Below are 56897 nucleotides of genomic sequence, written 5' to 3' on the forward strand. Positions count from 1 at the left end.
CGCTGATGGATCCGTAGCGGGCGTGGCGAGCCTCTGGTTCCCCGCCTGCGTCACGCGAGCGAGCGTTTCCGGACCGCCTGGGATGTCTGCAGGGACAGGCCGGCTCGACGGCCTGTTCGCGGCCGGGGGTGGCGACGGCTTGGTCGAGGATCCGGTCCAGGATGCCGCTCTTGCGGCCGGTGCCTCACCGAAGACGGTCTTCGGCGAGGCACCGGCCGCCGACGCCATGTCCGTCACGGTCACCAGCCCGGCCGTCAGCAGCCGGCTTCGCGCCATGACTCGGCCGTCCGGCGGGGAACAGCACGCTCAGTCACGGTGCCGGCCCATACGAGCGGCGCCGACCACCTTGCAGTCGCACTGCCCGTGCCGACCGACCAAGCTCCCGTAACTCCTCCGACTCAACGCCTCACGCACATCGTTCGAGAACAAGGAAGCCCCCTGATGAACAGCTCCGCCCGCTTCCCGCACGCCCGCCACTACATCGACGGACACTGGGTCGACTCCGCCCAGCGCACCGAATCCCTGAACCCCGCCACCGGACAGGTCCTCGGGACGTTCGCCGACGGCGGCGCCGAGGAGGCGAAGGCCGCCATCGCCGCCGCCCGGCGCGCCTTCGACACCACCGACTGGTCCCGGGACCGCAACGCGCGGGCCAAAGCCCTGTTCGAGATGGCGGACCGTCTCGAAGCTCGCCGAGATGAGTTCATCACCCTGCTCGCCCGTGAGAACGGCAAGATCCTTGGTGAGGCGGCCTTCGAGATCGACCTCACGGTCCCGAAGCTGCGCTACTACGCCGCCCTCGCGCTGGCCGACCACGGTCGCGCGGCCGAGGTGCGGCCCGGCATGTACTCGATGACCCTGCACGAGGCGGCTGGAGTCGCCGGTGTCATCGCGCCCTGGAACTCCCCTGTCGTCCTGGCCGTGCGCTCTTTCGCCCCGGCGCTCGCCGCAGGCTGTACGGTCGCCATGAAGCTCCCGGGCCAGACCGGCCTGATCAACGGCCTGATCGCCGAACTCGTCGAGCAGACCACCAGCCTTCCGCCCGGGGTGATGAACGTCTTCACCGAGTCCGGCAACGACGGCGCCCCGCTGCTGGTCTCCTCCCCGGACGTCGACGTGCTCAGCTACACGGGCTCCACGATGGTCGGCCGGAAGATCATGGAGTCGGCCGCGGCCACTCTCAAGCCACTCTCCCTGGAGCTCGGGGGGAAGAATCCGATGCTCGTCTTCGACGACGCGGACCTGGACGTCGCCGTTCCCGTCCTCGTCAAGGCCATCACCACCTTCACCGGCCAGTTCTGCATGGCGGGCAGCCGCATCCTGGCGCAGCGCGGCATCGCGGATGAGCTCCGCCGACGGCTCGTGCCCGCCCTGGAGGCGGTCAAGGTCGGACCGGGAGACGACCCTTCCAGCGAGATGGGTGCGATGATCGATGAGCCCAACGCGGGCCGCGTCGAGCGCATGGTCGCGGACGCCGCCGACTACGCCGACGTCATCGTCCGCGGCGAACGCAGCGGCGCCTTCCTGAGCCCCTCCCTGGTCGAGGTCACCGACCTGAGCGCGCCGATCGTGCAGCAGGAGGCGTTCGGACCCGTTGCCACCTTCGAGGTCTTCGACACCGAGGAGCAGGCCGTCGAACGCGCCAACGCCACCGACTACGGCCTCGCCGCGTCGATCTGGACCCGGGACGTGGACCGCCCGCTGCGGGTAGGCCGCGACATCAAGGCCGGCACCGTGTGGACCAACACCTGGGGCGTGGTCCACGACCAGTTCGAGGAGGGCGGCTTCAAGCAGTCCGGCATAGGCCGCCTGAACGGCCTGCGCGGCCTTGAGGAGTTCCAGGAGACCAAGCACTTCGTCCACCCGACCCCGCGCTTCTGATCCAGCGCAGGAGCAGACTCCCTGACCGACGACCCGCCGGCCGCGCGGTCGGTCCGCGTGGCCGACCGACCGCGCGGACCGTTCCGACGCCATCGTGCTCACCGCGTGGGCCGTCGAGCCCGTTGATCCCTGGGCAACCGCGTGCTGGTCTTCGCGCAGGGCTGTGGCGGTACCGGCGAGCGGCGCCATTCCACTGGCGGTGAGCTGGTCGAGCCAGTCCTATGACTGCGCGGACATCCCGGTGTTGAGATCGCTTGCCGCTCCACATCGACGTCAACCCGACCGACAGGGAGCAGGACGAAGAGGTCCGTCGCCTGCTGGGCCTTGGCCGACGTCGGCCAAGGCGACGAGAGCTGGGTCGTGCTCACCGATCCGGAGGGGAACGAGTTCTGCGTCCTTGCGGCCCGCCGTCCCTGATCGGAGACTTCTCGATTCATGGCACCGCAACCCTGATTTGGGGGGCCGCGCGGAAGGTGGTTGGCTGGGGGATCACCCGAAGAACCGAGTGCTGGAGGATGAGGCATGGCGCAGGTCGAGGCCACGACGGAGCGGATCATCGCGGCGGACGCGGAGACCGTGTTCGACACGCTGGCCGACTACAAGGACAGCCGCGCGAAGCTCCTGCCCGGGCACTTCAGCGAGTACGAGCTGCGCGAGGGCGGCGACGGCGAGGGCACCCTCGTCCACTGGAAGCTCCAGGCCACCAGCAAGCGCGTCCGCGACTGCCTGCTCGAGGTGACCGAGCCGACCGACGGGCAGCTCGTCGAGAAGGACCGCAACTCCTCCATGGTCACCACATGGACGGTCACGCCGGCCCCGGCCCCGGCCGCCGAGGGCCGCGCCGCCTCCTCGCGGGTCGTGGTCACCGCCGTCTGGAACGGCGCCGGCGGCATCGGCGGCTTCTTCGAGCGGACCTTCGCCCCCAAGGGCCTCGCGCGGATCTACGACGAGCTTCTGGCCAAGCTCGCCGCCGAGGTGGAGAAGTAGTCCCCGGCGCCCCTTCCGAGTTGCTGTAAAGGTCACCGTTTCGAGTGGTTTTCCCCGCGGCTCCGCCGTGCGCCGGGCGCGCTGGACGTCGCGGGAAAGTACCTGATGAGCACCCTTGGTGCGCCTGTTGTGACCCCGGTGCGCCTGCCGTCCGCACCTCTGATCCCGGTAACCTCCCGCTTGCTCCGTCTTGGCGCGTAATGCGAAGAATGACGCCGCGCAGCCGTGACGAGGGGAGCAGTACGTGGGCGGGATCACGCTGGTGAAGGACGGGCAGGCCGACGGGGCGGTGGCCGGACTCCGGGACCCCGCACCCGCCGAAACGGACGCCGCGGGCAACCTCCCACCGACCGGCACCCAGGCCGAAGCGGCACCGGCCCTCAGCCCTCGCCGCGTACGCCTCGTCTTCTTCGGCCTCATGCTCGCGCTGCTGCTCGCCGCGCTCGAGCAGATGATCGTCGCCACCGCCCTGCCGAAGATCGTCGGCGAACTCCAGGGCCTGGACCGGATGCCCTGGGCGATCACCGCCTATCTCCTCACCGCCACCATCGGCCTTCCGATCTACGGAAAGCTCGGCGACCTCTACGGCCGCAAGGGCGTCTTCCAGTTCGCCATCGTCGTCTTCGTCATCGGCTCGGCCCTCGCAGGCTGGTCGCGCAGCATGAACGAGCTCATCGCCTTCCGCGCCGTCCAGGGCATCGGCGCGGGCGGCCTGATGATCGGCGTACAGGCGATCATCGCCGACATCGTCCCGGCCAGGGAGCGCGGCCGCTTCATGGGGCTGATCGGAGCCGCCTTCGGACTCGCGTCGGTCGCGGGCCCGCTGCTCGGCGGCTTCTTCACGGACCATGTCTCGTGGCGCTGGTGCTTCTACTTCAACGTGCCGTTCGGCCTCGTCACGCTCGCCGTCGTCGCCGTCGTCCTCAAACTGCCGAAGCCGGCGGCGCGGGCGCGTTTCGACGTCCTCGGCGCGTTCTTCCTCACCGCCGCCTCCACCTGCCTGGTGCTGCTGACCAGTTGGGGCGGCACCGAGTACGCCTGGGACTCACGCGTCATCATCGGACTCGCCGGGGGAGCCGTCGGCACGACCCTGCTCTTCCTGGTCGTCGAGCACTACGCACCCGAACCGGTCATCCCCCTGCGGCTGTTCCGCGACCCGGTCTTCAACGTCACGAGTCTGGTCGGGGCGGTCGTCGGGGTCGCCCTCTTCGGCGCCGCCAGCTATCTGCCGACCTTCCTGCAGATGGTCGACGGCGCCAGCGCCACCGAGTCGGGGCTGCTGATGCTCCCGATGATGGGCGGCATCGTCGTCGCCTCGATCGTCTCCGGACAGCTCATCAGCCGCACCGGCCACTACAAGGTCTACCCGGTGGCCGGCTCCGCCGTCTCCGCCGTGGGCATGTGGCTGCTGTCACGGCTGGAGACCGACACCACCCGGCTCGAGTACTCGGTCTGGCAGGCGGTCCTCGGCGTCGGCATCGGCCTCGTGATGCCCGTCCTCATCCTGGCCGTGCAGAACGCCGTGCCGCCCGCCGATCTCGGCACCGCCACCAGCGCCAACAACTACTTCCGGCAGATCGGCGGCAGCGTCGGCGCCGCTGTCTTCGGCACCCTCTTCGCCGACCGGCTCACCGACTCCCTCGCCGACCGGCTCCCGGCCGGCGCCGGACTGCCCGCCGCCGAATCCATCACCCCACAGCTCGTCCACGCCATGCCGCCCGCGCTGCGCGACGGCTACATCCAGGCGTACGCGGACGCCATGCCGCGGATCTTCCTCTACCTCGTGCCGGTACTCGTCCTCGGCCTCGTCCTCGCCTTCTTCCTCAAGGAGAAACCGCTGGTGTCCCACAACGCCCCCACCGCCGAGCCCACGTCCGTGCCGCACGCCCGGACCGGGCACCGGATCCCCGCCCCCGCTCCGGCCTACGTCGCCGGTGTGCCCGTGTGCGGCACCGTCCAGCACCACGACGGCACCACCGTCCCGCGCGCCGCCCTCACCCTCATCGATGTGCAGGGGCAGCAAGTCGGCCGCGGCGCGAGCGGCGAGGACGGGCGCTACGCGCTCAGCGTCCCCGGCCCCGGCTCGTACGTGCTCATCGCCGCGGCCGGCGGCCACCAGCCGCAGGCCGTATCGGTCACCGTCGGCGAACGGCCCGTCGACCTTGATGTCGTCCTCGGCGGCGCCGGGCGGCTCGCCGGCACCGTCGTCACCGCGGACGGCAGCCCGGTGCGCGACGCCGCGGTGACCCTGACCGACGTACGCGGCGAAGTCGTCGCCGGCACGCGCAGCGGACGCGAGGGCGGCTATGTGATCTCCGAGCTGGTGGCGGGGGAGTACACGCTCGCCGCCAGCGCCCCCGCCTTCCGGCCGGCCGCGCTCCCCGTGAGCGTCCAGGCGTCGCGCGAGACCCGCCAGGACATCGAACTGGCGGGCGGCGCGGTGCTGCGCGGCACCGTGCGGGCCGGCGGCGGACGGCCCGTCGAGGACGCGCGCGTGACGCTGCTCGACGCGGCCGGCAACGTCGTCGACACCCTCACCACCGGGCCCGACGGCACCTTCCGCTTCGTCGACCTGTCGTCGGGCGAGTACACGGTGATCGCGGCGGGCTATCCGCCGGTGGCCACCGTGCTGCAGGTCGCGGGCGGCGGACGCACCGAGCGCGATCTCCAGCTGGGCCACGAGGACTGATCCTGCGTCAGCGGAGAGCCGGGACTTCGCGGCTCCGTGCGCGGGCGCACGACCGATTGCATCGATGCCCGGCGCACCGCGGCCGAAGGGGCCTACCGTGGGGTAGGCAGCCGCACAGCCCGGGCGGCAGGGGAAGGAGCCTCCCAGCCATGGACAGTGGCGTTCCGTCGCGTTTGCCACGGCAGTACGCCGCGGATGGACGGATTCCGCTCGCCGTGGTCGTCGTGGACGACGGTGGACTGGTGTCCCACTGGTCGACCGGTGCGCGGCGGCTGTTCGGCCACCCCAAGGAGGCCGCGGTCGGCCGCCTCGCCGTCGAGCTGCTCCCCGTCTCCGGCGCACTGGCCGAGCAGGAAGGCCCCTACGAGGCGTACGAGAGCTACGGCGGTCTCGGCCCCGGGCTCGACGCCTCGCTGAACGGGCTGACGTCCTACCCCGCGGCCGGCCGCGCCCGGCTCTCCGGAGGCGGCGAGGGCGACCGGGTCGACGTGGTGTGGTGGGCGTATCCCCTGGTGGGCCCCGGGCGGGAGCGGCTGCTGGTGCTCGCCGCGGACGCCGCGCAGTTCGGGATGAGCGGGATCGGCGGAACCGACGGCGAGGGTGACGGGGAGGACGCGCCGGGCGCCGACCCGGGTGCGGAGCGCGTCGCTCCCGGTTTCGCGCTGCACACCGAGTTCCCCGGCGCCGACGAACTGGCACGCCGGTTCCCCGAGATCCTGCCCAGCATGAGCGTCCAGGAGTCCACGCGGATCGGGGGCCAGGTCCTCGAACTGGGCTATCCCGTCCTCGAGTTCAGTCACCACGACCGGGTGCCGGTCACCCCCGACTGGGGTGTGCCGAAGCGCGCCGAGCGCAGGGAGCGCCGGCAGGCCGCGCGACGGGCGGTGGCGGCGGGCCGGGCCGTGGACGTGGACGCGGCCGATCTTGAGGAGGACCTCGAACACGCCGCGGTGCGCGAGCGGCTCGAGTTCCTCAACGAGGTGAGCGGCCGCATCGGTTCCTCGCTGGATCTCGCCCGGACGATCCAGGAGGTCAGCGCGGCCGTCGTGCCGCGGTTCACGGACGTCGCCGGCACCTATCTGCGCGAGCAGGTCATTGCGGGCGAGGGCTTCCCGGACGGACCGCCGGACGCCACCACCATGTGGCACCGCGTTGCCGTCGAGCACATCGACGAGCCCGGCCGCTGGGACGACGTCGTACCGGTCGGCGAGTCCATGCCGTTTCCCGAACACACACCGTTCTTCCGGTGCATGACCACCGGCGAACCGGTACTGGTGCCGCGCATCAGCGAACAGATGGGCACGGCCATCGCCTCCCAGTTCGAGAAGCGCGACATCCGGCCGCTGATCAACGGCCGGTCCATGCTGGTCGTGCCGCTCAAGGCGCGCCATGTGGTGCTGGGCTTCATGGTCCTGCTGCGCCACCGGGAGCGCGCTGTGTTCAACGACATGGACCGGGTGACGGGCGCCGAACTCGCGGCCCGTGCGGGGCTGGTCCTCGACAACGCGCGGATGTACACGTACCAGGAGAACGTCGCCGAGACCCTGCAGGACTCGATGCTGCCGCAGATCAGCCCGCGCATGGCCGGCTGCGACACGGCCACCCGCTATCTGCCCGGCACCCTTCTCGGGAGGGTCGGCGGCGACTGGTTCGACTCCATCAAACTGCCCGGCTCGCGCACCGCCCTGGTCGTCGGCGACGTGATGGGCCACGGCCTCAACTCGGCGGCGATGATGGGCCAGCTGCGTACGGCCGTGCAGACCATGGCCGCGCTCGACCTGCCGCCGGGCCAGCTCCTGCGCAACCTCGACGACCTGGCGCAGCGGCTCGGCGAGCACTACCTGGCGACCTGTCTGTACGCGGTGTACGACCCGATCGTCGGCGAGCTGCAGCTGGCGAACGCGGGCCATGTCCCACCGGTCGTGGTGCGCGCGGCGGACGGGCGCAGCGAGCTGCTCGACCTGCCGACCGGAGCGCCCATCGGCGTGGGCGGGGTGCCCTTCGAGACCGTCCGGGTCGCCGTCGAGCCCGGCGACCGGCTCGTCATGTGCACGGACGGACTGGTCGAGGTGCGCGGCGAGGACATCGGGGTCGGACTCGCGACCCTCTGCGAGTCGGCCGCGCACCCCGCAGCCTCCATGGACGACGCCTGCGACACCATCATCCGGGCCCTCAACACCCGCGGCGGGCGCAAGGACGACGTCGCCCTCCTCATGGCTCGGCTGAACGGCATAGCGTCCGAGAACGTCGCCCGCTGGCAGCTCACGGCGGAGCCCCAGGAGGTGCGCCACGCCCGTCGGCTCGTACGGGAGCAGCTGACGGTCTGGGAACTCGACGAGCAGGCGGACACCCTGGAGCTGTTGGTGAGCGAGCTCGTCACCAATGCCGTACGGCACGGTGCGGACGGCGCGAGCGCCGCGGGCGGTGCGGGCGGCGGTGGGATCGAGCTGCGGCTCGTGCGTACGGACGCCCTGCTGTGCGAGGTCATGGACGACGGACACATCCTGCCCACCCTGCTCAGCGCCGGTCCCGGCGACGAGTCGGGGCGCGGGCTGCGAGTGGTCAGCAGACTGGCGCGGGAGTGGGGCACGAGCCGGTCGGGCGGCGGCAAGTCGGTGTGGTTCGAACTGTCGCTGCCGCGCAAGCGGTCGAACGCCAGGTGAAGGATTGCGCCGGGTTCTTGCCCCCGTAACCTCGGGGCGATAGACCGATCATGACGTGGCATCAGATAAGCGTGTCACGCGGTCCTTTTCGCCCAGGGGAGCTGGTCATGAGCGTGACGAGTCGGTACAAGGACGCCTGGGAGGGCTTCTGGCGGGAGGCGCCGGACGAGCCGGGCGCGGTCTTCTGGGACGCGGAGCCGGCCGTCACCGCGGGTGTCCATCTCACCTTCTTCGAACCGCATCTGGCCGCCCCCGAGTTGCCGCTGCTGGATCTCGGCTGCGGCAACGGCACCCAGACGCGCTACCTCGCGGAGCGCTTCCCCCAGGTGCTGGGCGTTGATCTCGCGCAGGCCGCGGTCGACCACGCCCAGCAGCAGAACAAGGACGGCGAGGTGCGGTTCCACGCGATCGACGCGGTGGACGCGACCGCCGTGGAGCGGCTGCACGCGGAGCTCGGCGACACCAATGTGTACATGCGGGGCGTGCTGCACCAGTGCGAGCCCCAGGACCGAGGCGCTCTGGCCCGGTCGATCGCCACTCTCGTGGGAAACGGCGGCCGGGCCTTCGTGGTCGAGCTCGCGGAGGCGGCCGGGCGCATCCTCATGGGCCTTGCCCAGGGCCCGTCGGGCCCCCCGGCGAAGCTGCAACCGGTCTTCCGCCACGGCATCGCGCCGGGCGCGGTCGCCGACGCCGAGGTGCCCGAGCACTTCCGCGCGGCCGGTCTCGACGTACTGGCGAGCGGGGAAATGCCGCTCGCCACCACCGAGTACGCGGAAGACGGCTCCCGCCTCGAACTGCCGTCGACGTGGCTGGTCGTGGGCCGGAGCGTGTGACGGCGGGGCGCGGCGCACCTGCACGCGGACGGTCGTGCGCGTGCACCGTCAGTCTGTGGGCATGGACTCGCCCTCTCCCTGCGGCACCGGGCCTCCGGTGAAAGCGTCCAGGAGGACACGGTCGCCGACCGGCCGGTCCAGCTCCACCGTCATTTCCTTCGCCGGCAACGCCTTCCTGCAGGGGCCGGGTTCCGTGCCCACGACGGACGCGGACAGCACGACACTGCCGTCCGTCTCCAGGACGTCCACAGCGGGACCCTTGTCGCAGCTCCCATGGTTGGCCACCACCACGACGGACCGGCCGTCCGGGGCCACCGCCACCAGCCGGCCGAGGGGCGCCAGCTCGTCGGTGGGCACCTCACCGACCGGCTCGATCGGCGGCCGGGGGAGCTTCGAGGGGTTGAGGGCGACCCGCTGGAGCGGGGTGTCATAGCCCGCGAGGGTGAACAGCCAGGCCGGGACGGTCGCCCGGCCACGGCTGGTGGCCAGGGTCATCGTGCCCGGCTTCGCCCCGGTCACCGTGAGGTGCGGTCCGCCGTCGCCGCCGCGGGACAGCGACGCCAGTGCCTCCCGCGCACCCATCATCGGCAACGTGAGCGACTCTCCGCTCTCCCACCTCACCTGCCCGTCCTTGCGCGGGGTGGCGGGCAGCTCACCGCGCAGGACGAAGCTGCCCATCCCGTAGGCGCGCTTGTCCGCATCGTTGCGGAAGGCGTTCTCGGGCAGCCGGACCGGCTCCTGCATCGGGAAGTAGCCCTCGGCCCATGCCGCGGCCGCCTCGGAGCCGTCCCACGCCTCGGCGACCTCGCGGGCGCGGGATTGCGTCCGCGCCGCCTGGTCGGTGCCGCGGACCTGAGTGCCCCGGCCGTCGGCCCGCTCGCTGCCGCAGCCGGCGAGGGCACCGGTTCCGGCGGTGAGCACGGCGAGTGCGACGAGCAGTTCGACGGTGTGTGCTGTGCGCGTACGCATGGGTCCCCCTGGGGTTCGGAGCGCGGAGCGGAGGCTGTGTGGGGGAATCGATCGCCCCTGTGACGTGTCGTGCCCCGGCCCGGTTCCTCAGCAGAGCCCCCGGCTGCCAGTCGCCGAGCGCGCCCCCCGGCCGCGCCGCCCGCCGCGGATCCGTGACCCCCGACCCATGTCACGCCCGGTGCGTACGGCGGGGAACCTGCGGTAGGAATGGTGCATGTTGAAGATCCTCATCAGTGCCGACATGGAGGGCGCCACGGGCGTCACCTGGCCCGCCGACGTGCTGCCCGGTACGCCCCAGTGGGAGCGGTGCCGGGCGATGTTCACCTCGGACGTGAACGCGGCGGTGCTCGGCTTCTTCGACGGTGGCGCCGATGAGGTGGTCATCAATGAAGCGCACTGGACGATGCGCAACCTGCTGCTGGAGCGGCTGGACGACCGGGCCGAGATGCTGACGGGACGGCACAAGGCGCTGTCCATGGTGGAGGGCGTGCAGCACGGCGACGTGGACGGCATCGCGTTCGTCGGCTACCACACGGGCGCGGGTACGGAGGGCGTGCTCGCGCACACGTACCTCGCGAACTCCATCACCGGCGTGTGGCTCAACGGCGAGCGGGCGAGCGAGGGCCTGCTCAACGCCCATGTGGTCGCGGAGTACGGAGTGCCGGTCATCCTGGTCACCGGAGACGACCTGACCTGCGAGGACGCCCTCGGCTACGCCCCGGGGGCCCGTAAGGTCGCGGTCAAGGACCATGTGTCGCGGTACGCGGCGGTGTGCCGCACCCCGGCCCGTACCGCCGCCGAGATCCGTGCCGCCGCCAAGGAGGCCACCGCGCTCGCCGTCCGCCATGAGGCGGTGCGGGGCGGACCGTTCACCGTGGAGCTGGAGTTCGACGCCGAGCATCTCGCCGCGGCCGCGACGGTCGTGCCGGGCGCCGCCCGCAGCGGAGAGCGGCGCATCGCCTTCACCAGCGCGACGATGTACGAGGCGATTCGCACCTTCAAGGCGGTCACGACGATCGTCTCGGCCGCCGTGGAGGAGCAGTATGGCTGACGTGACCCGTACCGAACACCCGGGCGTCGACGAGACCGCCCTCACAGAAGTCGTGACCTTCACCTCCGAGCTGATCCGGCTCGACACCACCAACCGCGGCGGCGGTGACTGCCGGGAGCGGCCCGCCGCCGAGTACGTCGCCGAACGGCTCGCCGCGGCCGGCCTGGAGCCGGTCCTCCTCGAGCGCACCCCGGGCCGTACGAACGTGGTGGCCAGGATCGAGGGCACCGACCCCTCGGCGGACGCCCTGCTCGTCCACGGCCATCTCGACGTGGTCCCCGCCGAGCCCGCCGACTGGACCGTCCACCCCTTCTCCGGCGAGGTCCGCGACGGAGTCGTCTGGGGCCGCGGCGCGGTGGACATGAAGAACATGGACGCGATGGTCCTCTCGGTCGTACGGGCCTGGCATCGCGCAGGGATCAGGCCCCGTCGCGACATCGTCATCGCGTACACGGCGGACGAGGAGGCCAGCGCGATCGACGGCGCCGACTTCCTCGCCGGCCGGCACCCGGAGCTGTTCGAGGGCTGCACCGAGGGCATCAGCGAATCCGGGGCCTTCACCTTCCACGCCGGGCCCGGCATGGCGCTCTACCCGATCGGGGCGGGGGAGCGCGGCACCGCCTGGCTGAAGCTTTCCGCCCACGGGAGGGCGGGCCACGGCTCCAAGGTCAACCGAGCCAATGCCGTGACCCGGCTCGCCGAGGCGATCGCCAGGATCGGCGCACACGAGTGGCCGGTGCGGCTCACCCCGACCGTGCGGGCCGCGCTGTCCGAGCTGGCCGCGCTGCACGGCATCGCCGCCGACCTCGACGCGCCCGGCATCGACGTGGACGCGCTGATGGACAAGCTCGGCCGGGCCGCCCTGCTCGTCGAGCCCGTCGTGCGCAACAGCACCAACCCGACCATGCTGGACGCCGGTTACAAGGTCAACGTCATCCCCGGGCACGCGACCGCCTTCGTCGACGGGCGGGTGGTTCCCGGCGGGGAGGACGAGTTCCGCGACACCCTCGACCGGCTCACCGGACCGGACGTCGACTGGGAGTTCCACCACCGCGAGATCGCCCTGGAAGCGCCCGTCGACTCCCCGACCTTCGCCAAACTCCGCGCGGCCATCGAGCGCTTCGCCCCCGACGGCCACGTCGTTCCGTTCTGCATGTCCGGCGGCACCGACGCCAAGCAGTTCTCGCGGCTCGGCATCACCGGCTACGGCTTCTCACCGCTGAGGCTGTCCGAAGGCTTCGACTACGGCGCCATGTTCCACGGCGTCGACGAACGCGTACCCGTCGACGCGCTGCACTTCGGCGTCCGCGTGCTCGACCACTATCTGCAGTCCGCATAGGGGGGAATGGGCAATGGTACCCACGGGCGCCTACGGGACCTGGCCGTCGCCGATCGACGCCGCACTCGCCGCCTCGCACGACGGTCGCCCGGAGTACGCGGGCACGGTCGGCGACGAGGTGTGGTGGACCGAGCCGCGCCCCGCCGAGGGCGGCAGACGCGCCCTGATGCGGCGGCGGGCCGACGGCGCCGAGGAGTCGGTGCTGCCCGCCCCGTGGAACGTCCGCAGCCGGGTGATCGAGTACGGCGGCCGGCCCTGGGCCGGGGCGCCGCGGGCCGATGCCGGCCCGCTCGTCGTCTTCGTCCACCACGGCGACCAGCGGCTGTACGCGTACGAGCCGGACAGGGGCGGCACGCCCCGGCCGCTCACTCCCGTGTCCCCCGTCGGCGGCGGGCTGCGCTGGGTGGACCCGGTCATCCGCCCGGACCACGGTGAGGTCTGGTGCGTGCTGGAGGAGTTCACCGGGCCCGCACCCACCGATGTGCGTCGGGTGATCGCGGCGGTGCCGCTGGACGGTTCGGCGACCGACGACCGCGGCGTCGTACGGGAGCTGACCGACGACCGGCACCGTTTCGTCACCGGGCCCCGGCTGTCGCCCGACGGGCGGCACGCCGCATGGATCGCCTGGGACCATCCGCGCATGCCGTGGGACGGCACGACGGTGATGCTCGGCGAGGTGGCGGAGGACGGCCCCTTCCGCGCGGTGCGGGAGATCGCCGGAGGCGCCGACGAGTCGGTGCCGCAGGTCGACTGGGCCCCGGACGGCTCCCTGCTGTACCTCTCCGACCGGAGCAACTGGTGGGAGCTGCAGCGCATCCGGCCCGACGACCTCCACGGTGGCGAGGCACGGGCCACCAGCCTCTGCCCGGGCCGCGGCGAGGAGTTCGGCGGACCGTTGTGGAAGATCGGCCTCACCTGGTTCCAGCCACTGGAGAACGGGCTGATCGCCGTCATCCACGGCAAGGGCGCCACCGCTCTCGGCATACTCGACCCGGAGACCGGGGAGCTCGTCGACGCCGCGGGCCCCTGGACGGAGTGGGCGTCGGCCCTCGCGGTGAACGGCACCCGGGTCATCGGCGTCGCCGCGAGCCCACGCAGCGGTTACGAGATCGTCGAGCTGGACACCTGCACGGGCCGAGCCCGTGTCATCGGCTCGGCCCACGACGACCCGGTCGACCCCGCCTACTACCCCGAGCCGCAGATCCGTACCTTCACCGGGCCCGACAACCGCGAGATCCACGCCCACGTCTATCCGCCCCACAACCCGGACCGCATCGCTCCCGGCGACGAGCTGCCGCCGTATGTGGTGTGGGCCCACGGTGGGCCCACGGGCCATGCCCCGCTCGTCCTCGATCTGGAGATCGCCTACTTCACCTCGCGCGGCATCGGCGTCGCCGAGGTCAACTACGGCGGCTCGACCGGCTACGGGCGGGAGTACCGCAACCGGCTGCGCGAGCAGTGGGGTGTCGTCGACGTCGAGGACTGCGCGGCGGTCGCCCAGGCCCTCGCCGCCGAAGGCACCGCGGATCCGGAGCGCCTCGCGATCCGCGGCGGCAGCGCCGGCGGCTGGACCGCCGCAGCGTCCCTCACCACGACCGGCGTCTACGCCTGCGGCACGATCATCTACCCCATCCTCGACCTCATGGGCTGGGCCGCCGACGGGACCCACGACTTCGAGTCCCAGTACCTCGAGTCGTTGATCGGGCCGCTCGCCGACGTTCCCGCCCGCTACCGTGAGCGATCGCCGATCGAGCACGTCGACCGGATCACCGTCCCGTTCCTGCTGCTCCAGGGCCTGGACGACCCGATCTGCCCACCGGCGCAGAGCGAGCGCTTCCTGGACCGGACGGCGGGCCGCGGCATCCCCCACGCCTACATCGGCTTCGAGGGGGAGAGCCACGGCTTCCGTCGCGCGGACACCATGGTCCGCGCCCTGGAGGCCGAACTGTCCCTGTACGCGCAGACGTTCGGCATCACCCGTACCGATGTCCCCGCGCTCGAACTGAAGCAGTGAACCGGAGGCCGAGACCATGCTCCCCGTGCCCGTGAGGCCCCTGACCCGGCCCGCCCGACTGCGCCCGGGCGCCAGGGTCGCCGTCGTGGCACCCAGCGGGCCCGTTCCGGCCGACCGGCTGGAAGCGGGCCTGGACATCCTGCGCGGCTGGGAGCTGGATCCGGTCGTCATGCCGCATGTCCTCGACGAGCACCCGCGGCTCGGGTATCTCGCGGGCGACGACGCGGCCCGCGCCCGGGATCTCCAGGACGCGTGGTGCGACCCCTCCGTCTCCGCCGTGCTGTGCGCCCGCGGAGGCTACGGCGGCCAGCGCATGGTCGACCTCGTCGACTGGGCGGCGATGCGTGCGGCGGGACCGAAGGTCTTCGTCGGCTACAGCGATGTGACCGCGCTCCACGAGGCCTTCGCCGTACGGACCGGGCTGTCCACGCTGCACGGAACGATGCCCGCGACCGAGGTCTTCCTCAAGGACCCGCGCACCCAGGAGTCGTTGCGCGCCACGCTCTTCGAGCCCGAGTCCGTCCGCACCCTCGGCCTGGAGACGGCCGCACCCCTGGTGCCGGGCCGGGCCGCGGGGGTGACGCTCGGCGGCTGTGTCAGCCTGCTCGCCGCCGACCTGGGCACCCCGCACGCGCGGCCCTCCGCCCGGGGCGGGCTGCTGCTGATCGAGGACATCGGCGAGGAGCCGTACCGCCTGGACCGCATCCTCACCCAGCTGCTGCGCTCGGGCCGGTTGGACGGGGTCGCCGGCGTGGCCCTCGGCTCCTGGGCGGAGTGCGGCCCGTACGAGGAGGTCAGGGCCGTTCTCCTGGACCGGCTGGGCGGGCTCGGTGTGCCGGTCGTCGAGGAGCTGGGCTTCGGGCACGGGCCGACGACGCTGACGATGCCGCTGGGGGTCCCGGCGGTGCTGGACGCGGACGCCGGGACGGTGACGCTCGACGTACCGGCGCTGTGCTGAACCCTGCTTGCGCTGAGCCGGGGACGCCGCCGACAAACCGGTGCGCTTCGCCAAGCTGTACGACGTCGCGCCCGACGGGACGAAGACGCCGGCGCACCGGCTGCCGGCGCCGGTGCGCGTGCTGTTTCCGGACGGCAGGCCGTGGAGGATCATCTGCTGGACGCGTTGGTCCCTGCGGTGTACGGGATCCCGCTGGACGACCGGGCGGCACGGGGCCCGTGGAGTCCGGCGCAGGCGGAGCGCCGGCTGGGCTTCCTCGCCCGGCACCTTCAGCGGACTCGCTCTCAGCTGCAGATGCTGCGGACGTTCTCCGCAGGTGGCAAGCACTACCTGCCGGCGTTCCGGATCCAGATCGATCCGGAGTTCGCGGACGTGGCCCGCAAGGCCGTGAACGACATCGTCGCCCAGACCTCCCCCGCCACGCCCCCGCGGCCCCTGACCGGCCCCGCAGGCACCGTCCGCACCCGCCTACAGCGCCGCGTACCCCGGCCGTACCACCTCGTCGAGGATGCGGCGGCGCTCCGGCAGCGGAAGAAACGCGGACTCGAGGGCCGCGGCCGTGAGCTGCTCGAAGACCTCGGGACCGTAACCGAAGGCGTCCACCATGTGCTGGAACTCGCGGCTCATGGTGGTACCCGAGACCAGACGGTTGTCGGTGTTGAGGGTGACCCGGAAGCCGAGGCGCCGCAGCAGGTCGATCGGGTGCGTCGCGTAGTCCTTCGCGGCGCCCGTCTGGAGGTTGGACGTCGGGCAGACCTCGAGCGCGATGCGGTTGTCGCGCACGTACGCGGCGAGGTGGCCGAGCGTCGCCGTGCCGTCGTCGTGGACCTGGATGTCGTCGGTGATGCGGACCCCGTGCCCGATCCGCTCGGCGCCGCAGACCTGGACCGCCTCGTGGACGGACTCGGCGCCGACGGCCTCGCCCGCGTGGATCGTGAAGTGGCAGTTGTGCCGCTTCAGGTGCTGGAAGGCGGGGAGGTGACGGGCCGGCGGGTTGCCGATCTCGCCGCCCGCGATGTCGAAGCCCGCCACTCCGCGGTCCCGGTGGGCCACCGTGAGCTCGGCTATCTCCAGCGAGCGCTGCGTGTGCCGCATGCCCGTCAGGAGCGCGCGGACCGTGATGCGGCCGCCCGCGCGGCGCTCGCCCTCGCGGAAGCCCTCGTTCACGGCCCCGACGATCTCGTCGAGGCTCAGGCCCTGCTCCTGGTGCTGCTCGGGCGCGTACCGCACCTCGGCGTAGACGACCCCGTCGGCGGCCAGGTCCTCGGCGCACTCGGCGGCGACACGGAAGAGGGCCTCGCGGGTCTGCATCACCGCGCAGGTGTGGGCGAAGGTCTCCAGGTACCGCTCCAGCGAACCGGAGTCGGCGGCGTCCCGGAACCAGACGGCGAGCGCTTCCGGCTCCTCGGTGGGGAGATCGCCGTAGCCGCACTCATGGGCCAGTTCGACGATGGTGCCGGGCCGCAGGCCGCCGTCCAGGTGATCGTGGAGGACGGCCTTGGGAGCGCGGCGGACCCAGTCCGCGACGGGGGAGAGGGCGGGCGCGGAGTTGTCAGACAAGTGCATGCGGCGTGAGTGTACGGCACGGGGTGGCGCGGTGCCGTGACGGGGCCCACGCGGGCCCGTCCCCTGGCCGGGCCGGGGCCAGGGTGTCCGTCCTCGAACGCCGGACGGGCTGGGTGTCTGCGCCGGTCCGGCCGGCTCGGGTGTGTGTCCTCGAGCGTCGCAGGGGCTCGCTGCGTCCGGCAGGGCCACGCGGCGGGGCTCGATCAGTTCGACTGGAGGACCGGCAGCGCCGGCGCCCCCGTCGGCAGCATGTGCTTGGCCGCCAGGATCGGCACGTCCCCGGCGCGCACGACCTGCGTGACCAGTACCGCAGGGGTGTCGGCTGCCCGCTCCAGCTGCGACCCACGCCGCCGCCCGAGCACGGTCGCGGTCACCCCGGAGTACGCCGTGAGCGGCACCCCGCGCGAGGCGGCGGCCAGCACGGCCAGCATCGAGGTGCGGTCGGCACGACCGGCCTCGTGAAGGGCATGCGCGAACGCCGGATGCGCCCGTTCCAGTACGTCGTCCGACGCCGCCCACTCCTGGCTGAGCGCCGCCGCGGCGTCCCCGTACAGCAGGGACTCCCAGAACCGCAGCTCCGCGCGGGCAGGAGCGAGCAGATGCTGGGTGGTGAAGTCGGTCGGCTCCTCGACGGCCCGCCGCAGCGCCCGCACCCGCAGCGGCGCGCCGGGCGACAACTGCTCCTCCAGCGGCTGGAGTTGTTCGAAGCCGCGCCGGAGCGGGCGGTCGTTCACGGTCCTGCCGACGCCCCGGCGCACGGTGAGGAGCCCGTCCTCCTGGAGCAGCAGCAGCGCCTCGCGGAGGGCGGGCCTGCTGACCCCGAGTTCGGTGGCGAGACGGGGCTCGGACGGCAGGGTGGAACCCGGCGGATAGGTGCCGTCGTGGATGGCGTCCGCGATCCGCTCGTACAGGACGACGACCGGGCGGCGCTGCGGTCCGCTCACCCGTCCGCTCGCTGCTCCGCTGACTGCCACTGTGTCTCCCCGGCTCACTTGTCAGCTCACTGGCGCGGGCTGGGTATGCGATGTCCTTGTTGCTTCCACCGTAGTTCACGGCCAAGGCATCCTGAGGGACCGGGCATGCCGTAGCTTGTCTGACAAGGATGAGTGGGCCTGTCGGTGTCTCACCCGTACGGCCCGCTCCGCCGTCCTCATGGGGCCAGGATCCGTCCGTCCTGGTCCCATGAGTCCCGAGGACGCCTCGAGAGGCGGCACGACCGGCAGCGGGGCAGGGGCCGGGACGGGGGAGGCGGTCTCGGTGGCCGGCTCACCGTTGCGAGGATCGCGTTCCTGGTGCTCGCGGCCCTCACGCTGATCTTCGTCTTCGAGGACACCCTTCGGGTGAAGGTCAGGGCCCTGGTCCCCGAGGTCGTCCTGCCGCTGTGCCTGGCCCTGCTGTCCGCGACGATCCTGGGCCTGCTCTGCGGCGGGTGCCCCTTCCGGCGCCGCGACAAGTGACGGCGGACAGGGCCTAGCCTGGCGACATGAAGCCCGACGCCTCCCGCCGCTCCGCCCCCCTGGGCCTGCTCGCCGAGGGGCCGCGCGTAGGCATACGGCACTACCGTCCCGGCGACGCCGACGAGTTCACCGCGCTCGCCCGCGCGAGCAGAGAGCTGCACCGGCCCTGGCTCTTCCCGCCCGAGACGGGCGAGGCGTACGCCGCGTACGCGCACAGGCTCATCGACGATCCGACCAAGGAGGGCTTCCTGGTCTGCGACCGCGACGACGGCCGGATCGCCGGATTCATCAACATCAACAACATCGTCCGCGGCGGCTTCCTCTGCGGAGCCGTCGGCTACGGCGCCTTTGTGCACGCCGCAGGCCGCGGTCTGATGAGCGAGGGCCTGCGCCTCGTCGTCCAGTACGCCTTCGGCCCGCTCGGCCTGCACCGCCTCGAGGCCAACATCCAGCCCGGCAACGCCGCGTCCGTCGCGCTCGTCCGGGGGCTGGGCTTCCGGCTGGAGGGTTTCTCCCCGGACTTCCTCTTCATCGACGGCGCCTGGCGCGACCACGAACGCTGGGCGATCACCTCCGAGATGACCCTCCGGTCGGGCCATCCGGCCGATTGAGGATCCGTCGCACGGCGGGTGAGGACGAGTCGCATGCGCGGCAGCGCGAGTGCGAGCGCCGCACCGGCCGTGCTCCTCGCGGACCTTGTGGCCGCGGCCTTTGCCGAAGAGTGACCTGCTGAGCCCCTGGCCGGGGCGGCGCCGACCGTGTTCCATGGTCATCGCGCGAACGATGCGATCGACGTGCGAGCGAAAAGCGAGGTTGCCGTGGCCACCACCGTGCGACGTGCCGTACTGACCCTGCCCGCGGCCCCGTTGGGGCCCGAGAATCCGCTGCCTGCCCTCCGCCCCCTCGACGAACTCCACGCGCTCGACGAACGCGCCAAGGACGGCCTGCCGCGGGACATGGCCCGCCAGATCGGATACGAGCCGCTGCGCACCGTGCTGCCCACGAGAGTGCGCGACGGCTACGGACGCGAGCGCTCCGCGACGGACCTCGACACGATCGTCATCGAGAACGACCGGCTGCGGGTCACCGTCCTGCCCGGGCTCGGTGGCCGGATCCATTCCCTGCACCACAAGCCCACGGGTCGCGAACTCGTCTACGCCAACCCGGTGTTCCAGCCCGCCGCCTTCGCGCTCAACGGCGCCTGGTTCTCCGGCGGCATCGAATGGAACATCGGCGCCACCGGCCACACCACCCTCTCCTGCGCACCGCTGCATGCCGCCGTGGTCCCCGCCCCCGACGGCGGCGCGATGGTGCGGCTGTGGGAGTGGGAGCGGCTGCGCGATCTGCCGTTCCAGGTCGACCTCTGGCTGCCCGACGGCTCCGACTTCCTCCATGTCGGCGTCCGGATCCGCAATCCGCACGAGCGGCCCGCGCCCGTCTACTGGTGGTCCAACATCGCCGTACCCGAGGGCCGGCGGACCCGGGTCGTGGCCCCGGCCGACGGGGCCTGGCACTTCGGTTACGAGCGCGCGCTGAGGAAGGTCGCGGTCCCCGGGCACGAGGGCGTCGACCGCACGTACCCGCTGCGCAGCGAGTACCCCGCCGACTACTTCTACGACGTGCCGGGCGACGCGCGCCGGTGGATCGCCTCGCTCGACGCGGACGGCCTCGGGCTCGTCCAGACCTCCACCGACCTGCTGCGCGGCCGCAAGCTCTTCCTCTGGGGCTCGGGGCGTGGTGGGCGACGCTGGCAGGAGTGGCTGACCGAACCCGGCACACCCGGCTACGCCGAGATCCAGGCCGGGCTCGCCCGTACCCAGCTGGAGCATGTACGGCTCGACGCGGAGGGGGAGCTCAGCTGGCTGGAGGCGTACGGGCCGCTGTCCGCCGATCCCGCGGCGGTGCACGGCGACGACTGGGCCGCGGCCCGTGCCGAGACCGCCGCACGGCTGGAGGACGCCCTGCCGCGCGCGGACGTCGACGCCGCGTACGAGGCGTGGCAGCGGTGCGCGGACACCGAGCCGGGCGAGATGCTGGCCACCGGCTCGGGGTGGGGTGCGCTCGAAGTGCTGCGCGCCGGGTACAAGTTGCCGGGTACGCCGTTCCCCGAGGCGACCCTCGGTGAGGAGCAGGCGCCCTGGCTGGAGCTTCTGCGGACCGGAGTCCTGCCGTCGCCGCGCCGCGTCGTCCCGCCGGGCCCCACCCTGGTCGCCCCGCACTGGCGGGACATGCTGGAGACCGCCCCCGCCGAACCGCTCACCGAATACCACCTCGGTGTCGCCCAGTGGCACGCGGGCGACTTCGCCCAGGCCGTACGCAGCTGGGAGCGCGGCCTCCGGCTCGCCCCCTCGCGCTGGCCGTTGCTGCGCTGCCTCGCCGTCGCCGACCGGGAGGGCGGCCACGTCGAGCGCGCCGCCGAGCTGTACGCGGAGGCCTTCGACGACCTCTGCGCGGAGCGCCGTGACGACGGGGAGGCCTGGACCGCGGCGACGGCGGCGCTGGCCCGCGAGACCGTCGAGGCGCTTCTCGCGGCCCGCCGCCCCGCGTCGGCCCGCGCGGTGCTGACCCGGCTCTGGCCTGCCGTGCGCGAGCGCGGACGCTTCCGCTTGCTGGAGGCCCGGCTGCTGCTCGCGGAGGGCGACCGTGGTCGCGCCCGGGCGGTCTTCGAGGAGGGTTTCGAGGTGGCGGATCTGGCCGAGGGTGCGGAGATCCTGGGCGAGGTGTGGTCGGCGCTCGCGGACGAGCCGCTGCCGGAGAGCTACGACTACCGGATGCGGCCGCCGCGGGCCCTGGGCGGGGGCTGACCTTTCCACGCCCCGCCCCTTCCGGGGCCGGCGCGCCGTCCCGGTCCCGGGCGCCTGCCCGGTACCGGTCAGCCGGCGGCGTTGTTCAGGAGGGCGGGGCAGGTGCCGCGGGGGCCGGTCAGCAACTCGAAGTGCCACATCTCGTTGGCGTAGACCTGGCACAGGCCGTAGGCGGAGCCGTTGCGGATGAGCCAGTCGTCGGCGTCGGTGGGGCCGATGTCCACCGCTTTCCCGGACACGTGGGTCGACTTCTCCGGGGTGTTCACGAATTCCCGCGCCTTTTCCAGGCTCCCGTACTTCTCGATGCCCTCATCCAGCAGGCGCTGTTGCTGTTCCTTGCTGCGCCAGCCCGACGTGACCACGAATTCGATGCCGTCGTCGCGGGCATCACGGGCCGCTTCCTGCACGGCCTTCAGCAGACGCTTGTCCAGATGGCCGACGGCCGGGTGCCAGGTGTCGAAAGGGGTGATTTCACGGTCGTCCGGTAGGTCACCGTCGTCGTCAGCCTCGGGAGAGACGTCCGCGGGCGTCCCGCCGCTGTCCGGCGAATTTTCTGCTGGCGCGGTTGCCCGCGCAGCCGGTTCGCTCCACGTCGTCACGGCCCATGTCGCCGACAGCACCAGCACCAGGAACGCGCAGATTACTGCCGGCAGCGAGCCAGGGAGTCGGCGCGCCGCCATGGCTGAGCGGTTCGCCACGTGGTTGTCGTGCATCGTGGCCTCCAGGCATCTCGGACGGAGCGGCGGGTGCCGCTCGGTGATGCCTTGAGTCAAGGGCGGGCCGTGTTGCCAGGCCGTCTCGATTTCCCGATACGTTTTCGATAGGCCCGGACCGCTCCAATAGAGGTGGCCGGGCACAGGACCGGCGGCCGGTCCGGCTCGCGGCACTAGCGCTCCGCAGTGCGGAAATCACTCTTCGCCAGCGTTCCCGGCCGGGCCGTAGGGTGGGCCGAAAGCCGAATATCGGCTGGTTCGAGACAGGGCGGGAGAGGCCGTATGCGGGTGCTGATTGTCGAGGACGAGGTGTATCTCGCCGAGGCGGTGCAGGCCGGCCTGAGGCTCGAAGCCATTGCCTCCGACATCGCCGGGGACGGCGACACCGCCCTGGAGCGCCTCGACGTGAACGAGTACGACGTCGTCGTCCTCGACCGCGACATTCCCGGCACGCACGGCGACGACGTGTGCCGGATCATCGTGGAGCGGCGCCTCGGCTGCCGCGTGCTCATGCTGACGGCGGCGGGCCTCCTCAACGAGAAGGTCACCGGGTTCGAGCTCGGCGCCGACGACTACCTGACCAAGCCCTTCGACCTGAAAGAGCTGGTCGTGCGGCTCCGCTCACTGGCCCGCCGGCCCAAGGACAGCACACCCCCGGTCATCGAGTACGCCGGAATCCGGCTGGACCCGTTCCGTCGCGAAGTCTTCCGCGACGGGAAGTACGTGGCGCTCACCAGGAAACAGTTCGCCGTCCTCGAAGTCCTCATCACGGCGCGGGGCGGGGTCGTCAGCGCGGAGACGCTGCTGGAGCGGGCCTGGGACGAGAACGCCGACCCGTTCACCAACGCGGTCCGCATCACCATGTCCACGCTCCGCAAACGGCTGGGCGAACCGTCGTCCATCCACACCGTGCCCGGTGTCGGATACCGGCTCGACGAACGGGCGGGGCACGGACAGTGAACCGGCGATCAGCACCCCACCGGGCCACCGCCGCAGCACCGGCGGCGGACGACACAGCGCGCCCTCCTCGGCCGCGGCGGCTGACCGCCCGGATGAAGCTCACCCTCACCTACGCCCTGTTCGTGGTCGTCGCGGGCGCGTTCACCCTGGCCGTCATCTACCTGGCCTTGCGCTTCGTGCCCAACTACCCCCTGACCGCCGCGAACCCACGGGACGAAAGCGGCGCCCCCTCCCGGCAGGAGATCCTGCAGACCCTGCTCGAAGCCTCCGGCATCACGCTGCTCCTGCTGGCGCTCGTCGGGGTCGGCGGCGGATGGTTCATCGCGGGCCGCGTCCTGCGGCCCCTGCAGGACATCACCCGAGCGGCCAGGCGGGCGGCCGACGGTTCCCTGGACCACCGTGTGGGACTCACCGGTCCGCGCGACGAGTTCACGGATCTCTCCGACACCTTCGACACCATGCTCGCCCGACTGCAGCGGTCCTTCGACGCACAGCAGCGCTTCGCCGCCAACGCCTCGCACGAGCTGCGCACTCCGCTCGCCGTCAACCGCACCATGCTCGACGTCGCCACCGCCGACCCCGACGGCCAGGACTACCCCAGACTCGTGGCCCGGCTGCGCGAGACCAACCAGCGCGGCATCGAGGTCACAGACGCCCTGCTGCAACTTTCCGTCCTCGAACACACCCCGCCCACCACCCAGCCCCTCGATCTCGCCGACACCGGCCGAGAAGCCCTCGACCTCGTCCGCGAGGAAGCCGGGACACGGGGCGTCACCCTCTCCGCCGACACCCTTCCGGCCCCGGCCACCGGCGACGTCGTACTGCTCCGCCAGCTCACCCTGAACCTGCTCCACAACGCCCTGCGGCACAACCTGCCCACCGGCGGATCGCTCACCCTGACCACCGGCCCCGACTCGGCACACTCCGGCCGCGCCGTCCTGACCGTCACCAACACCGGGCCCCTCCTACCCGAGACGGTCGACCACCTCACCGAACCGTTCCTGCGCGGCAGCGGGCGCCTGGCCGAGAAGGATCCCGCGCGCCGCGGGCACGGCCTCGGTCTGGCCATCGTCGCCGGCATCGTCCGCGCCCACCATGGCGATCTGATGCTGACACCCAACCCCGGCGGCGGACTCACCGTCCGTGTGTCACTCCCCGGCCTTTCGGTTACTTGAGGTGGCGAGGCCGTCGGTGGTGATGGCCGGGCGGCCGCTGGTGCCGACGACGACAAGCTTGATGGTGTGTTCGGCGCTGGTGGTCCAGGTCTTGGCCCAGATCGCGTCGAGGTACTCGGTGGTGGTCGACTTGAGGTCGGCGGTGGGGGTCTTGTCGCCGTCGACGTAGATGTATGCCTGTCCGCAGATGGAGGCGCGGGAGACCACCCGGACCGCGGACCGAGAGCTGCGGCTGTTCTCGACCATCACCACGTTCGGCACATCGATGGACATCACGCTGGACGAGGCCGCGATCGAGTCGTGCTACCCGGCGGACGCGGAGAGCGCCGCCTGCTTCACCGCATGCGACGGTGGGAGTCAGGCCCGCCGCCAGGTCACCTTGGGGCCGGTTTCCCTGCGGATGATCCGCAACGGCCATATGCCCTCGTCGTCGACTTCCCGGACGCGTACTCGTTCGGCCACGACAACAGCTCGGCGGGTCCGAGCCGCCCGGCCGGCACCCGGACGGCGCGTCGCAACAGGGCGAACATTGCCTGCTGCGGCATTCGCTAGGCGCGGCAGAGGAGTTCGCCGTGCGGGACCATGAACCACGCGTCGGCCTCGGCGCCCCACGCCCGCCACGCGTCGGCGATCGCCGCCAGCTCCGCGGCGCTCGCATGCCCGCCGTCGACCGCCAGCTTCGCGTACACCGAAGCGGTCGTACGGTCCGCCCAGAGCTCGCTCCACCACGCGCGCTCCTCGGGGGTGGCGAAGCACCACGCCGTGGTGGTCGCCGTGATGTCGGTGAAGCCCGCGCGGCGCGCCCAGGAGTACAGGCGGCGGCCGGCGTCGGGTTCGCCGCCGCCCGCGCGGGCGACGCGGTGGTAGAGCTCCAGCCAGCCGTCCAGGGCGGGCGCTTCCGGGTACCAGGCGAAAGCGCCGTAGTCGCTGTCGCGGACGGCGACCATGCCGCCGGGGCGGCAGACACGCCGCATCTCCCGCAGCGCGCCCACCGGATCGCCCACGTGCTGCAGCACCTGATGGGCGTGCACGACGTCGAAGGAGTCGTCCGGGAACTCCAGTGCGTGGACATCGGCGACGGCGAAGCGGACGTTGTCCAGTCCGCGCTCCCTCACCGCCCCTCGTGCGTCGTCGAGAACGGCCGCGGCCGCGTCCACCGCCGTGACCTGGCCCGGCGCCACCAGCGCGGCCAGATCGGCCGTGATCGTGCCGGGCCCGCAGCCGACGTCGAGCAGGGTCATGCCCGGGCGCAGTTCGGGGACGAGATGGGCCGCGGAGTTGGCGGCGGTCCGCCAGCGGTGCGAGCGCAGCACCGACTCGTGGTGCCCGTGGGTGTAGACAGCGGTCTCCTGCGGCATGGCCGTACTCCCTCTCCCTCGCGCGAAGCAGTACGGTCACGGTACGCCGCCGGATCGAATGATGAGACCTGCGTATCGCGATATGGGACGAAGGAGGTGTCAGCCCACCACGACCGGCGGCACGACGGTGGCGTGCGCATCGAGCGCCGCGGGCCGGTACACGATGAGCGCCTCCTCTCTCTTGTCGAGGACCAACTCGTGGGCGGCCTCGCCCACTTCGCCGTCGTACGCGAACGGTGTGCCCGGCGCCAGACCGTCGATCCGCAGCCGTCGCAGCCGGACCGCCGCATGGAAGGGGGAGCGGCTCAGCGGACCCGCGAGCGCCGCGGCCAGCAGGCGGAGCCCCGGACCGCGGCCGCCGTGCACCACCCGCACGTCGAGCAGACCGTCCGCCAGATTCCGCCGTCGGCCGGGCGCGGGGCCGATCCGCCGGTAGAGGCAGTTTCCTGCGAACAGCAGCCACAACGGGCGCCGGGTGTCGCGGAATTCGGCCTCCAGCGGATGGTCCGCGCGCAGCGTCCGCAGCGCCGCGAGGACCCCTGCGGGCCATGTGCCGATGCGGGGCGCCCAGTGCTCGCGGATCCGTACGAGCTCCGGATAGACGCCGAGGCTGAAGGTGTTCACGAAGTGCCCTTCGGGCGCGCCCCCGACACCCGGTCTGAACCGGCCCAGGTCGACCCGTACGGCATCGCCCGACGCCAGCGCCCGGCAGGTGTCGTGGACCGTCTCCACGCCCAGGTCCTTCGCGAAGTGGTTGAGCGTGCCGCCCGGGAACACCGCGAGCGGCAGACCGTGGCGGGCCGCCACGGCCGCCGCCCGGTTGACCGTGCCGTCCCCGCCCATGACCCCGAGCGCCAGGCAGCCGTCCGCGGCCTTCTCCAGGGCGGCGTCGAGCTCGTCCGGTGCGCACTCCACGATCCTGGCGAGCGGCAGAGCGTCCCGTACGAGCCCGGCGCCCGACTCCCCGGCTCCAGGCAGGACGGTCCCCGGACCTGCCGATCGGTTGACGACGACGACCAGGTCCTGGCCGCCGGGCAGCACCGGCGCGTCGGCGTGCGGGCGGCCCGGCGGTGGCAACCGGTCGCGGGTCGGCACCAGCCCGCGCACCACGAACGCCGCGCCGACGCCGAGTGCCGCGCCCGCCAGCACATCGCTCGGGTAGTGCACGCCCGTGTAGACGCGGGAGAACGCGACCGCGAGTGCGGCGGGCGCGACCACCGCGCCCCACGCCTTCGACTCCATGGCCACCCCGGTGGCGAAGGCAGCGGCGGAGGCCGAGTGCCCGGACGGGAAGGAGGTGGTGAACGGCTGCCGCTTCAGCTGCCGGATCAGCGGTACGGCATCGAGCACCGGCCGGGCGCGCCGTACCGAGCGCTTGCCCACGGTGTTGATCGTCGCGGAGGCGAGCGCCAGCGACGCGAGGCCGCGCAGTGCCGCCCGGCGGGACCGGGGCCGGTTCCCGATCACGGCGATGCCGGCCGCCGTGCCGAACCAGAGGAGCCCGTGGTTGGCGGCTCGGCTGAGCCTGGGCAGGAAACGGTCGGCGCCGGGCCAGTGCCGGGTCGCGACCGCGTGGAAGGCGCGCTGGTCCCATCCGGCCGCCCACAACCGGAGGGAGGGTTTCCGGACGGTGTGCCGGTCGGCTGTGTGGCCGGCCGCGAATGCGGCGGTGTGGGCGGCCGCATGCGTCGGGTCGTCGGCGTGGTGGGCTGAGGCGGACATGGAACGCGGGTACCCCGCGGGCCCGGGGCCCAAGCGGGACCACGGCCGAAGCGCCCCAAAGGGCCGACTGCGCGGCGCGCGCGGCTGCCGGGCCGCGGCCGGGTCCGCGGAGCGGCCACGGGCCTTTGCCGTGGGCCGTGGGCTGTGCTGCGGTGGGGTGCCGGGTCCTGGCCGTGGTTCCGGGGCTGTGCGGCGGAGCGACCTCGGACCCCCGCCGTGGGCCCTGGGCCGTGTGCTGCGGTGGGATCTCGCGTTCTTGGCGTGGTTCCCCGTGCCCCGCCGCGGAGCGACCTCGGGCCCTCCCCGTGCCCCGCCGCGGAGAGCGCTGCGGACACCCCCCCGGGCCCGGGGTGGACCGTTCGCGTGGGCCGCCGGGCGGGCGCAGAGTGGTCCCCATGGACAATCGCCTTCTGGACCGGCATGCCGAGGCGCTCGCGCTCTTCACCGACCGGGTGCACGCGGTGCGGCCCGACCAGTGGGAGGCTCCGACGCCCTGCACCGAATGGTCCGTCCGGGATCTGGTGAACCATCTGACCGCGGAGCAGCTCTGGGTGTCGCCCCTGGTCGGTGAGGGCAGGACCATGGCCGACGTCGGCGATGCCTTCGACGGCGACGTACTCGGGGAGCACCCGGCCGTCACCTGGGACTGCGCCGCATCCGCCGCGAAGGCCGCCTTCAACGAACCGGGAGCACTGGAGCGCACGGTGGAGCTGTCGTACGGCGAGAGCACGGTGGCCGCCTACTGCGCGCAGATGGTCGCCGACGCCACCGTGCACGCCTGGGACCTGTCCCGGGCCATCGGCGCGGACGAGGCGCTTCCCGGCGCGCTCGTCGACTTCACCGAGCGTGAGGTCGCGCCGTACGCCGCGGGCCTGGCGAAGAGCGGGCTGTTCGCCCCTGCCGTGACGCCTCCGGCGGGAGCGGGCGTGCAGACGCAGTTGCTCTGCCTGCTCGGGCGCAAGCCGTGATCATGCGGACGCGGTAGAGCGGTCAGATCGTGCAGGTCGGGGCGATCCGGCAGTCGGCGCGGATCACGGGAATGGGCTGACCGGAGCGGCGGGCCGGGCCGAACCTCCGTATAAAGGGCACGTGGGCCGGGCAGGGTTCCCGGGCGCGAGCACGGGAGGTGGTCGCATGGAGCAGGATCCGGAAGATCACGGTCCGGTCCGTTACGGCCCGCCCGCACCGGAGCCGGGCCTGCCCGTGCTGCCCGAGCTCGCCGAGGTGCTCGCGGCCGCGGCCGGGCGCACATCGACCCAGGAGTCGCCCGGCGGAGGGCCGATCCTGCGGGAGGCCGCCGCCGGCTACTGGTGGCGGCGCGGACTGCGCAGCCGCCCCGAGGACGTTGCGGCCGCGCCCGGCGCGCAGCCCCTGCTGCTCGCCCTGCTGGCCGCGCACGGCGGCGATGTGCTGATGCCGCGGCCGTGCCCCGCCTGGTGGACGCCGCAGGCCCGGCTTCTCGGGCGGCCCGCCTACCACGTGCCCACGCCCGCGGAGTGCGGTGGCGTGCCGGACCCGTACGCGCTGCTGGAGACGGTGCGCAGGGTGCGGGCCGAGGGCGGTGCACCGCATCTGCTGCTGCTCTCCGTCGCCGACGATCCGACCGCCACGGTCGCTCCGCCGGAGCTGGTGCGTGAGGCCTGCGAGGCCGCCGTCGACGAGGGCCTGCACATCGTCAGCGACGAGACGTGGCGGGACACGCTGCACCGGCCGCACGAGCGGGTGCTGCTGAGCCCTGCCGAGATGTGCCCCGACGACGTGACCGTGATCAGCGACCTGTCGGGCGCGCTCGCCCCGGCCGCGTGGCCGGTGGCGGTCGCCCGCTTCCCCGCCACGGTCCGAGCGGCGGGGAAGCGGGCGAGGGTCCTCGACGTTCTCACCGCGCTCGGGGCCTTCGTCGCCGGCCCGGTCGCCGTCGCCGCCGCGCACGCTCTCGGCGAACCCGGGCCCGTCACCACGCGGGCCGCCCGCGCGGCCGCACTCCACGCCCAGGTCGCGGCGGCGGCCCACCGTGCGGTCCTCACCGCGGGCGCCCTCGCCCGGCCCCCTCAGGCGGGCCGCCATCTCTACGCCGACCTGGGCCCGCTGCGCGCCCGGCTCGCCGCGCGCGGCGTCAGCGACTCCATGGAACTCGAGGACTACCTCAGCGCCCGCCTCGGCACCCTGTCGCCCGGCGGCCACCGCTTCGGCGACGAACTCGGCGCTCTGCGCGTCCGCCTGGGCACGGGCCCACTGCTCGGCACGACGCCGGAGGAGCGACTGGAATCGCTCGCCGCCGAACGACCACTGGAACTGCCCCACGTGGCCAGGGCACTGACCGCCCTCGGATCGGCCTTCGACGAACTCCGCTGACCCACCCGCGAACCGCGAGCCCGACCCGCGCTGAACGGAGCCCCAGATGACGGACCCCCCGGAGCCCCGCCCCGCCGACCACCCGCCCGCGGCGGACGACCCGTACGGCCCCGTGCGTGCGGCGCCCGGCGACGGGTGCGCCCCAGGTCAGGGGCGCGTGGAAGCCTCCACCCGGTCGGAGCCCGGTTCATCCGCGGTGCGACCCGTCAGGTCTGCCGTCGAGGCAGGCCCTTCGGTACGTCCGGCGCCGACCGGGGGAGCGGGCGCTCACGGGGGAGACGGCCCCGCGGGGGCCGCCGGTGCAGCCGGCGCAGCGCGCACCGCCGCGGCCCGCTCCACGACCGGACTGCGCCCGCTCGGTTCGGTCCGCCGCTGGCCGCGCTCGTTCGCCGACCGGCTCACTGCGCCGTTGCCCGGGGTGAGGGCCATGGCCAGGCTGGCCAGGGAAGGGGCGCTGCGGCCCGCCGGGGCAGGGCTGGCGGACATCCCCCAACTGCCCTTCGCGCCGGGGCCGCTGCCCGCCGCGGAGCCGGGGACCGTCGCCGTCACCTGGGCAGGGCACGCCAGCTGGGTGGTGACGATCGGAGGGCTCACCGTGCTCACCGACCCGGTGTGGTCGCGCAGGATCCTCGGCACCCCCGCCCGTCTCACCCCGGTCGGCATCCGCTGGGAGGACCTGCCGCGCGTCGATGCCGTGGTCATCAGCCACAACCACTACGACCACCTCGACGCCCCCACCGTCGCCCGCCTCCCCAGGCGCACCCCGCTGTTCGTCCCGGCCGGGCTCGGACGGTGGTTCCGGCGCCGCCGGTTCACCCGGGTCACCGAGCTCGACTGGTGGGAGGCCGCCGAACTGCCCGCGCCCGGCGGGGGAGCGGTGCGGTTCGACTTCGTACCGGCGCACCACTGGTCCAAGCGCACCCTGACCGACACCTGCCGCTCGCTCTGGGGCGGCTGGATCCTCACCGACCAGCGGGGCCGCCGGGTCTACTTCGCGGGCGACACCGGATACGGCCACTGGTTCAAGGAGATCGGCCGGCGCCACCGGGACATCGATCTGGCGCTGCTGCCGATCGGGGCGTACGCGCCGCGCTGGTGGCTCAGCACCGTGCACACCGACCCGGAGGAGGCTGTGCAGGCCTTCCAGGACCTCGGGGCCCTCAACATGGCGCCGATGCACTGGGCGACGTTCGTGCTCTCCGCCGAGCCCGTCCTCGAGCCGCTCACCCGGCTGCTGGTGGCCTGGGAGCACACCGGCCTCGCGCGCGAGCAGCTCTGGGACCTCCCGGTCGGCGGCTCACGTCTGCTGTCCGTGGCCGACCGGAGCCGTGGCGCGCGCCTGCTCGCCTCCGATTGAAGCAGTCGGCGACTCAGGCCTGCCGGCCGTCGGACGAGCCCGGCCCCGGCCGCCGCAGCCTGCGCCACAGCGTGGGCGCCGCGCTGATCACCACCGTCAGGGCCACCGCCGCCACGACCCCCTGCCACGGTTCGGGGAACAGCGAGCCCCCGAGGATCCCGATGAGTCCGTACGTCGCCGCCCACGCCAGGCACGCCGGTCCGTCGCCCCGTGCGAACCGCGCCGTCGGCATCCTGGCCAGCAGGCACGCCAGCATCACCGGAATCCGTCCGGCCGGCACGAGCCGCGACAGCACGAGCACCTGGGTCCCGTGCTCGTCGAGCCTGTGCTGCGCCTGCGTCAGCCGGTCCGGCGTCGCCCTGCCGCGCAGGGCCTCCAGCCACTTGGAACCGTTCTTCGACCCGACCCCGCGCCGCCCGAGCCAGTACAGCGTGATGTCCCCGACGAACGCCGCGAGCGCCGCCACCAGGAAGACGAACAGCACGGCGAACGGTGTCGTCTGATGGAACGCCACCACCGCGGCCGAACTCACCAGCGCCCCCGTCGGCACCACCGGCACCAGCGCACCCAGTGCAACCAGCAGAAACAGCGACGGATAGCCGACGGCCTGCTGCGTGGACTCCGGAGGCACCTGCCCCATGACGTCCTGGAGCGTCACCGGGCGACCTCCGGCCGGACACTCTCGCCGTGCCCCAGCCGGTGCACCGTCACGTTCGGCGCCAGTCGCGCCGCCTTCCGCGCGAACTCGTCGCCCGGCGAGTGGAACTCGTGCGGCCGGATCGCGTCCATCCCGATCGGCCAGTACGTGCCGTAGTGCACCGGCACGGCCGAGCAGGGCGCCAGGGCGGCGAGGGCGCGCGCAGCCCGGTCCGGGTTCAGATGGTGGTGCCCGAGGAACGGCCCCCAGCCGCCCACCGGCAGCAGGGCCACCTCCACCTCGCCGACCGCCTCCGCCATGCCGTCGAACAGTCCGGTGTCCCCGGCGAAGTACGTCCGCGCCGCACCGCGGATCACATAGCCGAGGGCCGGGGAGCGGTGCGGCCCCACCGGCAGCCGCCGCCCGTCGTGCAGCGCGGGAACGGCCCGTACGAACAGACCCTCCACCGCCACCTCGTCCCCCGCCGCCACCTCGATGATCCGCAGTCCGTCCAGTCTCCTGAGCCCGGGCACAGCGCGCTGCGCTCCGCGCGGCACGATCAGCCGGGTGCCGGGCGCGAGCCGCGCCAGCGACGGCAGATGCAGATGGTCGGAGTGCAGATGCGACACGACGACGGCCTCGGCGACCGCGGCCTCGCGCGGCGGCAGCGCACCGCGGCGCCGCCGCAGGTGCGCGAGCCTGCCCACGAACAGCGGGTCGGTCAGCACCCGGACCCCGGAGTCCTCGACCGTACAGGTGGCGTGACCCCACCAGGTGATCTCCACCGCCACGCACCCGCCTCCTCGCGTCTACGGGAACCGTGCCCGGGCCGGCGCTCGAGCCCGGATACGAGAGTAGGCGTTGTGCGGCAGTGCGGTCCTGCGGCAGCGGCCGCGCAGTCCTGCGGCAGCCCTCTCTGTGCGCCTGTTTCGCGCGGTGGCACTCGGAGTAGTGTCGGCGAGGACAGCCGAAGCAGGGGGACGGTCCATGGACGACGTGCGAAGCGGTGCGCGAAGCGACGTACGGGTGGCGGCGATCGCCAGTGTGACCCCGCTCGAGGAACTCGACAGCGATCCCTTCCTCGTCGACACCCGCACCCAGCACGCCATGTGCGCACGCTGGGCCGCGGACAAGGGGTACGTCGTCACCCGGGAACTGCTGTTCTACGGGCTGCGCCCCGACCACTGCGCGCTCTGGGCCGACGTCGACGCCGGCCTCGTCGATCTCTTCGTCGCCCCCAACGAGCGGGTGCTCGCCCGCGCGCTCACCTCCGTGCGGGATTTCTCCGCCGAGTGCGAGCGGCGCGGCATACGGCTCGAGACGGCGGGACTCGACGAGCCGTCCTACGACGCCGCCATGAAGGCGAGCGTGCACCGCAGGCTCTCGATGCCGACGGCCGGATACGACGGCTGCTGAGCGGGGCCGCACCCCGGTCCACGGGCGGGAAGAGGGCTGTGTCCGGCTTTGTGTCACGCTGGACTTCGAGGGAATCCTGCAGGCGAGAGGCAGTGACCTGGCGTGGGCGAGCGGCGATGGCGGACGGTCGGCGGCGCCCTGTTGCGAGTGATCGTGGTGTGGGCCGTGTCCACGCTCACGATGCTGGCGCTCGCGGGGATCCTCCCCGACTTCGAGCTCCAGTCGTCCGACGGGGAGAGCATCACCCGGACGGCCCTCACCGCGGCATGGGGCGCGGGTGCGTTCGGCCTGCTGACCGTCCTCGTGTGGCCCGTGATCGTCCGCGCGCTCCTGCTCGTGCCGGCCCTGGTCCTCGGGCTGCTGGTGTTCTTCCTCAACGGCTCGCTGCTGCTGCTCGCCCTGCGGCTGATCCCCGACGGCGGCGGCGCGGCCGCCCCCGAGACCGCGGTCGTGGTCGCCGCCGTGATGTCGGCCGTCGCCTCCGCCACCTCCACCGCGCTCGCCGTACGCGACGACAACGCCTACCGCCGCCGCCTCTCCCGCCTCGCCGACCGGCGCCGTCGCAGACGCGGCGAGCGCATCGCGGGCAGCGCCCCGCCCGGCACGGTGTTCCTGCAGCTCGACGGCGTCGGGCACGCCGTGCTCGTACAGGCGGTCGCGGACGGGCTGATGCCGACCGTGGCGGGCTGGCTCGACACGTCGCACCGGCTCACCCGCTGGCGCACCGACTGGTCGAGCCAGACCGGCGCCAGCCAGCTCGGCATCCTGCACGGCACGAACCACGACGTCCCCGGTTTCCGCTGGTACGAGAAGGACACCGGACGGTTCATGGTCAGCAACCGTCCGGCGAGCGCGGCCGAACTCCAGCGCCGGGCCGTCGCCCGCACGCGCGACGCCGGACTGCTCAGCCTCGACGGGGCCAGCCGCGGCAATCTGTTCAGCGGCGGCGCCGACCAGCTGGCGCTCGTGCTCTCGGTGGCCGCCCGGCGCGGCCGCGCCAACCGCTCCCGGGCCGGATACTTCGCGTACTTCTCCGACCCCGCCAACGCCGTCCGTACCGCGCTCTCCTTCGTCGCGGAAGTCGTCCGCGAGATCGGCCAGTCGATCCGCTCCCGGTTGCGGGGCGATGAGCCGCGCGTCGGCCGCGGCGGCCTCTACCCGTTCATCCGGGCCTTCGCGACGGTCGTCGAACGGGACGTGGTGGTCGCCGCGGTGATCGGGGACATGCTTGTCGGCCGCACGGCCGTGTACGCGGACCTCGTCGCGTACGACGAGGTCGCCCACCACTCGGGACCGCACAGCCGGGACGCGGCGAAGGTGCTGGAGCGGATCGACCGCGCCGTCGCGTTGATCGCCAAAGTCGCCGAGCACGCGCCGCGCACGTACCGGATCGTGCTGCTCTCCGACCACGGCCAGAGTCCCGGCGAGACCTTCGAGGGCGTGTACGGGCTGACGCTCAAGGATCTGGTGCGGGCCGGCTGCGGGCTGCCGGTGTCGCGCCGCGCCGGGCGCACCAGGAGCGGAGCGGAGGCCCGTGACGCCGTCCGTGACGCGCTGCGCAGCGCCCTGCACCGGCCGGTCGGCGAGGAGGACGCCGTGGAACGGCCGACGGGCGGCACCGACCCGGTCGTCCTCGCCTCGGGCAACCTGGGCCTGATCTCCTTCCCCGGCCTGCCGGGGCGGCTCAGCCGGGAGCAGATGGACCGCCACCACCCGGCGTTGCTGCGCACCCTCGCCAACCATCCGGGCATCGGCTTCCTGCTGGTGCGCAGCGAACGGCACGGTTCCGTCGTGCTCGGCAGGGACGGGGCGGAGCTGCCGGTGGACACGCTCGACGGCTCGGGGCCGCTGGCCGTGTTCGGGCCGGGGGCGGCGGACGCCGTCCGGCGCACCGACTCCTTCCCGCATGTCGCGGACATCATGGTCAACTCGATGTACGACCCCGACAGCGGCCGGGTGCACGCCTTCGAGGAGCAGATCGGCTCGCACGGGGGACTCGGCGGCGAGCAGGCCCATCCGTTTCTGCTGTGGCCGCGCGAGTTCTCCGAGCCGGTCGCCGACGGCGGTGAGCCGACGGGCGCGGAACAGGTGCACGAGGTGCTGCGGCGCTGGCTCGACGAGTCCCTGAGGGACGGGCACGGCCCGCAGGTGCCGCTCGGCAGTGTGGAGGATCCACGGCAGGTGGCCGGTGCGGAAGAAGCATTTCCGGTCACCGACGGGGCCGTACCGGACAAAAGTGAGTGATGTGGTGCAGCCGGCACCGTCCCCGACCATGGTCGGGTTTGCACGGAGAAAGGTGCACCACCCTCGCTCTGACGGTGTGTTCGAGATGCTGGTCCTCGTCAAGACGTTCACGGCGACGGTGCCGTAGCTGCTGTCCACGGCCGCTCAGATCCACTACCTGGCCTCGGGGCAGTCGCACCGCGTCAGCCGCGCCCGCCTCGTGCGCGACGGCGTGCTCGCGGCGGCCGCCGCCGTCTCCTCGGTGTGGCTGGTCGCCGGCTCGGGCTACGCGGCGGTCCACCAGGGCGTGCAGTTCCTCTTCGCCGGCGTCCTCGTGTACGCGTGGATGTCGGCGCGCAACCACAGGGCGGCCATCCGGGCGACGCATTCGGCACAACGGGTGCAGCGGGTGTAGGCCGCACGAGCGGATCAGGGCTCGAGGCGGGCGGGTCTGGGCCGGTTCGCGGGCACATGTGGCATGTGCAGGAGGTGCGCACCCGTGAACCGTTCCGCGCGCTGTGCAGTCGTTCGTGCCGTGCTGGTCGCTCTGCTTGCCCTCATCGCGCTGTGGAGTACGCAGGCGGGCGCGGCAGTCGTGACGCCGCAGGGCGCCGACGCCAGGCCGCCGGCCTCCTCCTTCCCGGTCGATCCGGCCGGGGAGGGCCATCAGGACACCACCGGGACGGAACAGCCCGACCCGCCCTGCCGCGCCGAGCGGCGCGGCACGCAGGCCCCCTGTGACCGTCAGGCTCCCGCGGCCCTGCCTCGCCCGGACCTCCACGGCGTCGCCGTACCCGTGACGCCCCCGGCACCGCACCCGACGAGGTCCGTGGTCCTGCGCTGCTGAGGGCGCCGCACGGGTGGCCGGCCGGCTCCTGCCGCGCGGCCCCCGTTCACGACGGCCCACCCCCTCAACACGCGCAAGGAGCACAGCCATGCCCATCGACCCGTTCGCCGCCCTGAACGCCATGATCCGCGCCGAGGCCGCCCGCACGGACCCGCCGCCCGAGGCCCACGCATCGTCCAAGGCCGCCGCACCGGAACCTGAACGTGAACCGGTGAAGCGCGGCGGCGGACACCATCCCGGCTCCGAGGGCGACAGGACCCGCTGACTCCCGCAGGCAGCGAACGTCACCGCACCGCACTTCACCGGACCCGCGTCCGACTCACCGCACCCGCTCCGGCTCGCCCCGGCGGGTGCGGCGGCCAATCGAACTACCGTGTCCCTGTGAGATCTCCCTTCGATGCCGCACTGAACGGCCTCGCGGTCGACCCGGCGGCACCGGCCTCGGTCCTCGTGCGTCTGCTGAGCCTTGACGACCATTCGATCGTCTTCTGGGTCCACCCGGCGGAAGGACCTGCCCGACGACGTCGTCGATGCGATCCTGGCGCACCCCGAGGACCCTGGCTCCGCTCATGGCCCGCCTGATTCGCCGGACAGACTCCGGTCGGAGGTGAACAGCGGGCGCGGTGAGGGTTCGCTCGTTTCGTCCCACGCGCGGCGCTCGGCGCCATCGAGCCAGTTCAGGTACCACTCCGCGAACGAAACGGGTCCCGTGGTGCCGCGCCGTCCGACCGGCACCACGCCCTCGCCGACAGCCCGTACGTCGTCCCACATGGTGCCGCGCTGGGGGCCGGTGACCACCAGGAGCGAGTAGTACGCGCAGCCCTGGGAGCCGATGCAGAGGGTGCCCTCGGTCAGCGCGTCGTACAGCTCCTCGTGGCGGGCCTCCCAGGGGGTGTACGCGGCGGCGAAAGCATCGTCGTCCGGGTAGTCGGCCCGTTGGGGCTCCGCGCACTCGTGCTCGTCGAGCTCGGCCGTGAGCCCCGGGTCGAAGGGCAGCGTGCAGCGGCCGGTGGCCGGCAGGGCGCCGGGCCCGGACGGCGTCATCGGGAAGAGCCCGTAGTCCGGGCCCGCGCCACCGGCCCCCACCTCCAGGAGGAACGTGTGGTACTCCTCGGGCAGTTCGGTCGCGAGCCGTCGCTCCACCGCTCGCAGCTGTTCCTCGGTCAGGACGGGCAGCAGTTGGAATTTGTGGCCGTGGCCGTGGAAGTCGGCCCCGAACACCCCCCTCCAGCGTGGCGCCTTCTGCAGCGCGAGCACGCGGTCCCGCACCCCGCCCCAGGTCCCGCCCATCGCTCCACCTCCCAAACAAGTTGCCGGAGTTGCGGACCAGGATCTCAAGTCCGGGACCGCGTGACGGGAGCACGTCATGCACCGCCGGATCCCATGGTAAGAAATGTGCTCCAGGCCGAGAGGCGTCGGTCGTTGAGGACGCGTGCGTGCCGCGGACGAGACGGACAAGGCTGCGCGCAGTGATGGAGGGGGCGACATGACGGCAACACAGGACGGTGCGCCGGGCGGACAGTCAGGGCGGGGCGGGTCGGATGGTCAGTACGTACCCGGGTGCCTTCCCCTGCTGATAGGGCTCGGAACTCTGATTTTCGCAGTCGCATCCTTCTTCTTGAACCTGGGCTTCGACCCGAACGCGGCGCCGGACTGCGGCGGCGTGGCGATGACTCCTGGCGACAGGTGTGACGACTACAGCGGAAACGGCGGCGGCGGGAGCTACGCGGAGATGCAGGAGAAGGCGATCGAGACGCACGAGGACAGAATCCGCAACTACAGCATCGCTTTCCCTCTGGCCTTGCTGTGCTTCGCCCGCACTCTGTACGTCTGGTTCAGGCCGGCCCGGGGCCGTCAGCCGGACGGGACTGCTGCCTGACCGATCGCCCACCTCTGCGGTCGTCGATACGGCGGCCAGGACTTCGGCGGGAGGACGGGCTTGTCTTCACCTGATTTCTCCCAGGAGGCCCCGGCCTTCAGGCCGGGGAGGAATGGGTGCTTGGAGCGGAGCCGCGTAGCGGCGGAGTTCCCTGCGTGTCTGTCGTGACCCGAGATCCCGAGTGCGGTCGTCGGCAATTCGGCCGTCCGGGAATCGTGGTCTCGCCCGGTCAGCGGTGCAGCCACCCGGTTCCCACGGAGATCCGGGCTTCCTGGAGTCAAGACCGTGCAGAACGAATCGAGCGACCCGGATCCGCACGACTGGGCCATCAGCTGGGAGAACGGGACCGGCCTGATCGGGATCGACCAGCCGGAGGTGGTCGACGCCGCCTTCGATCGTGAAGAGCGCCACGTGGGTGCCGCCGTCATCGGCCTTGCTCTCAACCACCCTGACCCAGCGGTCATCCTGCCGCGCGTCGCGCGGGCGATGGGCGGCGATTCCGCGGAGCTCCGCCGACAGGGCACAGTGGCGCTCGCTCACGTGGCACGACTGCACCGCACCGTCGATCAGACCTGTCTGACGCTGCTGCGCGGGATGCCCCGCGGCAATGAGGCCGATGACGACCTGTGGACCTTCGTGCCGCACCGGCGCCTGCCCCCGTGGCTCTGGCGCCACCAGGTGAAGCAACGGATCAAGTGGCAGCTCTGGGAGCGCCGGCGGTACTGAGACCGTCCCCGGACGCAGCCGTCCCGACGGAGAACGAGCGTCGTTGGAGCGGGAACTCCGGGCACGCCCTCAGCCGTGGTCAGCGGATTTCGTCGGTGCCCACGGCCGTGCGACGGACAGCGAGTCCGATCCGAGCGCATGAGTTCGCGCCTTTGGCTCCCCGACTGGCGCCCTCCCTCGCCGGAATCTCTGCGCATGGCCACCGTGACCTGCACAGAGACTCCGTCGCCGCCATTACCCCACGGGTAATCGACCCCTCCACCGAACCCCGGCATCGTGATGGTCACCGGGGCCCGGGCGGCGCACTTCGTCCGGGTTCCGGGTCACCGACCAGTGCGTACGAACTCGATGGAGGCTGATCCGCCATGTCCCAGGCCCTGCTCGCCGGACTCTCCCGCACCACCGAGCCGCGGACGGCGCTCCGTCGCTTCCTCGCCCTCGACGCCGTCGTCACGGCCGCCAACGGGCTGGCCTATCTCGCGGCGTCCGGGCCGCTCGGGCGGCTGCTCGGCGTCGATGCGACGCTGCTGCTCGCACTGGGTGTGTTTCTCGCGCTGTTCGCGGCGGGCGTCGGGCTCCTCGCCGCCCGGCCGCAGCCGCCCGCCGGGCCCGTGAAGCTCGTCGTCGACGCCAACGCGGCCTGGGTTGTGCTCAGCGCCGTGGCGCTGGTGGCGTGGCTGGAGCCCAGCACGGTGGGGGCGCTGTGGATCCCGATGCAGGCGGTGACCGTGGCGGGGTTCGCGGGCCTTCAGTGGTCCGCGCTCCGGGCACTCACACCGCACCCCGCTCCATGACACGAGCCATGGGGACGGTGTCCCCCCGCACCGGTCCCTCGGGCCCGGTGGCCGTGGGGACCGGCGCTTCCAGCCGGTCCCCGCACCCCGCCTCGGCCCCGGTACGGACGTTCAAGACGTCATTGACTGCAGGTACTTCACCGTTGCCGGGTCGGCCGGGAGGAACGTCTCGATGGCCAGCTCGGCGACCGTGATGTCCAGCGGCGTGTTGAAGGTGGAGATCGACGACACGAACGACAGCACCACGCCGTGGTGTTCGATCCGCAGCGGAAGGGCGAAGTACGGGTGGGGCTCCGGGCCCGCCACGTCCTGCGGGACGTCGTGGTCCGTCGCGTCGCCGCCCCGCTCCGGCAGGGGATACGCGGCGACCTCCTCGTACAGCCGGCGCAGCGAATCGGAGCGGGCCAGGGCCATCTGGCGCTCCATCTGGGTCAGCAGATGCCCGCGCCACTCGCGCAGATTGCGGATCCGCGGGGCGAGGCCCTCCGGGTGCAGGGTGATCCGCATCGCGTTGAGCGGGGGAGTGAGCAGATGCTCCGGGAGGCCTTCCAGGAGCATGGCGATTCCCCGGTTGGCCGCCACGACCGTGTACGTCCCGTCGACGACGAGGGCCGGATACGGCTCGTACCCGTGCAGCAGCCGCTCCATGCCCTCGCGCAGGGCCTCCAGTGACGGATCGTCCAGGGACGTCTCCGCGTACCGCGGCGCGTAGCCGGCCGCCAGCAGCAGCGCGTTGCGCTCGCGGACCGGGACGTCCAGATGCTCGGCGAGCTTGAGGATCATCTCCTCGCTCGGCCGGGACCGCCCCGTCTCGACGAAGCTGATGTGGCGGGCCGAGGAATCCGCGCGCAGGGCCAGCTCCAGCTGGGTCAGCCTGCGCCGCTCCCGCCAGGCACGCAGCAGTGGCCCCACTCCCGTGTCGGGCGCGACAGTTGTCATACGGAAACCGTAACGTCGCCCGCAGACAATCCCGGAGGGAGTCACGCTCATGCCCACAGAGCCGCTGTCGCAGAAGGAGATCGAGGACAGGCTGCGCGAGCTGCCCGGCTGGTCCCAGAAGGGCGACCGCATCGCCCGTACGTACCGGCTCGGCAACCACTTCGCGGCGACCGCGCTCGTCGTGCACATCGCGCAGATCCAGGACGAGCTGAGCCACCACTCCGATCTCACCCTCGGCTACAACACGGTCAACCTCACCGTGAACACGCACGACGCGGGAGGCGCGATCACCGACCGCGACTTCGAGCTCGCGAGTCGCGTCGAGACGGTCGCCCCGAACCACGGTGCGAGCTGACTGTGCTGCACGACGACGAGACCACCCGCGAAACGGCGGGGGCGGCCGGCGCCGGCCGGGACACCCTGCTCGACTACGACGTGGAGGCCGCGGTCTACGACGCGACGCGCGGCGGTGTGCCCCGCGCCGCGGCGGCCGCCGCGGCGGTGCTCTCCCTCGTGCCGGGGGCCGCCCGCTCCCTCCTCGACATCGGCTGCGGCACGGGGCTCGTCACCGAGCGCCTGGCCACGACCGGGCTGCGCGTCTTCGGTGCCGACTCCGCCCACGGCATGGCCAGGATGGCCGCCACGCGCATCGGAACCGTCGTGCTCGCCGACGTCCGGCGGCTCCCGGTGCCAGGCGCCTCGGTGGACGCGGTGAGCGCCGTGTGGCTGCTGCACCTCGTACGGGACGCACGGGCGATCGTCGCAGAGGCGGCCCGGGTGCTGCGCCCCGGCGGGGTGTTCGTGACCACCGTCGACAAGGATGCCGGGCACGACGTGGGCAGCGACATCGACGCCGTCCTCGCGCCGTACCGCTCGACCGAGGCGTACGACCGCGCCGACCGCATCGAGGCGTTCGCCGCGGCCCACGGCCTGCATCCGGCGGGGGAGACCCACTTCACCGGGCACGGCCAGGGCCGCTCACCGCGCCGCGTCGCCCAGGCGCTGCTCCGCGGCGAGTACGAGTCCCGGCTCACGGCACGCGGAGTGATCGCCGAGAAGCTCGCCGCGGAGCTGCGCGCACTGCCCGAACCTGACGAGCCGAGGCCCGAACCGCGCTACCGGCTCCTCGCCCTGCGCAGGCCCACACCGGGCGGCTGACGGGCCTCCCCCGGCCGCCGGTGGCCGCTCGCCCGGAGGCTCGCATGCTCCGTCGCCCTCCCACCGGCGCGCCGTTCGGCCGGCGGTCCTGGTTCTCGCGACCCGGCGCCGAGGTGCCCGCCTGGTACCGGGCGATGGGCGATCCGGTCGTCGGCGCGGCACTGCGGCTGATGCAGAACGATCCCGCACACCCGTGGACCGTCGCCTCGCTCGCCACCAAGTGCGGGGTCTCCCGCGCGGGGCTCGCGCGCCGGTTCACCGCACTGCTGGGCGAGCCGCCGATGGCGTACCTCACCGACTGGAGGCTCGCCGTCGCCGCCGATCTGCTCCGGGACACGGACGCGACGGTGGAGGCCGTCGCCCGGCAGGTCGGCTACAGCGACGCGTTCGCGCTGAGCGCCGCGTTCAAGCGCGTACGCGGCATCAGCCCGCAGGAACACCGCACCGCTGCGGCCGTTTTGCCGGAACCGCAACACGGCTCGCCATGACGGCGCCCCGGCGCGCACCCTGACGTCATGAGCCATCACCACGACGACACTCACGGCACGGACCCCACCCACATGGACTGGGACGAGCTCACCCCGCTCCTGGAACGCGGCGCCGAGCTGCAGCAACCGCTGTACGCGCAGGCCGCCGCCTGGATCGGCGAGCAGCTGCCCGCCGCCGCCGTGCGCCGCGTCCTCGACATCGGCAGCGGGCCGGGGGTGATCACCTGCCTGCTCGCCGAGGCGTTCCCGCACGCGGAGGTGGTCGCCGTGGACTCCACCCCCGCACTCCTCGACCGCGCCATGGCCCGGGCCGAGCGCAGGGGGCTCGGCGATCGTGTGCGCACGCACACCGCCGAAATGCCCGGCGGCATGGACGACTTGGGCGATGCCGACCTGATCTGGGCGGGCAACTCGGTGCACCATCTGGGGGACCAGCGCGCCGCCCTCACCGGCCTCGCCCGGCGCCTGCGCCCCGGCGGGATGCTCGCCGTCGTCGAAGGCGGACTGCAGCCGCGCCATCTGCCCCGGGACATCGGCATCGGCCGTCCCGGCCTCGAGAGCCGGATCGACGCGGCGAGCGGCGACTGGTTCGAGGAGATGCGCGGCGCACTGCCGGACACCAAGGCGGAGGTCGAGGACTGGCGCGCGCTGCTGGCCGAGGCGGGCCTCGCGCCCAGCGCCACGCGTTCCTTCCTCCTCGACATCCCGGCGCCGGTCACCGTCGTCGTACGCGAGCAGTTGGTCTCCGCGTTCACCTGGCAGCGCAAGGCGCTGGCCGGGCGGCTGTCCGACGACGACGCCGCCGTGCTGGACCGGCTTCTGGACCCGGACGACGAGGAGGGATTCATGCGCCGCCCGGACTGCTTCCTGCTGGCGGCCCGCACGGTGCACACGGCTCGCCGCGGCTGAGCCGACGGCCCCGGTGCGGGCGGCCGGCAGGCAGCCTCAATTGCTGAGCAGGCCGCCGGTGTAGGGGTCCTCGGCGAGCAAGCGCCAGGAGTGCTGGGGGCTCCGGAACGCCTCCGGGTCGACGGCCTTCACCATTTCGTCGACCCGGCTGTGCAGCAGGGCGAGCGGGTCGAACACCTGCCAGGTGTCGCGGCCGGCACCGCAGTCCCACCGGCGCCACTCCGCGCGCAGCCGCTCGTAGGTCCACAAGGCGTACAACAGCGCGGACAGGTCCCGGTTGAGATAGGCCGCGGGCCCGCCCTCGTCGTACCACTCCGGCAGTTCCAGTCGGCCGGTGGCACCGTCGAGGGCGATCACCAGGTCGTGCGGCCACCATCCGACGGCGATGTGGTCGCGCTGGTACGCACGGCCTGCCGCTGCCCCCGGTCTCTTCGACGGCTCGGCCGGTTCGTCGAAGGCGTCGGGGTGGGCCTCCACCATGGTGCGCAGCGGCTCGTCGAACGCGCAGAAGAGCTCGCAGTCGAGAGGCAGTCCGATCTCGGTGAGCAGCCGCCGGGTCGGCTCGTGGGTGAGGCGGTCCGGTATCTCCTCGGGCCGGTAGCGGCGCACCCGGCCCTCGCCGTCGAGCTCTGCGAGCTCCTCCACCAGGTCAGGGCCGAACTCGTACGCGAGAGCGCCCGGCAGGCCGGGCCGGGCGCCCCAGCACAGGGAACGCATCAGCAGCGACGTACCCCAGTGAGGGGGAGGGGAGTCGGCGGCGAACAGCTGCGGGTCGGCGGCGCACATGCGCCGCTCGGCGGCCTCGATCACCTCGGCGACGACTCCGGGTCCTCGGCGGTGCCCGAACGCATCGGCCCGCCACGCCGCCTGCGACACCGACTCGGCCGCGTGGAGCAGCCCTGCCAAGGCGGTGAGGTCGGAGGCGAGCAGGTCGGAGGGGAGGAGGTCGGAGCGGCCGGGGTCGTGGGGGAGAGACCTTCCTGTCCGCTCGCGGTGCGTCGCACCCCTACGGGCGGCGAGGCGGACCTCGCCGGTCACACCGTCGAGCACCACGCGGCTGCCGCAGTAGTCGGTCTCGCCGAGGACCAGGAGCCGACCGTCCCCGACCACCTCGCCGCCCTCCCACCGGGTGAGCGGCTCCAGCCGGCCCGTGTGCAGGGCGGTGAGGTCGAGGTCGGCGGCGGCCGCAGGCAGGCCCTGCTCGCTCAGGAACCGTCGGCTCGGGCCGTGCGACAGTTCCTCCGGCAGGTCCGCCTCCGCCACCCGCACGGCCGGCCGGCCTCCGGCCCGGCGCCCCGCCGGCTTTCCGTCGAGTCGGTACCCATGCCCCGCTGTTCCCCCTGTCGATGATCGGCGTGGCCTCGGCCTCAGCGGTCGTCGGCCCGTGATCCGTCGGCCTGTGATCCGTCAGCGCGTGATCCGTCAGCCTGTGACGCGTACCAACTGCCACCACTGGAACGGCGAGTCGGTGTCCTCCCACTGCCGTACGTTCGCCCCGTCATCGGCCGAGCCGTCCTCCACCTCCAGCAGTAGCCCGCTGATGTGGCTGACCAGCGTGACGGTCCCCGGCGCGTCCAGGTGCTGCTCGATCAGCCACTCCTGTGCGCCGAAGTTGTTCGCCTTCCACTGCTGGACGTTGGCGCCGTTCTCGGTCGATGCGCCCGCGACGTCGAGTCGCTTGCCGCTGTTGGTGTTGACCAGGTGGTAGAAGCCCCCACCGGCGAACGAGATGTCCCATTGCTGCGCCGGAGCCCCGGTCTCCTTGCCCTGCTGCACATTGGCGCCGCTGCCCTTGGCGCCGTTGTACACCTCCAGCACCAGGCCGCTGCCGACATTGCGCACCAGATAGCGGCCCTCCTGGAAGGGAGCAGCCGCGGGGCCGTGGTTCTCGCTCATGGAGCCTCACATTACGTGAGTCGATCCGAGCGGCAGTTCCCGGCCGATGAGTCCTCGCCCCACCGGGCGCCGGGACGTCGTCACGCTGGCACGCGGATCCTCAACTACGGGTCCGAGGTACTCAACCGCTCCACGGACGGCGCCGTCACCTGGCAGTCCATCAGCCCCGATCCGTCCCGGCGGCCCGGGCCCGAGCCGATCCACACCGGACGAAGCCGGCCGAGGGCCGCGCGTGGGTGACCCGCGCCGTGGTCGACCCAGGCGACAGCGACTGCGTCCTCACCACGCACTCCCCACCGCGCGGGCCCGCCCATGCCTCAGGGGTATGGCGGCACCGGCGGCGTGAGCACGGGGCAGGACCTGTCCGGAAACCTTCCGGCCGCGCCCGTCGACGACCTGGTCATCGGTCTCGGCCGTCCTCGCCATGTCGCGCCGGACCACGGCGTGTTCACCGCACCACCGGGCGGCAGACACTGGGCCCGGCCGGGCCGCGGCATGCCCGTGGTCCCCGTGGACGACATCGAGTCCGACGCGGGCCGTCTTCGGTTCGTCGCCGTCGCGTTCGGCCCCGGGCTGGGCTTCTACCGACCGTTCCCTGAGCGCGGCTGTGGTCCCGGCGCCGGGTCCCCGCCACGGTCCGCGGCCCGCGCTGCGGTGGGGGCCGCACGAGGTCACCGGTTCCGCAAGGGCTTCGGCCACGGAGGAGCTCAGGAATCGAGCACGGCGGCGACGGCTTCGATCTCGACGAGCTGGTCCTGGTAGCCGAGCACGGTGACACCCATCAGGGTGCTGGGGACGTCGTGATCACCGAACGTGTCACGGACCACCTGCCAGGCGGTCACCAGATCCTCCTGCCGTGCCGACGCGACGAGAACCCGTGTGCTGATCACGTCCTCCAGTGAGGCACCGGCCGAAGCGAGAGCGGTCCGCATGTTCTCGACGGCCTTCGCTGCCTGGCCCGCGTAGTCTCCGACCGCTGCCGTGGAGCCGTCATGGTTCAGCGGACACGCCCCGGCGAGGAAGATCAGGCGTGACCCGGCCGGTGCCGTGGCCGCGTAGGCGTACTCGGCGACGTCGGACAGGGCGGTGGAGCGGATCAGAGTGACGGCACGGGCCACGGTCGTGGGTCCTTTCGCATCGGGCGTGGAGCGCAGTCATCCTGCCAACGCCCGACTGCTCCCGCCCCTGCTTTTCCCGGCTCCGCTCGCAGGCCGCTCCGGACGGTCAGGGGATGCGGACGCCGGCGAGGAGCTGCTGGTGCATCCGGTCCGCGGCCTTCTTGTCAGTCTCGCCGGCAAGGGTCAGGACCTGAACGACATGGGTGTCGTCGGCGATGAAGCGCACGGAACCGACGCCCCTGGCCTTGCCCTCCGTGGTGGTGAGACGCGCGTCGAGGGCCGGGCGGCCGTCCACGGTGGTCATCCGACTGCTGGCGATGGCGATCTTCCTGCCCGGATCCTTGTTGTAGCCCTCGACGAAGCCCTGAAGAGCCTCACGGAGAGTCTCCGGGGTGCCCGGTATGTCGTAGACACCGACGGCGCCGTTGAGCCCGTCCGAGGTCCGCATCAGGTAGATACGACAGCTGGCGATTTTTCCGGTGCCGGCTTCGGCGCGTGTCTCGACGGTGGCCGATTCGGGAATCTTGAAGGTGATGCCGCTGGGGGCATCGGTGCGCTCGACCCACCTGACCGTGATGACGTCGATTCCCTGGCGACCTTGACCTTGACCTTGACTTTGACCTTGACCGGGACCGGCCTGCCCGGCTTCCGCGGCGGCCATGGTGGCGGCATGCGGTGTCGCCGGGGCGGCGAATGCACTGGCGGGGAGGAGTGCACCTGCTGCGGCCAGGGCGGTGGATGCGGCGAGGATCACGAGGCGCTGCGGCCGGGAACGGTGAGTCATGGAAACCACTCCGGAAAAGGGTGACGGTAATCGTCGAACGGTCATGTCGCGCCGCCACGGCTTTTCCGGGCGATACGGGCGGGTCACCGGTTCTGCGTGAACCCGTGCCTCCATTGGGCCCGGCCGATCGAATCGCGTCATGCCCCTGAATTGCGTGACAGGGAAATTCGGGACTTGCCCCGAAAGGGCGGCCCTGATAGGTGGCGGCATGCTTCTCCCCATGCCGAACGACAACGCCCTCACGCTCGCCCAGATATCCGACCCGCGCAGTGTCACCCGCGAGCTGCGCAACCGGGTCGTCAGCTGCTGGATCGCGGTCACCAATGCGGCCGGTGCCGCCGGATTCCCGTTCCCACCCGTCCAGGACGGAGACGTCGCACCCGTCGCGGACAGGATCCTCGGCCGGCTCGGCCCGCAGCACAGCCGCCTCATCACCGCCACGTGCGACGGAGTCCTGGCCGGATGGGTCGTCCTCGACCGCGACCCCGACCGGCTCGTCGGCCACTGGGGGACGGTCCGCCATCTTCAGGCCCACCCCGACTTCCGCGGACGTGGCGTCGGCTCGGCACTGATGCGCGAGCTGCGGCGGGTCGCCCGCGAGGAACTGGGGCTTGAGCAGCTGCATCTCGCGGCGCGGGGCGGTGAAGGGCTGGAGGACTTCTACGGGCGGCTCGGCTGGCGTGAGATCGGGCGCTGGCCCGCGGCGCTTCGCCTCGCGCCCGACGACACCCGGGACGAGGTGCTCATGATCCTCGATGCCCTCTGAGGGTGCCGGTCCGGTGCCTGTGCCGGCGGGTTCCCGGTCGGGGCACTCGGGCCTCGATGGGGAACCCACCGGAGGGGGTGACGGAGCTGTGCGGCAGCCGGTCAGTTCCAGTCGAAGGTGTCCGGGTCCGGCCCGAGGCGTCTGCCCTCGTCGAGAGCTGCGAGGGCCGTCATGTCCTCGTCGTCCAGCTCGAAGCCGAACACGTCGATGTTCTCGGCGATCCGGGACGGAGTGACGGACTTCGGGATCGCCACGTTGCCCAGCTGCAGGTGCCAGCGGAGGACGATCTGCGCCGGGGTGCGGCCGTACTTCTGGGCGATCGCGACGACCGTCGGGACCTCGAGCAGGCCCTTGCCCTGGCCCAGCGGGGACCAGGCCTCGGTGGCGATGCCGTGCTCGGCGTGGAAGGCGCGGGACTCGGCCTGCGCCAGCTGCGGGTGGAGCTCGATCTGGTTGGCGGCGGGGACGACCCCCACCTCGTCGATCACCCGGCTCAGATGGGCCGGCTTGAAGTTGGAGACGCCGACCGCCTTCGCGCGGCCACTCTCGTTCAGCTCACTGAACGCCTTCAAGATCGTGATGTAGTCGTCGCGCATCGGGCGAGGCCAGTGGATCAGGTACAGGTCGACATAGTCGAGGTTCAGCTTCGACAGCGACGTGTCGAAGGCGCGGAACACGGCGTCGCGCGACCACGTCTCCGAGGCGCTGTTCCAGAGCTTGGTGGTGACGAAGAGCTCCTCGCGCGGGATGCCCGAGGCGGCGAGGCCCCGGCCGGTGCCCTTCTCGTTGTCGTAGGCGGCTGCCGTGTCGATGCTGCGGTAACCGGCCTCCAGGGCCGTGCCCACGGCCTTCGCCGCCTCGCCGTCCGGCACCTGCCAGACACCGAAACCGAGCTGCGGCATCACGACACCGTTGTTCAGGGTGATGGAGGGGACCTTGCTCACGAGCGGTCGATCCTTACGTCGTCGTTTGGTGCTCTCTTGCCTCAACGATCTCTCCGGCGGACGGATTCCCGGGCGCCCGGGAAGTTGGCCGATACCGTTCCGCCCTTGTCCGCCGCAACCATTGACCGCGTCCCGTCATGACGTAACTCTATTGCACATCGATGAACCCGGTACATCCATATGAACATCGGCGCGAGGTCGACGTCTCGAGGTCCTCGCCTCAGCGCCCGTACGGGACGCGCTCACCGGGCTGTCGCGGCCCGGCGGCAGCCTCGGCCCGTGCACCCGGCTCGCACAGCGAGCCGGACTGCGGACCCCACTCCGAACGAGGTGACGTACACGATGACCGAACCCACCAGGGCATCCCGCAGAGCCGTACTGGGCGCCGCGCTCGGCGGCGCCGTCGCGGCCGGACTGCCCGCCGCAGGCGCCGCGTCCGCGGCCTCCTGGCAACTGCGCTGGTCGCCGTCCGCGAGCGGCGACGGCCTGCGGGCCTTCGAGACCGTCGAGGACGACCGGGCCGATTCGCACACGGCCGCCCGGCCGCACATCCGCGCCCAGGGCGACAACTGGCGCTTCGACATGCACACCGTCGACCGTGACACCAGCACCGACCGCCAGCGTCAGGAGGTCACCGGCTGCCGGAACGGATCCTCCTACCTGCGGTGGCTGCAGGGAGAGACCTGGCGGATCACCTACGCGATGTACATCCCCAGCAGCCTGAAGGCCACCACGACCTTCACCCACATCATGCAGATGAAGCAGCCCGGCACCGGCACCTCGCCGATCGTCGTGCAGTCCTTGCGCCGGGTGGGCGGGGTCCAGACGATCGAGCTGAAACTCTTCGCGTCCGACACCCTGGTCGGCCGGACGGACCTGGCGCCGCTGCACGACAAGTGGATCGGCGTCGACTTCCAGATGAAGATCGGCAACGGTACGTCCGGCTCGGTCCGGTGGATCCTCAGGAACGGCTCGACGACCGTGGTCGACGCGTCGAAGTCGGGCGTCAACACCTTCCTCGCGGACCGGGTGCGCCCCAAGTGGGGCATCTACCGCTCCCTCGGCGACAGTTCGGGCTCCCTGCAGAACTGCCACCTGCTCCTCACCGACCTGCGCGCGTACCAGCTCGTCTGAGCCGTCCGCGAAGCGTCGTCATGAGGCCGAGGCCGAGGCCGAGGGCGTGCCTTCTCGTCCGGCTCCACCGTCTCCGGGCCCGGCGGTCGGGCGAGGCCCGGCGCGGAGGGCGTACCCCCGCGCCGGGCCGTACCACCGCTGTCAGGCGGCGGTGTACGGCCTGTCGCGCCGCGCGTCGTGGAGGACCGCAGCCCACCACTCCAGCTGGTCGAGGAGGACCTTCGCCGCCCCGTTCGGGCCCTCGGGGTCGATGAGGGTGCCTTCGGGGGAGAACAGTTCGTAGTAGCGGGGGAAGGAGACGTAGTCGCGGACCGTGTGGGCGTGCAGCTCGTTGAAGACCTGCCGCAGGTGCTCGATCGCGAGGAGACCTCCGCTCGCGCCGCTGTAGCCGACGAATCCGACGGGCTTCGTCTGCCATTGGGTGTAGTGCCAGTCGATCGCGGCCTTGAGGGCCGCCGGGAAGCTCCGGTTGTAGTCGGGCGTCACGACGACGAACGCGTCGGCCGCGTCGAGGCGCCGGGTGAGGCCCGCCATCGAGTCGGGACGGGGCAGGTTCGGGTCGAGCGCCGGCGGGACCCCCGGCAGCTCCAACGGCAGCGGGGTGTCCGCGAGGTCGACGAGGTCCACTGTGAAGCGGCCGTGCTGCCGGGCCTGCTCCAGGAACCAGCCGGCGACGACAGGTCCGAAGCGGCCTTCCCGGACGCTGCCGGTGATCACTGCGAGGTTCAGATTCCGTGAGGTCATGCCTCCACGCTGCCGGGCGCCGCGGAGACCAGGAAGGCCGGGCCGAGGCTGGTAGTGACAGGGCCACGATCCGGGCACCGCACGCCTGTTACGTTCGAAGCGTGAGCGACAACGAGCTGGGCCTGTTCCTGCGCAGCCGCCGGGAGGCCGTCACCCCGGCCGAGGTGGGGCTGCCCACCGGATCGCGGCGCCGCACGCCCGGTCTGCGCCGCGCCGAGCTGGCGACGCTGGCCGGAGTCAGCGTCGAGTACGTCACCCGGCTCGAGCAGGGGCGCGACCGCCGGCCGTCGCCGCCGGTGCTGTCCGCGCTCGCCGACGCGCTCCGGCTGGCCCCGAACGAACGCATCCACATGCACCGCCTGACCAAGGCCGCCGACGGCGGCTTCAGCTGCATGGGCGGCGCGATGCCGGTCCGCACCGTGCGACCCACCGTGCGGGCCCTGCTCGAACGCCTGGAGCCCACCCCCGCCGTCCTGCTCAACCGGCTCGGCGAGATCCTCGCCCGCACCGGGGCGTACGAGCAACTCATGGCCCCGATCGGGCTGCTGGACGGGGACCCGCCGAACCTCGCACGCTACGTCTTCACCGATGCGCGGGCGCGCACCGCCTTCCCCGACTGGGATCTCGTCGCCGACGAGCAGGTCGCCGCGCTCAAGCACGGTCCCTTCAGGGCCGACCCGCACATCGCCGCCCTCGCCGACGAGCTCACGGTCACCGCCGGCACGGCCTTCGCCGGACGCGTGACGTCCGTGCCCGGACTGCCGAAGGCCGGCGGCATCATGCGCCTCCTCCACCCCGAGGCGGGGGAGCTGCGGCTCGCGTACGAAACCCTCGACCTGCCCGCCGACGACGATCAGCGCCTTCTCGTCCACCTCCCCGCGGATGCCGCCGCGTCGGCCGCGCTGGACCGGCTCACCGGGCGCCGGCCGGGGGCGCTGCGGGCCGTGTCGGGCTGACGGCCACCCTGGCCGGCGCACCCTTACGGCGCCGAGCCGAGGTAGGCGTCGCGCACCTTCGGGTCCGCGCGGACCTCGGCAGGGGTGCCCTCGGCCAGGACCTCGCCGAGGTCCAGGACGACGACGCGGGCGCACAACTCCATCACGAAGGCCACGTTGTGCTCGACGAGCAGGACGGCGCAGTTCTCCTCTACCGCCATGTGCCGCACGACGGCCGCGAGGTGGGTGCGCTCGTCCGCCGTCAGGCCGGAAGCCGGTTCGTCGAGCAGCAGCACGCGTGGCGGGTCGGCGAGCGCACGGGCCAGTTCGACCATGCGGGCCCGGCCGACGGGGAGCGCACCGGCGTACGTACCGGCCAGGCCGCCGACCCCGCACGTCTCCAGGACGGACGCGGCGCGGGCCCGGCGCTGTGCCGGGGCGGCGCGCCGCCACTCCTGCGCGACGAGCAGATTGTCCGTCACCGTCAACTGCCCGAACGGCTGCTGCCGTTGGAAGGTGCGCCGCATTCCGTGTCTGGCCCGCCAGACGGGGGAGCGGCGCGTGATGTCCGCGCCCTCCAGGACGATCCGGCCCTCGTCCGCCCGGCGGATACCGGACAGCACGTCGAACAGGGTCGTCTTTCCGGCCCCGTTCGGCCCGATGAGCCCGCAGATCTCGCCGGGCCGCAGACCGATGCCGACCCCGTGGAGGGCGCGCACCCCGCCGAACCGCACCCCGATGTCCCGTGCCTCGAGGAGATACCCGGTCATCGCGCGACCCCCTGCCGTCCGATGCCCAGATACGCCTCGGTGAGCCGGTCCGTCTCCACCTCGGCGCGCGGGCCGCACCAGGCGACCTGCCCCTGCGCGAGGTACGCCACGGTGTCGGCGATCCCGAGCACCTCGGCGGCCTTCTCCTCGACGAGCAGCAGCGCGGTGCCGGCCGCCCGGAGCTCGGTGAGCAGCCGGAACACCTCGTCGACGACGCGTGGCGCGAGCCCGAGCGACGGCTCGTCCGCGACCAGCACGGTGGGCGGCCGCTGGAGGAGCGGAGCGAGGGCGAGCATCTGCTGCTCCCCTCCGGAGAGCGAGCCGGCGTGCACGGTACGGCGGGCGGCGAGTTCGGGGAAGCGTTCGTAGACGGCGTCCCGGGCGTCCTTCTGCGCCAGTTGCAGCGCCAGGTTCTCCTCGATGGTCAGCCCGGGGAAGATGCCGCGCCCCTCGGGTGCGAGCAGCACTCCACGCCTCGCCCGCCGCACGGCTCCGTCGCCGGTGACCTCCCGCCCCCCGACGAACACGCGTCCTCGGTGCGCCGCGAGCCCCCCGGCGGCGACCTTGCACGCGGTCGACTTCCCGGCCCCGTTGGGCCCGAGCACGGCGAGTATCTCCCCGCCGTGCACGGCGAGATCCACACCCTGCAGGACAGCGGCACCGCCGTACCCGGCGTGCACCCCGCGCAACTCGAGTGCGGCCACGGTCCCTTCCTCCACCGGCGGCGCAGCGCCGCCGTCGGGCGTCCCGTCCGGGCTCTGCGCCTGCGGCGCGGAGCCGCCGCTCTGCGGGCTGTGGGGGCCCTGCCCCCGTGCCTCGTCTCCCCGTGCCTTGTCCCCCCGTGTCTCGTCCCCCCGCGCCGCAGGGGCTGGGGGCCTGCCCCCGGTCTCGGGCAGTGCCGGGGTGGGGGAATCGCCCCCGGGCCTGCCCCGCCCACGCGACCGTTCCCGCCGCGCGTGCAGCCGCATCGGCAGCGCCGCGCAGTACCCGTCGGGGTCGTTCGCCAGCGCCAGCCCCGCCAGACCGAAGAGGATGACCGGCAGATGGGCGGACTCCGTCACGTACTCCGCCATCACGTGCGGAACGAGCGCGAAGACCAGCCCCGCCACCACCGCGAACTGCGGTCTGCGTACACCCGCCGCGACCACGACCGCCAGCCACACCAGACCCGTCATCGCGGTGAAGTCCGTCGCCGTGATACGGGTGTTGTACGACGCGTACATCACGCCACCGAAACCCGCGAGCCCCGCCGACAGCGTGAACAGCAGCAGCTTCGTCCGCACGACCGACACGCCCGACGCCAGCGCCGCCGCCGGCGCGGACCGTACCGCGAGCATCGCGCGGCCGGTCGGCGAGTTCCGCAGGGTGCTCAGCGCGGCCACCACGGCCGCCACCAGCACCACCAGTGCGACCCCCATCGCCCGGTCGTCGCCCAGGTCCACGGGGCCGAACACCGGGCGGGGGATCTCCCACCCCGTGTCGCCGTTGCGGAGCCACCGGAACTGGAAGAGCACCTGGTCCGCCAGAAACGCCAGGGCCAGGGTCGCGAGCGCCAGCGAGCGGCCGCCCAGACGCAGGGCCGGGAGTGCGACGACGGCGCCCAGCACCGCCGCCACGCACGTGCCCACGGCCGCCGCCGCCACGAACGGCCAGCCGTGGCTCATCAGCAGGCCCGCCACCAGCGCCGCGCCCGTCACGAACGTCGCCTGGGCGAGCGAGACCATCGCGCCGAGCCCCGTCACCACCGTGAAGGACACGAAGACGAGCGAGATCGCCAGGCCCTGTGCGAGGATCCCGCTCCAGAACGGGGTCGTCACCGTGTAGAACGCGACTGCCAGAAGGCCGCCCGCGCACACCCACATGCCCCACCGGCGTGCCCAGGACCGCCCCGCCAGGTAGTCGACCGGCGGCGCGTCCGCCGCCGCCGTTCCCGCCGCGCGCCTGCGTCGAGCCATCACGAGCAGTCCCGCGAAGAGGATCAGGAACGGTACGGCCGTACGGAATCCGGTGATCCCCTCGGCGAACGACGCGTACCCGGCGACCAGGTTCTGCAGTACCCCCAGACCCAGCCCGCCCGCGAACGCCAGTGGCACCGACGCGAAGCGCCCCAGCACCGCCGCCGTCGCCGAGACGAAGAGGAAGAGCGTGTAGTCGTGCGCGGAGAGGCCGAGCAGCGGGGTGGCCAGCACACCCGCGAGGCCCGCAAGCCCCGACGACAGCATCCACGCGATCGACGACAGCCGGTCCGCGCTGATCCCGCGCAGCTCCACGAGTCCGCGGTTGTCGACGGCCGCCCGCAGCCGAAGTCCGAGCCGGGTGTGCCGCATCAGCACCCACAGGCCGGCCGCCGTCACCGCCGTCGCCACCCAGGTGATCAGCTGGTCGGAGTCGACGCCGACGCCGTCCACCGGCTGCCAGGACACGGCCGGGCTCGGGCCGACGCCGGGCAGGCCGTACTGGTTCTCGGCGGGCAGCACGGGCGCGCCGGCATCCCCGAGCAGCTCCACCACCCACAGTCCCGCGGCGGGAAGTGCGACCAGGAGCCCGATCGTCGCGACGATCTGCGCCGTCTCGCCGACGCGTGCGAGCTTGCGGAACATCAGCCGGTCGAGCCCCCACCCGATCCCGGGGGCCACGACGAACACCAGCAGCAGTGCGGTCGGCACGGCCGGCCAGCCGAAGCCCGAGTGGAGTTCGTAGAAGGCGAGCGCGCACAGATACGCGGTCGCGCCGTGCGCGAAGTTGAACAGACCCGATGCGGAGTACGACAGCACGAGCCCTGTCGCCAGCAGCGCGTACAACGCACCCGAGACCAGTCCGCTCAGCACGAAGCCCAGCAGGTCACCCACGATCCGCGCCCCCTACCGGAACGGGATCGGCGGATAGCACGTGAAGGGCGACGACACCTCGTACCGCCCGTTCCTCAGCTGCACGAGCGCCCCGCAGCCGAAGCTCTCCTTCTGCCCCTTGGGCTCGGCCCGGTCACCGACGAGCGTCCCGGTGTCGGAGAAGGAGGCGGCGGCCTTCTGGAAGGACTCGACGGTCAGGTCCTTGCCCGCCTTCCCGGCGATCGCGAGGAAGAGGTCCGCCGACATGTAGCCGGTCATCATGTGCATGTTCAGCGGGACGTCCTTGCCGCCCGCCGCCTTCCTGATGTCCTCCTTGAACTGCTGTATCGCGGGGCTCGACGACTCGAAGGGCTCGAACTGCAGCAGCACGTGCACACCGTCGAGCGCCTGACGTGTCGCGTCCTTGGTCAGCAGCCCCGGGTCGTAGTCCGTCGGATCGGAGATGACCCCCTTGAAGCCGGCCCGCTTCAGCGCCGTGAACAGCCCGATGTTGTACGGGGTCTGCATCACCGACACCACCGCATCCGGTGCCTTGCCGCCGTTCGACCGCAGGATCTCCTTCGTGTACGCCGACCAGTCGCTCGGCGGCGACGCCGCGGGCACGACGGCCTTCGCGTACGAGACCGTGTAGCCGGCCGCCGTGAAGCCCTGCGTGAAGGTGCGGATGCCGAACTTGCCCGCGTCGCTGTCCGCGGCGATCAGTGCGATCGACTTGCCCTTGGTCCCGCCGAGTACCGAACCGAGACCCTCCGGCCAGGTCTGGTTGAGCGTCCCGCCCGGCATGGGGACGAGGCAGCCGTTGAAGCCGTAGATGTGCTTGGGCCCGCAGAAGGAGGGCAGTGTGCCCCAGCCGAACGTCGGCACCTTCTGCTGCTCCAGGAAGTCGGCACCGGAGAACGTCACCGAGCTCATCGGCGCGACCGCGAAGACCTTGTCCTGCTGGACCAGTTTCCGGGCGGCGGCGAGGTTCTTGGCCGGATCCTGACCGTCGTCCTCGGCGCCCAGGTACTCGATTCTGCGGCCGTTGACACCGCCCTCGGCGTTGGCGCGGTCGTAGCGGGCCCTGGCGCCGAGGTCGGTGTCCTTCTTGGAGTAGCCGCTGGCGGTGGTCATGGAGACGATGCCGCCGACCTTGATGGAGTCGGCCGTCACCCCACGTGCGGATGCCCCGCCCTTCCCGGTCGGTTCGCCGGACGTGGAGGCGGAGTTGCAGGCGGTGGCGAGCAGCAGCGCTGCGGCGGCTGCGGCGATGGTGCGGATCGGTCGCAACACGTTCGGTCCCTCCGTCGAGTGCCCAGATTGTGTGCTCGACCTGATGGACCGTCAATAACTGACGCATCATCAATTGATGGTGCGTCAGCAGTTGGGCGGGGACCGGCGTCTCAGTGGTACAGCGCGTCCACCTCGGCCGCGTACGCCGTCTCGATCGCCTTCCGCTTCAGCTTCAGCGACGGCGTCAGCAGCCCGTGCTCCTCGCTGAACGGGTGTGCCAGTATCCGGAACGTGCGAATGGATTCGGCCTGCGACACCAGCGTGTTGGCGGCCACCACCGCCCGCCGGATCTCCATCTCCAGATCCGGGTCGCGCACCAGCTCCGACGGCGGCATCGGCGGCCTGTTCCGCATCGTCAGCCAGTGCTCCACCGCCTCCTGGTCCACGGTGACCAGCGCCGCGATGTACGGCCGGTCGTTGCCGACGACGATGCACTGCGCCACCAGCGGATGCGCCCGCACCCGCTCCTCCAGGCCGATCGGCGACACGCTCTTGCCGCCCGACGTCACCAGGATCTCCTTCTTGCGCCCGGTGATCGTGAGATAGCCGTCCTCGTCCAGCGCGCCCAGATCGCCCGTGGCCAGCCAGCCGTCGTTGAGCACGGCGTCCGTCGCCTTCGGGGCGTTCAGATAACCGGAGAAGACCTGTGGGCCGTGCAGCCACACCTCCCCGTCCTCGGCGATGTGCACCGTCGTCCCCGGGATGGGCTGTCCGACCGTTCCGTACTTGGTGCGCTCCGGCGGGTTCGCCGTCGCGGCCGCGCTCGTCTCGGTCAGTCCGTAGCCCTCGAAGACGGTGACGCCCGCGCCCTCGAAGAAGAG

Annotated in this window: 51 protein-coding genes and 4 pseudogenes (1 of these 55 cut by a window edge); 34 read left to right on the forward strand and 21 right to left on the reverse strand. The window is 72.4% G+C overall.

Annotated elements, in window-relative coordinates:
• Positions 1-441 precede the first annotated feature (441 nt).
• The 6 genes and pseudogenes from ABT078_RS02005 (at position 442) to ABT078_RS02030 (ending at position 9053) form a co-directional block, all read left to right on the forward strand.
• Positions 442-1881, forward strand: a complete 1440-nt coding sequence (locus ABT078_RS02005) for an aldehyde dehydrogenase family protein (protein WP_351222753.1) — start codon at positions 442-444, stop codon at positions 1879-1881.
• Positions 1882-2141: 260 nt separating this feature from the next.
• Positions 2142-2298 (forward strand): annotated as a pseudogene (locus tag ABT078_RS02010) (VOC family protein); the annotation flags it as partial.
• A gap of 105 nt (positions 2299-2403) precedes the next feature.
• Complete coding sequence (locus ABT078_RS02015; RefSeq protein WP_351222755.1) at positions 2404-2868, forward strand: SRPBCC family protein; 465 nt, start codon at positions 2404-2406, stop codon at positions 2866-2868.
• Between the two features lie 244 nt (positions 2869-3112).
• Positions 3113-5557, forward strand: a complete 2445-nt coding sequence (locus ABT078_RS02020) for an MFS transporter (protein ID WP_351222757.1) — start codon at positions 3113-3115, stop codon at positions 5555-5557.
• A 149-nt stretch (positions 5558-5706) separates the two neighbouring features.
• On the forward strand, positions 5707-8220 hold the full coding sequence (locus ABT078_RS02025; RefSeq protein ID WP_351222759.1) for an ATP-binding SpoIIE family protein phosphatase: 2514 nt from the start codon (positions 5707-5709) through the stop codon (positions 8218-8220).
• A gap of 107 nt (positions 8221-8327) precedes the next feature.
• Positions 8328-9053 (forward strand): class I SAM-dependent methyltransferase, encoded by a 726-nt coding sequence (locus ABT078_RS02030; RefSeq protein WP_351222761.1) that lies wholly within the window; start codon positions 8328-8330, stop codon positions 9051-9053.
• Between the two features lie 48 nt (positions 9054-9101).
• Here ABT078_RS02030 and ABT078_RS02035 read toward each other — a convergent pair whose 3' ends face one another.
• Positions 9102-10022, reverse strand: coding sequence for a hypothetical protein (locus ABT078_RS02035; RefSeq protein ID WP_351222763.1), 921 nt, complete (start codon positions 10020-10022; stop codon positions 9102-9104).
• A gap of 217 nt (positions 10023-10239) precedes the next feature.
• Between ABT078_RS02035 and ABT078_RS02040 the strand changes: the two genes are divergently transcribed.
• From ABT078_RS02040 to ABT078_RS02055, 4 genes are read left to right on the forward strand one after another with little or no spacing between them, the layout of a single operon-like run.
• A complete protein-coding gene (locus ABT078_RS02040) occupies positions 10240-11073 on the forward strand; it encodes a M55 family metallopeptidase (protein WP_351222933.1) in 834 nt (277 codons plus the stop codon).
• Positions 11066-12412: a M20/M25/M40 family metallo-hydrolase gene (locus ABT078_RS02045; RefSeq protein WP_351222765.1), complete on the forward strand. Its 1347-nt coding sequence runs from the start codon at positions 11066-11068 to the stop codon at positions 12410-12412. Before ABT078_RS02040 ends, ABT078_RS02045 begins: the two co-directional genes overlap by 8 nt.
• A gap of 13 nt (positions 12413-12425) precedes the next feature.
• Entirely contained in the window at positions 12426-14426 is a 2001-nt protein-coding gene (locus ABT078_RS02050) for a S9 family peptidase (protein WP_351222767.1), read from the forward strand.
• Between the two features lie 16 nt (positions 14427-14442).
• The gene (locus ABT078_RS02055; RefSeq protein ID WP_351222769.1) at positions 14443-15384 is read left to right on the forward strand and encodes a S66 peptidase family protein; all 942 of its coding nucleotides are present in this window, start codon (positions 14443-14445) and stop codon (positions 15382-15384) included.
• A gap of 468 nt (positions 15385-15852) precedes the next feature.
• Here the strand turns inward: ABT078_RS02055 and ABT078_RS02060 are convergent, their stop codons facing one another.
• Entirely contained in the window at positions 15853-16950 is a 1098-nt protein-coding gene (locus ABT078_RS02060; RefSeq protein ID WP_351222771.1) for an adenosine deaminase, read from the reverse strand.
• A gap of 203 nt (positions 16951-17153) precedes the next feature.
• Positions 17154-17894: a GntR family transcriptional regulator gene (locus ABT078_RS02065; RefSeq protein ID WP_351222773.1), complete on the reverse strand. Its 741-nt coding sequence runs from the start codon at positions 17892-17894 to the stop codon at positions 17154-17156.
• Positions 17895-18242: 348 nt separating this feature from the next.
• On the opposite strand from ABT078_RS02065, the gene ABT078_RS02070 reads away from it, so the two are divergent.
• From ABT078_RS02070 to ABT078_RS02080, 3 genes are all read left to right on the forward strand, one after another.
• On the forward strand, positions 18243-18407 hold the full coding sequence (locus ABT078_RS02070) for a DUF1049 domain-containing protein (protein WP_351222775.1): 165 nt from the start codon (positions 18243-18245) through the stop codon (positions 18405-18407).
• A 26-nt stretch (positions 18408-18433) separates the two neighbouring features.
• Entirely contained in the window at positions 18434-19018 is a 585-nt protein-coding gene (locus tag ABT078_RS02075; protein WP_351222777.1) for a GNAT family N-acetyltransferase, read from the forward strand.
• A gap of 207 nt (positions 19019-19225) precedes the next feature.
• The gene (locus ABT078_RS02080) at positions 19226-21211 is read left to right on the forward strand and encodes a DUF5107 domain-containing protein (protein WP_351222779.1); all 1986 of its coding nucleotides are present in this window, start codon (positions 19226-19228) and stop codon (positions 21209-21211) included.
• 68 nt (positions 21212-21279) lie between these two features.
• Here ABT078_RS02080 and ABT078_RS02085 read toward each other — a convergent pair whose 3' ends face one another.
• Positions 21280-21891 (reverse strand): M15 family metallopeptidase, encoded by a 612-nt coding sequence (locus tag ABT078_RS02085; protein ID WP_351222781.1) that lies wholly within the window; start codon positions 21889-21891, stop codon positions 21280-21282.
• Between the two features lie 315 nt (positions 21892-22206).
• Between ABT078_RS02085 and ABT078_RS02090 the strand changes: the two genes are divergently transcribed.
• Together ABT078_RS02090 and ABT078_RS02095 are read left to right on the forward strand one after the other, a co-directional pair.
• Positions 22207-22884: a response regulator transcription factor gene (locus tag ABT078_RS02090; protein WP_351222783.1), complete on the forward strand. Its 678-nt coding sequence runs from the start codon at positions 22207-22209 to the stop codon at positions 22882-22884.
• 92 nt (positions 22885-22976) lie between these two features.
• A complete protein-coding gene (locus tag ABT078_RS02095; protein ID WP_351222785.1) occupies positions 22977-24059 on the forward strand; it encodes a sensor histidine kinase in 1083 nt (360 codons plus the stop codon).
• On the opposite strand, the pseudogene ABT078_RS02100 reads toward ABT078_RS02095, so the two are convergent.
• From ABT078_RS02100 to ABT078_RS02115, 3 genes and pseudogenes are all read right to left on the reverse strand, one after another.
• A pseudogene (locus tag ABT078_RS02100) lies at positions 24033-24287 on the reverse strand (hypothetical protein); the annotation flags it as partial. The gene ABT078_RS02095 and the pseudogene ABT078_RS02100 overlap by 27 nt on opposite strands.
• 320 nt (positions 24288-24607) lie before the next feature.
• A complete protein-coding gene (locus ABT078_RS02110; protein ID WP_351222787.1) occupies positions 24608-25417 on the reverse strand; it encodes a methyltransferase domain-containing protein in 810 nt (269 codons plus the stop codon).
• Positions 25418-25516: 99 nt separating this feature from the next.
• Positions 25517-27139 carry a bifunctional phosphatase PAP2/diacylglycerol kinase family protein gene (locus tag ABT078_RS02115; protein ID WP_351222789.1) on the reverse strand — a complete coding sequence of 541 codons (1623 nt, stop codon included), beginning with the start codon at positions 27137-27139 and terminating at the stop codon, positions 25517-25519.
• Between the two features lie 395 nt (positions 27140-27534).
• Between ABT078_RS02115 and ABT078_RS02120 the strand changes: the two genes are divergently transcribed.
• The 3 genes from ABT078_RS02120 to ABT078_RS02130 all read left to right on the forward strand — a co-directional run bounded on the left by ABT078_RS02120 (position 27535) and on the right by ABT078_RS02130 (position 30848).
• Entirely contained in the window at positions 27535-28107 is a 573-nt protein-coding gene (locus ABT078_RS02120; RefSeq protein WP_351222791.1) for a TIGR03086 family metal-binding protein, read from the forward strand.
• A 166-nt stretch (positions 28108-28273) separates the two neighbouring features.
• On the forward strand, positions 28274-29491 hold the full coding sequence (locus ABT078_RS02125) for an aminotransferase class I/II-fold pyridoxal phosphate-dependent enzyme (protein WP_351222793.1): 1218 nt from the start codon (positions 28274-28276) through the stop codon (positions 29489-29491).
• 46 nt (positions 29492-29537) lie between these two features.
• A complete protein-coding gene (locus tag ABT078_RS02130) occupies positions 29538-30848 on the forward strand; it encodes an MBL fold metallo-hydrolase (protein WP_351222795.1) in 1311 nt (436 codons plus the stop codon).
• A 13-nt stretch (positions 30849-30861) separates the two neighbouring features.
• On the opposite strand, the gene ABT078_RS02135 is transcribed toward ABT078_RS02130, so the two are convergent.
• A complete protein-coding gene (locus tag ABT078_RS02135; protein WP_351222935.1) occupies positions 30862-31488 on the reverse strand; it encodes a DedA family protein in 627 nt (208 codons plus the stop codon).
• Positions 31489-31502: 14 nt separating this feature from the next.
• The gene (locus tag ABT078_RS02140; protein ID WP_351222797.1) at positions 31503-32276 is read right to left on the reverse strand and encodes an MBL fold metallo-hydrolase; all 774 of its coding nucleotides are present in this window, start codon (positions 32274-32276) and stop codon (positions 31503-31505) included.
• Between the two features lie 196 nt (positions 32277-32472).
• On the opposite strand from ABT078_RS02140, the gene ABT078_RS02145 reads away from it, so the two are divergent.
• The 5 genes and pseudogenes from ABT078_RS02145 to ABT078_RS02165 all read left to right on the forward strand — a co-directional run bounded on the left by ABT078_RS02145 (position 32473) and on the right by ABT078_RS02165 (position 36236).
• Positions 32473-32901, forward strand: coding sequence for a hypothetical protein (locus ABT078_RS02145; protein WP_351222799.1), 429 nt, complete (start codon positions 32473-32475; stop codon positions 32899-32901).
• A 102-nt stretch (positions 32902-33003) separates the two neighbouring features.
• Positions 33004-35145 carry a phage holin family protein gene (locus tag ABT078_RS02150; RefSeq protein WP_351222801.1) on the forward strand — a complete coding sequence of 714 codons (2142 nt, stop codon included), beginning with the start codon at positions 33004-33006 and terminating at the stop codon, positions 35143-35145.
• Between the two features lie 67 nt (positions 35146-35212).
• Positions 35213-35539, forward strand: a pseudogene (locus ABT078_RS02155) (amino acid permease); the annotation flags it as partial.
• 84 nt (positions 35540-35623) lie between these two features.
• Positions 35624-35971 carry a hypothetical protein gene (locus ABT078_RS02160; protein WP_351222803.1) on the forward strand — a complete coding sequence of 116 codons (348 nt, stop codon included), beginning with the start codon at positions 35624-35626 and terminating at the stop codon, positions 35969-35971.
• An 88-nt stretch (positions 35972-36059) separates the two neighbouring features.
• Complete coding sequence (locus ABT078_RS02165; protein WP_351222805.1) at positions 36060-36236, forward strand: hypothetical protein; 177 nt, start codon at positions 36060-36062, stop codon at positions 36234-36236.
• 302 nt (positions 36237-36538) lie between these two features.
• Here ABT078_RS02165 and ABT078_RS02170 read toward each other — a convergent pair whose 3' ends face one another.
• Positions 36539-37261: an SMI1/KNR4 family protein gene (locus ABT078_RS02170; protein WP_351222807.1), complete on the reverse strand. Its 723-nt coding sequence runs from the start codon at positions 37259-37261 to the stop codon at positions 36539-36541.
• 142 nt (positions 37262-37403) lie between these two features.
• Between ABT078_RS02170 and ABT078_RS02175 the strand changes: the two genes are divergently transcribed.
• From ABT078_RS02175 to ABT078_RS02185, 3 genes are all read left to right on the forward strand, one after another.
• Complete coding sequence (locus ABT078_RS02175; protein WP_351222809.1) at positions 37404-37850, forward strand: hypothetical protein; 447 nt, start codon at positions 37404-37406, stop codon at positions 37848-37850.
• 285 nt (positions 37851-38135) lie between these two features.
• On the forward strand, positions 38136-38576 hold the full coding sequence (locus ABT078_RS02180; protein WP_351222811.1) for a hypothetical protein: 441 nt from the start codon (positions 38136-38138) through the stop codon (positions 38574-38576).
• 365 nt (positions 38577-38941) lie between these two features.
• Positions 38942-39370: a hypothetical protein gene (locus tag ABT078_RS02185; protein ID WP_351222813.1), complete on the forward strand. Its 429-nt coding sequence runs from the start codon at positions 38942-38944 to the stop codon at positions 39368-39370.
• 111 nt (positions 39371-39481) lie between these two features.
• On the opposite strand, the gene ABT078_RS02190 is transcribed toward ABT078_RS02185, so the two are convergent.
• Complete coding sequence (locus ABT078_RS02190) at positions 39482-40309, reverse strand: helix-turn-helix domain-containing protein (protein ID WP_351222815.1); 828 nt, start codon at positions 40307-40309, stop codon at positions 39482-39484.
• A 49-nt stretch (positions 40310-40358) separates the two neighbouring features.
• Here ABT078_RS02190 and ABT078_RS02195 point away from each other — a divergent pair, with 49 nt between their 5' ends.
• From ABT078_RS02195 to ABT078_RS02210, 4 genes and pseudogenes are all read left to right on the forward strand, one after another.
• Complete coding sequence (locus tag ABT078_RS02195; RefSeq protein ID WP_351222817.1) at positions 40359-40664, forward strand: 4a-hydroxytetrahydrobiopterin dehydratase; 306 nt, start codon at positions 40359-40361, stop codon at positions 40662-40664.
• A 65-nt stretch (positions 40665-40729) separates the two neighbouring features.
• Complete coding sequence (locus ABT078_RS02200) at positions 40730-41467, forward strand: class I SAM-dependent methyltransferase (protein ID WP_351222937.1); 738 nt, start codon at positions 40730-40732, stop codon at positions 41465-41467.
• Between the two features lie 83 nt (positions 41468-41550).
• Positions 41551-41955, forward strand: a pseudogene (locus ABT078_RS02205) (helix-turn-helix domain-containing protein); the annotation flags it as partial.
• A 27-nt stretch (positions 41956-41982) separates the two neighbouring features.
• Positions 41983-42864 carry a class I SAM-dependent methyltransferase gene (locus ABT078_RS02210; protein ID WP_351222819.1) on the forward strand — a complete coding sequence of 294 codons (882 nt, stop codon included), beginning with the start codon at positions 41983-41985 and terminating at the stop codon, positions 42862-42864.
• A gap of 36 nt (positions 42865-42900) precedes the next feature.
• On the opposite strand, the gene ABT078_RS02215 is transcribed toward ABT078_RS02210, so the two are convergent.
• Both ABT078_RS02215 and ABT078_RS02220 read right to left on the reverse strand, forming a co-directional pair.
• Positions 42901-44268, reverse strand: a complete 1368-nt coding sequence (locus ABT078_RS02215; RefSeq protein ID WP_351222939.1) for an SUKH-4 family immunity protein — start codon at positions 44266-44268, stop codon at positions 42901-42903.
• Between the two features lie 18 nt (positions 44269-44286).
• Positions 44287-44760, reverse strand: a complete 474-nt coding sequence (locus tag ABT078_RS02220; RefSeq protein ID WP_351222821.1) for an RICIN domain-containing protein — start codon at positions 44758-44760, stop codon at positions 44287-44289.
• Positions 44761-45102: 342 nt separating this feature from the next.
• Here ABT078_RS02220 and ABT078_RS02225 point away from each other — a divergent pair, with 342 nt between their 5' ends.
• Entirely contained in the window at positions 45103-45522 is a 420-nt protein-coding gene (locus ABT078_RS02225) for a hypothetical protein (RefSeq protein WP_351222823.1), read from the forward strand.
• On the opposite strand, the gene ABT078_RS02230 is transcribed toward ABT078_RS02225, so the two are convergent.
• Positions 45468-45878 (reverse strand): RidA family protein, encoded by a 411-nt coding sequence (locus ABT078_RS02230; RefSeq protein WP_351222825.1) that lies wholly within the window; start codon positions 45876-45878, stop codon positions 45468-45470. The two genes, ABT078_RS02225 and ABT078_RS02230, sit on opposite strands and share 55 nt — an antisense overlap.
• Positions 45879-45984: 106 nt before the next feature.
• Entirely contained in the window at positions 45985-46662 is a 678-nt protein-coding gene (locus tag ABT078_RS02235; protein WP_351222827.1) for a hypothetical protein, read from the reverse strand.
• A gap of 220 nt (positions 46663-46882) precedes the next feature.
• Between ABT078_RS02235 and ABT078_RS02240 the strand changes: the two genes are divergently transcribed.
• Positions 46883-47428: a GNAT family N-acetyltransferase gene (locus ABT078_RS02240; RefSeq protein WP_351222829.1), complete on the forward strand. Its 546-nt coding sequence runs from the start codon at positions 46883-46885 to the stop codon at positions 47426-47428.
• 101 nt (positions 47429-47529) lie between these two features.
• On the opposite strand, the gene ABT078_RS02245 is transcribed toward ABT078_RS02240, so the two are convergent.
• Entirely contained in the window at positions 47530-48372 is an 843-nt protein-coding gene (locus tag ABT078_RS02245) for an aldo/keto reductase (protein WP_351222831.1), read from the reverse strand.
• Positions 48373-48714: 342 nt separating this feature from the next.
• On the opposite strand from ABT078_RS02245, the gene ABT078_RS02250 reads away from it, so the two are divergent.
• Positions 48715-49506, forward strand: a complete 792-nt coding sequence (locus tag ABT078_RS02250) for a Tat pathway signal sequence domain protein (protein ID WP_351222833.1) — start codon at positions 48715-48717, stop codon at positions 49504-49506.
• A 141-nt stretch (positions 49507-49647) separates the two neighbouring features.
• On the opposite strand, the gene ABT078_RS02255 is transcribed toward ABT078_RS02250, so the two are convergent.
• Positions 49648-50250 carry an NADPH-dependent FMN reductase gene (locus ABT078_RS02255; RefSeq protein WP_351222835.1) on the reverse strand — a complete coding sequence of 201 codons (603 nt, stop codon included), beginning with the start codon at positions 50248-50250 and terminating at the stop codon, positions 49648-49650.
• Positions 50251-50351: 101 nt separating this feature from the next.
• Between ABT078_RS02255 and ABT078_RS02260 the strand changes: the two genes are divergently transcribed.
• Positions 50352-51206: a helix-turn-helix transcriptional regulator gene (locus ABT078_RS02260; protein ID WP_351222837.1), complete on the forward strand. Its 855-nt coding sequence runs from the start codon at positions 50352-50354 to the stop codon at positions 51204-51206.
• Between the two features lie 23 nt (positions 51207-51229).
• On the opposite strand, the gene ABT078_RS02265 is transcribed toward ABT078_RS02260, so the two are convergent.
• The 4 genes from ABT078_RS02265 to ABT078_RS02280 form a co-directional block, all read right to left on the reverse strand.
• Entirely contained in the window at positions 51230-51955 is a 726-nt protein-coding gene (locus ABT078_RS02265) for an ABC transporter ATP-binding protein (RefSeq protein ID WP_351222839.1), read from the reverse strand.
• Entirely contained in the window at positions 51952-54804 is a 2853-nt protein-coding gene (locus ABT078_RS02270; RefSeq protein ID WP_351222841.1) for an ABC transporter permease subunit, read from the reverse strand. The genes ABT078_RS02265 and ABT078_RS02270 overlap by 4 nt, the downstream gene beginning before the upstream one ends.
• A gap of 12 nt (positions 54805-54816) precedes the next feature.
• Positions 54817-56076 carry an ABC transporter substrate-binding protein gene (locus ABT078_RS02275; protein WP_351222843.1) on the reverse strand — a complete coding sequence of 420 codons (1260 nt, stop codon included), beginning with the start codon at positions 56074-56076 and terminating at the stop codon, positions 54817-54819.
• A gap of 110 nt (positions 56077-56186) precedes the next feature.
• Positions 56187-56897, reverse strand: partial view of an AMP-dependent synthetase/ligase gene (locus ABT078_RS02280; RefSeq protein ID WP_351222845.1) — the end only. It continues 1089 nt past the right edge of the window; 711 of the gene's 1800 nt are visible here — the last part of the coding sequence; the start codon falls outside the window, past its right edge — the gene reads right to left on this strand; it ends in the stop codon at positions 56187-56189.

This window comes from Streptomyces sp. NPDC002133 (assembly GCF_040296405.1).
GTDB lineage: Bacteria > Actinomycetota > Actinomycetes > Streptomycetales > Streptomycetaceae > Streptomyces.

Coding starts and splice junctions, on each gene's coding strand:
- ABT078_RS02030 (WP_351222761.1), top strand. CDS start 8,328: ATGAGCGTGACGAGTCGGTACAAGGACGCCTGGGAGGGCTTCTGGCGG.
- ABT078_RS02165 (WP_351222805.1), top strand. CDS start 36,060: ATGCCCATCGACCCGTTCGCCGCCCTGAACGCCATGATCCGCGCCGAG.
- ABT078_RS02145 (WP_351222799.1), top strand. CDS start 32,473: ATGGACGACGTGCGAAGCGGTGCGCGAAGCGACGTACGGGTGGCGGCG.
- ABT078_RS02220 (WP_351222821.1), bottom strand. CDS start 44,760: ATGAGCGAGAACCACGGCCCCGCGGCTGCTCCCTTCCAGGAGGGCCGC.
- ABT078_RS02210 (WP_351222819.1), top strand. CDS start 41,983: ATGAGCCATCACCACGACGACACTCACGGCACGGACCCCACCCACATG.
- ABT078_RS02185 (WP_351222813.1), top strand. CDS start 38,942: ATGTCCCAGGCCCTGCTCGCCGGACTCTCCCGCACCACCGAGCCGCGG.
- ABT078_RS02240 (WP_351222829.1), top strand. CDS start 46,883: ATGCCGAACGACAACGCCCTCACGCTCGCCCAGATATCCGACCCGCGC.
- ABT078_RS02130 (WP_351222795.1), top strand. CDS start 29,538: ATGACGGACCCCCCGGAGCCCCGCCCCGCCGACCACCCGCCCGCGGCG.
- ABT078_RS02235 (WP_351222827.1), bottom strand. CDS start 46,662: ATGACTCACCGTTCCCGGCCGCAGCGCCTCGTGATCCTCGCCGCATCC.
- ABT078_RS02265 (WP_351222839.1), bottom strand. CDS start 51,955: ATGACCGGGTATCTCCTCGAGGCACGGGACATCGGGGTGCGGTTCGGC.
- ABT078_RS02085 (WP_351222781.1), bottom strand. CDS start 21,891: ATGGCGGCGCGCCGACTCCCTGGCTCGCTGCCGGCAGTAATCTGCGCG.
- ABT078_RS02005 (WP_351222753.1), top strand. CDS start 442: ATGAACAGCTCCGCCCGCTTCCCGCACGCCCGCCACTACATCGACGGA.
- ABT078_RS02090 (WP_351222783.1), top strand. CDS start 22,207: ATGCGGGTGCTGATTGTCGAGGACGAGGTGTATCTCGCCGAGGCGGTG.
- ABT078_RS02050 (WP_351222767.1), top strand. CDS start 12,426: ATGGTACCCACGGGCGCCTACGGGACCTGGCCGTCGCCGATCGACGCC.
- ABT078_RS02055 (WP_351222769.1), top strand. CDS start 14,443: ATGCTCCCCGTGCCCGTGAGGCCCCTGACCCGGCCCGCCCGACTGCGC.
- ABT078_RS02060 (WP_351222771.1), bottom strand. CDS start 16,950: ATGCACTTGTCTGACAACTCCGCGCCCGCCCTCTCCCCCGTCGCGGAC.
- ABT078_RS02135 (WP_351222935.1), bottom strand. CDS start 31,488: ATGGGGCAGGTGCCTCCGGAGTCCACGCAGCAGGCCGTCGGCTATCCG.
- ABT078_RS02195 (WP_351222817.1), top strand. CDS start 40,359: ATGCCCACAGAGCCGCTGTCGCAGAAGGAGATCGAGGACAGGCTGCGC.
- ABT078_RS02255 (WP_351222835.1), bottom strand. CDS start 50,250: ATGACCTCACGGAATCTGAACCTCGCAGTGATCACCGGCAGCGTCCGG.
- ABT078_RS02125 (WP_351222793.1), top strand. CDS start 28,274: ATGGAGCAGGATCCGGAAGATCACGGTCCGGTCCGTTACGGCCCGCCC.
- ABT078_RS02170 (WP_351222807.1), bottom strand. CDS start 37,261: ATGGGCGGGACCTGGGGCGGGGTGCGGGACCGCGTGCTCGCGCTGCAG.
- ABT078_RS02015 (WP_351222755.1), top strand. CDS start 2,404: ATGGCGCAGGTCGAGGCCACGACGGAGCGGATCATCGCGGCGGACGCG.
- ABT078_RS02045 (WP_351222765.1), top strand. CDS start 11,066: ATGGCTGACGTGACCCGTACCGAACACCCGGGCGTCGACGAGACCGCC.
- ABT078_RS02250 (WP_351222833.1), top strand. CDS start 48,715: ATGACCGAACCCACCAGGGCATCCCGCAGAGCCGTACTGGGCGCCGCG.
- ABT078_RS02190 (WP_351222815.1), bottom strand. CDS start 40,309: ATGACAACTGTCGCGCCCGACACGGGAGTGGGGCCACTGCTGCGTGCC.
- ABT078_RS02025 (WP_351222759.1), top strand. CDS start 5,707: ATGGACAGTGGCGTTCCGTCGCGTTTGCCACGGCAGTACGCCGCGGAT.
- ABT078_RS02075 (WP_351222777.1), top strand. CDS start 18,434: ATGAAGCCCGACGCCTCCCGCCGCTCCGCCCCCCTGGGCCTGCTCGCC.
- ABT078_RS02120 (WP_351222791.1), top strand. CDS start 27,535: ATGGACAATCGCCTTCTGGACCGGCATGCCGAGGCGCTCGCGCTCTTC.
- ABT078_RS02115 (WP_351222789.1), bottom strand. CDS start 27,139: ATGTCCGCCTCAGCCCACCACGCCGACGACCCGACGCATGCGGCCGCC.
- ABT078_RS02110 (WP_351222787.1), bottom strand. CDS start 25,417: ATGCCGCAGGAGACCGCTGTCTACACCCACGGGCACCACGAGTCGGTG.
- ABT078_RS02035 (WP_351222763.1), bottom strand. CDS start 10,022: ATGCGTACGCGCACAGCACACACCGTCGAACTGCTCGTCGCACTCGCC.
- ABT078_RS02095 (WP_351222785.1), top strand. CDS start 22,977: ATGAAGCTCACCCTCACCTACGCCCTGTTCGTGGTCGTCGCGGGCGCG.